This window comes from Streptomyces sp. NPDC029122 (assembly GCF_055569445.1).
In genome coordinates, this window is the sequence record NZ_JBVHWK010000011.1 from 110,062 (window position 1) to 153,177 (window position 43,116).

The following is a 43,116-nucleotide window of genomic DNA, read 5'->3' on the forward strand; positions in this document are numbered from 1 at the left end:
TACTGGGACCTGACCGGAACCTTCGGCACCGGGCGCGCCGGTGACGCGTCCGACCCGTCGACGCTGGTCGCCCGCCTGAACTCGGTGGACGGCAAGCGCGTCGCGCAGGGCCGTGACTTCGGCGCCAACGGGCAGCTCAAGAGCGAGGTGCTGCACCTCGACGAGACCGGTGCGCGGGCGCTCGCCGCCGCGCTGGCCGAGACGTCGTTCGCCGTCCGCTCGGTCGAGTCCAAGCCGTACCGCCGCTCCCCGTACGCCCCGTTCCGCACGACGACGCTCCAGCAGGAGGCCTCGCGCAAGCTCGGCTTCGGCGCGAAGGCGACGATGCAGGTGGCGCAGAAGCTGTACGAGAACGGCTTCATCACCTACATGCGTACGGACTCCACCACGCTCTCCGACACCGCGGTGACGGCGGCGCGGGCGCAGGTCACCCAGCTCTACGGCGCCGACTACCTGCCGGAGAAGCCGCGCGTCTACGCGGGCAAGGTCAAGAACGCGCAGGAGGCGCACGAGGCGATCCGGCCTTCGGGTGATCGTTTCCGCACCCCCGCCGAGACGGGTCTGACCGGCGACCAGTTCCGCCTGTACGAGCTCATCTGGAAGCGGACCGTCGCTTCTCAGATGAAGGACGCGACCGGCAACTCGGTCACCGTGAAGATCGGCGGCCGCGCCGCGGACGGGCGGGACGCCGAGTTCAGCGCCTCCGGCAAGACGATCACCTTCCACGGCTTCATGAAGGCCTACGTCGAGGGCGCGGACGACCCGAACGCCGAGCTCGACGACCGCGAGCGGCGGCTGCCGCAGGTCGCGGAGGGCGACGCGCTGACGGCCGAGGAGATCACCGCCGACGGCCACTCCACCAAGCCGCCGGCCCGCTACACCGAGGCCTCGCTGGTCAAGGAGCTGGAGGAGCGGGAGATCGGCCGCCCGTCGACGTACGCATCGATCATCGGCACGATCCTCGACCGCGGCTACGTCTTCAAGAAGGGCACGGCACTCGTGCCGTCCTTCCTGTCGTTCGCCGTGGTCAACCTGCTGGAGACGCACTTCGGGCGGCTCGTCGACTACGACTTCACCGCCAAGATGGAGGACGACCTCGACCGCATCGCGCGGGGCGAGGCCCAGTCCGTGCCGTGGCTGAAGCGCTTCTACTTCGGCTCGGAGGAGGCCTCGGAGGTCGTACCGGCCGACGGCGACCACCTCGGCGGCCTGAAGGAGCTGGTCACGGACCTCGGCGCGATCGACGCCCGGGAGATCTCCTCCTTCCCGGTCGGCGACGGCATCGTGCTGCGCGTCGGCCGCTACGGCCCGTACGTGGAGCGGGGCGAGAAGGACGCGGAGGGCCACCAGCGGGCCGACGTACCGGACGACCTGGCTCCGGACGAGCTGACGGTCGAGTACGCGCAGGAGCTGTTCGCGAAGCCGAGCGGCGAGTTCCAGCTCGGCACCGACCCGGTCAGCGGCAACGAGATCGTCGCCAAGGACGGCCGCTACGGGCCGTACGTGACGGAGATCCTGCCCGAGGGCACGCCGAAGACCGGCAAGAACGCGGTCAAGCCGCGGACGGCCTCCCTCTTCAAGTCGATGTCCCTGGACACGGTCACCCTCGACGACGCCCTCAGGCTGATGTCGCTGCCGCGCGTGGTGGGCACCGACGCGGAGGGCGTGGAGATCACCGCCCAGAACGGCCGCTACGGCCCGTACCTGAAGAAGGGCACGGACTCGCGGTCCCTGGAGACCGAGGACCAGCTGTTCTCGATCACCCTGGACGAGGCCCTGGCGATCTACGCGCAGCCGAAGCAGCGGGGCCGGGCCGCGGCCAAGCCGCCGCTGAAGGAGCTGGGCACGGACCCGGTGAGCGAGAAGCCGGTCGTGGTCAAGGACGGCCGCTTCGGCCCGTACGTGACGGACGGCGAGACGAACGCGACGCTGCGGCGGGACGACGACGTCGAGACGATCACGCCGGAGCGCGGCTACGAGCTCCTCGCGGAGAAGCGGGCCAAGAGCCCGGCGAAGAAGACCGCGAAGAAGGCCCCGGCCAAGAAGGCCCCCGCGAAGAAGGCGACGGCGACGAAGACCGCCGCCGCGAAGAAGACCGCGGCGAAGAAGACGACGACGGCGAAGGCGACGACGGCGGCGGCCAAGAAGACGACCGCCGCCAAGAAGGCGACCGCCACGGCCAAGAAGGCAGTGGCCGCCCCGGCGGACGAGTAGTCGCCGGCCGGCATCAGGGAAGGCCGAGGGCCCCGCGCGGTTGGCGCGGGGCCCTCGGCGTCCCCGGCCCCCCCCGCCGCATCCGCCCCGGCTGCCCGCGTAGGCGCGGGCGCTGCCCGGGAAGGTGGGTGGCGGGTCACACCCGGCGTCGTCCACAGGCCCCCGCAACGGCCAGGCGCAGCGGATAGGCTGGGCGGATGACGCGAGCCGAGCAGCCGACGGTCGTGACCGACTCCGAGAACACCCCCTACGACGAAGCCCTAGCCGCGGACTCCCGCGAGCGAGCGGTGCGTGCCCTGCTGCGCACGCCCGGGCTGCGCCGACTGTGGAGTGCCCAGCTGGTGAGCGGCATCGGTGACGCCCTCGCCCTGCTGGTCCTGGTGCTGCTGACCCTCCAGGCGGCCGTCACGGCCGGTACGGAGAGCCCCTTCGGCGGCGGCTACCGGGGCGCGGCCTTCGCCGTCGCCGCCGTGTTCGCGGTCCGGATCCTCGCCACCGTCCTGTTCGGCGCGGTCCTGCTCGGCCCGCTGGCCCAGCTCACCGCCCCTGGAGGCAAGCTGGACCGCCGCTGGACGATGGCCGGTGCCGACGCGCTGCGGATCGGGTTGTTCGTGGTCGCCCCGCTGTGGCTCGACTGGATCCCCGCGCACGCCACGACCGCGCTGCTGGCCACCGTGTTCGTCGCCGGTGCCGCCGAGCGGGTGTGGACCCTGGCCAAGGAGAGCGCCGCGCCCGCGCTGCTGCCGGCGCCGCCGCCGGAGGGGGCGACCGTACGGCCCCTCCCGGACCACCTCGACGCCCTGCGGCGGCTCACGCTGCGCACCGCCTTCGCGGCGATGCCCGTGGCGGCCGCCGCGCTGCTCGCCGCGACCCTGATCGGGCGGGCGCTGGGCCTGGGCGTGGACTGGTTCGCCGCGAACCAGGCGGCGCTGGGCTCGTACGTCGCCGCCGGCCTGTTCGCCGCGTCCGTGTCGCTGCTGGTGCCGCTGGCGGTGCCGGCGGTCAAGACCCCGAGGCCGCGTTCCCCGCTGGAGGGCCTGCGGGCCCCCAGGGCGGGCGACCGGCCAGAGAAGGGCCGTACGGGCGCGATCCGGCTGCTCGTGGTGGCCTGCGCCGCCGTCGCCGCGGCCGTCGCCCTCGCCGCCTCCGTCTCCGTGCTGCACGCCTTCGACCTGGGCGGCGGCCCGTCCGCGTACGCCCTGCTGGTGCTCGCCCTCGTCGGCGGTACCGCCCTCGGGATCCGCGCCACCCAGGCCGGCAAGGTGCTGCCCGCGCTGTCGCGACGGCGGCTGCTGGCCCTGGCCATGGCGGTGACCGGCATCGCGCTGCTGCTCACCGGGCTGGTCCCGGACACGGCGACCGTCCTGTTCCTGGCGCTGCTCGCGGGCACCGCCGCGGGCGTGGCCGCCAACACCGGGCACACCCTGCTCGACCAGGAGACCGAGGAGTTCCGCCGGGCCCGGGTCACCGGACACCTCCAGGCCGTGGTCCGGGTGGCCGTCGCCCTCGGGGCGGTCGCCGCCCCGCTGCTGGCCGCGGCGATCGGCCCGCACCGGCTGGGCGGGGGCCAGGTCGCCCTCTCGCACGGCGGCGCCGCCTACGCGCTGATGCTGGCCGGCGTGCTGCTGCTGCCCGTCGCGGTGGTGGTCCTCGCCAAGGCCGACGACCGCAAGGGCGTACCGCTGCGCCGCGACCTGCGCGAGGCGCTGCGCGGCGGAGAGCCCGTACAGGCCCCCGCCGCGACCGGGTTCTTCATCGCCCTGGAGGGCGGCGACGGGGCCGGCAAGTCCACCCAGGTGCATGCGCTGGCCGACTGGATACGGAACAAGGGCCACGAGGTCGTCGTGACCCGGGAGCCCGGCGCCACCCCGGTCGGCAAGCGGCTCCGCTCGATCCTGCTGGACATCTCCTCCGCCGGGCTGTCGAACCGCGCCGAGGCCCTGCTGTACGCCGCCGACCGCGCGGAGCACGTCGACACGGTCGTCCGGCCCGCCCTGGAGCGCGGTGCGGTGGTCATCACCGACCGGTACATCGACTCCTCGGTGGCCTACCAGGGCGCCGGGCGCGACCTGTCCCCGACCGAGATCGCCCGTATCTCCCGGTGGGCCACCGGCGGTCTCGTGCCGAACCTGACCGTGCTGCTCGACGTGTCCCCGGAGACCGCCCGGGAGCGGTTCACGGAGGCGCCGGACCGGCTGGAGTCCGAGCCGACGGAGTTCCACCAGCGGGTGCGGGCCGGCTTCCTGACGCTCGCCGCGGCCGACCCCGGGCGCTACCTCGTGGTCGACGCCGGCCAGGACCCCGGCTCGGTGACCACCGTCGTGCGCCACCGCCTGGACCGGATGCTCCCGCTCTCCGAGGCCGAGGTGGCCGCGCGGATCGAGGCCCGGCGGCTCGCGGAGGAGGAAGCCCGGCGCAGGGCCGAGGAGGAGGCCGCGCGCAAGGCGGAGGAAGCCCGGCTGAAGGCCGAGGAGGAGGCCCGGCTGGCCCGGGAGGCCGAGGAGGCCCGGCTGCGTGCCGAGGCCGAGGCGGCCCGCCGGGCGGAGGAGGAGCGGCTGAGGGCCGAGGAGGAGGCCCGTGCCCGGGCCGAGGCCGAGCGGCTGCGCGTACGGGCCGAGGAGCGGGCGCGCGCCGCCGAACAGGAGCGGCTCCGGCTCCAGGAGGCGGAGGAGGCCCGGCTGCGTGCCGAGGCCGAGGAGCGGCGGCTGGAGAAGCAGCGGCGCGCCGAGGAGGCCCTGCTCCGGGCGGAGGAGGCGCGCCGGCTCGCGGAGGCGTCGGCCGCCGCCGCGGCGGCGGCCGCGGCTGCCCAGGCGCCCGCCGCGCCGGAGCCCGCCGCTGCCGAAGCGCCCGCGCCCAAGGTCGTGATGCGCAAGGAGCCCCTGCCGGACGAGGCCGTCACGGTCGAGACGCCGGTGGTCCGCCGGGTCGTGCAGCCCGACGACGTGACCCAGACCGTCCCGGTGCCGAAGATCGACCCGCGCGACCCGCGCGACCCGCGCGACCCCCGTTCCGTGGACGAGACGGCGGTCCTGCCGACCGTACGGCCCGACGGCCCCGCTCCGGACGCGGCCCGTCCGGATCCGTCCGGGCGGACCCGTCCGGCGGAGCGGCCGACGGCCCCGCACTCGCAGGAGGCCCCGGCCGACCGGGTGCCGCCGGGCATCTTCCGGGACGCCGGGAACGACGTGACCCGCGAACTCCCGGTCGTCGGCGACGACGGCCCCGAGCGCCGGGCCCCGTCCGACTGGGCCGAGGCCACCCCGATGGACGACCTGCCGACCCTGGCGGACGAGCTGCTGGGGCCGCGCCCCGACGACGAGGACGGGCACGACGGCCCGGGCGGGGGCAGGCCGCGCCGCCGCCGTCGCGGATAGGAGCACGGTTCACGGTCCGTGATGGCGATCCGTGAACGCGGGCGGGATTGTCAGTGGCGGGCGCCACAATGTGAGCAGGCAGTATCCACGGAGAGTGAAAGGCGGTGGGCGGCATGCCCGTGTGGGAAGACCTGGTCGGTCAGGAGCGCGTGCAGACGCAGCTGGCCGCCGCCGCCCGCGACGCCGACGCCCTCGTCACCGCCATCGAGCGGGGGGAAGCAGCACCGCCCGCATCCAAGATGACCCACGCATGGCTCTTCACCGGCCCGCCGGGCTGCGGCCGGGCCACCGCGGCCCGCGCCTTCGCCGCGGCCCTCCAGTGCGTCAGCCCGGACCGCGCCCTCGGCGGTGAGCCGGGCTGCGGATTCTGCGACGGCTGCCACACCACGATGGCAGGGACCCACGCCGACGTGGAGATCGTCCGCACCGATCTCCTGTCCATCGGCGTGAAGGAGACCCGCGACCTGGTCCGCCGCGCCCAGCTCTCGCCCGCCGTGGGGCGCTGGCAGGTCATCGTCCTGGAAGACGCCGACCGGCTCACCGAGGGCGCGGGGAACGTGCTCCTCAAGGCCGTGGAGGAGCCCGCTCCGCGGACGGTGTGGCTGCTGTGCGCGCCCTCTCTGGAGGACGTGCTGCCCACCATCCGCTCCCGCTGCCGGCACCTGACCCTGACCACCCCGTCCGTGGCGGCGGTGGCCGAGGTGCTGGTGCGCCGGGACGGCGTGGAGCCGGCCGCCGCCGCGGCCGCCGCCCGCGCGACCCAGGGCCACATCGACCGGGCCCGCCGGCTCGCCACCGACGAGGCCGCCAGGACCCGCCGCGCCGCCGTCCTCAGGCTCCCGCTGCGCGTGGACGACGTGGGCGGCTGCCTCAAGGCCGCGCAGGAGCTGGTCGACGCCGCCGCCGAGGACGCCAAGCAGGTCGCGGAAGAGGTCGACACCAAGGAGACCGAGGACCTGAGGGCCGCGCTCGGCGCCGGAGCGGGCGCCGGGGGCCGGCTGCCGCGCGGCACCGCCGGGGTGATGAAGGAGCTCGAGGACCGCCAGAAGCGCCGTCGTACGAGGACCCAGCGCGACAGCCTCGACCTCGCCCTGACCGACCTCATCGGCTTCTACCGGGACGTGCTGGCCCTCCAGCTCGGCTCGGCCGTCGCCATCGCCAATGAGGACATACGCCCGGACCTCGACCGGATCGCCCGCGCCTCGGGCCCCGAGCGCACGCTGCGGCGCATCGAAGCGGTCATCGCCTGCCGGCAGGCCCTCGACCGGAACGTGGCGCCGCTCCTCGCGGTGGAGGCCATGACGATGTCCCTGCGCGCGGGCTGACCGTCCGCGCGCCGGTACCGACCCGGTTCACCCGTACGAGCGGTCCCGGCCGGGCGCCGCGGGGAGCCCGGCCGGGCGGGACGCCAAGCCCCCGCACGCCCGGAGGGCGTCCGCGGCGGATCCCGCGCACCGGACAGGGGCCGCCCGCAGCACGTACGCTCGCCGCATGGACACCAGGCGCCTGCTGCGTACCGCCGGAACCGTGATCGCGGCCGCCGGGCTGCTGATCTCCGGGTGCACCACCGGGGGGCCGGAGGTGGCGGCCTCGGCCGAGCCCTCCACCGTCCCGGACGCCCTGCGCCCGTACTACGACCAGAAGCTGAGCTGGCGCGACTGCGGTGTCCCCGGCTTCCAGTGCTCCACCATGAAGGCGCCGCTGGACTACGCGGATCCCGGCTCCGGCCAGGACGTCGAGCTCGCCGTGGCCCGCCGCCCCGCCACCGGGCCGGGCAAGCGGCTGGGCTCCCTGGTGGTCAATCCCGGCGGCCCCGGCGGTTCCGGCATCGGCTACCTCCAGGCGTACGCGGGCATCGGCTACCCGGCCCCCGTGCGCGCCCAGTACGACGTGGTGTCCTTCGACCCGCGCGGCGTGTCCCGCAGCAGCCCCGTCGAGTGCCTGACCGGCCCGGCGATGGACCGCTTCACCCAGGTTGACCAGACGCCGGACGACCAGGCGGAGCGGGCCCGGCTGGTGGCCGCGTTCAAGGAGTTCGCGGCGGGCTGCGAGACGCGCTCCCGGCGGGTGCTGCCGCACGTCTCCACCGTGGACGCCGCCCGGGACATGGACGTGCTCCGCGCGGTCCTCGGCGACGAGAAGCTGAGCTACGTCGGAGCCTCGTACGGCACCTTCCTCGGCGCCACGTACGCGGACCTCTTCCCGGCCCGGGTGGGCCGGCTGGTCCTGGACGGCGCGATGGACCCCTCCCGGCCGTCCCTCGACCTGAACCGCGACCAGACCGCGGGCTTCGAGACCGCGTTCCGCTCCTTCGCGAAGGACTGCGCGAAGCAGACCGGCTGCCCGCTGGGCCAGGGCGGCCCCGACGCGGTGGCGCAGCGCCTGAAGGAGTTCTTCCGCAAGGCCGACGCCCAGCCGGTCCCCTCGGGCGACCCGGCGCGCCCGCTGGGCGAGGCCCTGGCCACGACGGGCGTGATCGCGGCCCTGTACGACGAGAGCGCCTGGCCGCAGCTGCGCGAGGCCCTCACCGACGCGCTGAACGGTGACGGCGCCGGCCTGCTGGCCCTCGCCGACAGCTACTACGAGCGCGAGGCGGACGGCACGTACGCGAACCTCATGTACGCCAACGCCGCCGTGAACTGCCTCGACCAGCCGCCCGCCTTCAGCGGCCCGGAAGCGGTGGACGCCGCGCTGCCGTCCTTCGAGAAGGCCTCCCCGGTCTTCGGGGCGGGGCTGGCCTGGGCCTCGCTGAACTGCGCGTACTGGCCGGTGAAGGCCACGGGCTCGGCGAAGCCGCTGAAGGCGGCGGGCGCGGCCCCGATCGTGGTGGTCGGCACGACCCGCGACCCGGCGACCCCGTACAAGTGGGCCCAGGCCCTGGCCGGCCAGCTCGACTCGGGCACGCTCCTCACGTACGACGGCGACGGCCACACGGCGTACGGCCGCGGCAGCGACTGCGTCGACACGGCGATCAACCGCTACCTCCTCGAGGGCCGGCCCCCGGCGGACGGCAAGCGCTGCTGACACCCCCCGCCGGCCCCGGTTCGGGGCACCCGGATTGACCCTGTAGACTTGGCGCCGCTGCTGATGAGAGCGTCCCTCCGAGGAAATTCTTGTCTTCCCAGCGGTGCCGCCTTAGCTCAGTTGGCCAGAGCAACGCACTCGTAATGCGTAGGTCTCGGGTTCGAATCCCGAAGGCGGCTCTGTAGAACCCCCAGGACTCACTCGCCGTGACCTGGGGGTTTTGCTGTTTCCGGGGTCGATCGGCGCATACGGAGGCTGGGGCCGAAAACCCGTGCGTGAGCGATGCGTGAGCGGAGGGGCCGTCAGCCCTTGTGGGCGGCCTTCTTCCCCTTGGCCTTCTTCTCCTTGGCCTTCGCCTTCTCGGCTTGCTTGGCCTTCTTGGCGGCCTTGCGGGCCTGCTCTTCCTGCTCGGCCTTCCGCTGGAGGGGGACCAGCTTGGCGGTGGCCTCGGCGGCGCTCTTGCTGACGTGGGGGAGCACGCTCTGGTAGATGTCGCGCGTGATCCGGGTGTCGCTGCGCCCCAGCGTGTCCGACACGATCTTGATGTCGATATCGGCCGCCAGCACGAGCGTCGCCGCCCCGTGCCGGAGGTCGTGCAGCCGGATCGGCGGTAGGAGGCCGCCACGCGCCGCTCGAAGAGATCGGTCACCTTGCCCGGGTGCAGCCAGGAGCCGTCCTCCTGAGTGAAGACGAGCCCGGTGTTCACCCATGCCGACCCCCACTCCAGACGGTCGGCTTCCTGTTGCTTGCGGTGCCGCTCCAGGACGCCGACGGTGTCGTCATCGAGCGCAACGGCGCGGAAGCCGCTGTCCGTTTTCGGCTCGGACGCCTCGACCTCCCAGCCGTCCTGGACCAGCTGCCCTGTGACAGTGAGGGAGTGCCGGTCGAGGTTGGTCTCCGACCAGGGCTGACCGCAGGCCTCGCCGCGCCGCAGGCCGCGGAAGGCGATCAGGTGCCACATTGCGTACAGCCGGTGCCAGCGACGAAATCGAGGAAGGCGCCGGTCTGTTCCGGCGTCCAGACCATCACGGGAGAGGGCTTCTCGCCGGTCTGCTCCCACTTGGCGACCCGCTCGTCCGTCCACACCAGCGCCTTCGGCTTGCGCACCGGATCGATCTCGACGTGGGCCGCCGGGTTGAACGTGATGATCTGCTGCCCGATCGCGTCGTTCAGGGACGCGCGGAGCGTGGCCTTCACGTGCTGGCGCGTAGCGGGGCCGGTCACCCGACGGAAGGCCGGCATCGCGTCGAGCGCCGCCTTCAGCGCCTTCCGGCGAGCACGGTTCTCGGCCCCCTTCCACGGGATCGTCGCCAACTCCTCTACGGCAGCACGCCGCTGGGCATTCTGCTCCAGGACCTCGGCGTTGCCGTCAGCGATGGCCGTGAACATCTCGCTCAGGTGGCTGACCCTCTCCGTACTGGGCCGTCGGCCGGGCGGGGTACGATGAACATCGGCCGCACGGGCGTGTTCTTGGTCACACTTGAATCTCATCCGTGCGGCCACCTTTGTGTCCCGGTGGCAGCCCGCTCGCCCGGGGAAAGTCAGGCGAGGGCAGAGGCATCACGGGCCTAGAATGGCCGTCGTGACCGACAACACTCCACAGAGCCCCAACAGCGGGCCGACGCCTACCCATGAGCTGCCGACCCAGTACGCGCCGGCCGAGGTAGAGGGGGCGCTGTACGAGCGTTGGGTAGAGCGCGGGTACTTCGAGGCGGACGCGAAGAGCGAGAAGCCGGCGTACACGATCGTCATCCCGCCGCCGAACGTCACCGGCTCGCTTCACCTGGGCCACGCCTTCGAGCACACGCTGATTGACGCCCTCACCCGCCGCAAGCGCATGCAGGGCTACGAGACGCTGTGGCAGCCCGGCATGGACCACGCCGGTATCGCCACCCAGAACGTCGTCGAGCGCGAGCTCGCCAAGGAGGGCAAGTCCCGTCACGACCTCGGCCGCGAAGCCTTCGTCGAGCGCGTCTGGGAATGGAAGGCCGAGTCCGGCGGGCAGATCGCCGGCCAGATGCAGCGCCTTGGCGAGGGACTGGCGTGGAGCCGGGATCGCTTCACCATGGACGAGGGCCTGTCCCGAGCTGTCCAGACGGTCTTCAAGAAGATGTTCGATGACGGGCTGATCTACCGCGCCGAACGCATCATCAACTGGTGCCCCCGCTGTCTGACGGCCATCTCCGACATCGAGGTCGACTACCAGGACGACGACGGCGAGCTCGTCTCCATGAAGTACGGCGAGGGCGAGGACACCATCGTCGTCGCCACCACCCGCGCGGAGACGATGCTCGGCGACACCGCCGTCGCCGTCCACCCCGACGACGAGCGTTACGCCCGCCTGATCGGGAAGCAGATCAAGCTGCCGCTGACCGACCGGAGCATTCCGGTCGTCGCCGACACGCACGTCGACCCGGAGTTCGGCACCGGCGCCGTCAAGGTGACCCCGGCGCACGACCCGAATGACTTCGCCATCGGCCAGCGCCACAACCTCGAATCCATCGAGGTCCTCGACGAGCGCGGCATCATCACCGTCCACGGCCCCTTCCAGGGCCTGGACCGCTTCGAGGCGCGCTCCGCGATCGTCGCCGCCCTGCGCGCCGAGGGCCGGATCGTCGCCGAGAAGCGCCCCTACGTCCACTCCGTCGGCCACTGCTCGCGCTGCAAGACGACGCTGGAACCCCGCCTGTCGCTGCAGTGGTGGGTCAAGGTCGAGACCCTTGCCAAGGCCGCTGGCGACGCGGTCCGCGACGGCCGGGTCGACATCCACCCGGCCGACATGTCGCAGCGGTACTTCGACTGGGTCGACAACCTCAACGACTGGTGCATCTCGCGCCAGCTGTGGTGGGGCCACCGCATCCCGGTCTGGCACGGCCCGAACGGCGAACTGGTCTGCGTCGGCCCCGACGAGGAGCCGCCGACCGGCGAAGGCTGGACGCAGGACACCGACGTCCTCGACACGTGGTTCTCGTCCGGCCTGTGGCCGTTCTCCACGCTCGGCTGGCCCGAGCAGACGCCTGACCTAGAGAAGTTCTACCCGAACTCCGTCCTGGTCACCGGCTACGACCTGATGTTCTTCTGGGTCGCCCGGATGATGATGTTCGGCCTGTACGCGATGGACGGCCAGCCGCCGTTCCGCACGATCGCGTTCCACGGCATGGTCCGCGACGAGTTCGGCAAGAAGATGTCGAAGTCGTTCGGGAACACGGTCAACCCGCTGGACTGGATGGACAAGTACGGCTCCGACGCCCTGCGCTTCACCCTGGCCAAGGGCGCCAACCCGGGCGTCGACGTCCCGATCGGCGAGGACTGGGTCCAGGCGTCCCGCAACTTCGCCAACAAGATCTGGAACGCGACGCGCTTCGCGCTCATGAACGGCGCCACGGTCGAGGGTGACCTGCCGCCGGTCGAGCAGCTGTCGGCGACCGACCGTTGGATCCTGTCGCGGCTGAACAAGGTCGTCGCCGAGGCGGATGCGTACTACGAGGACTATCAGTTCGCCAAGCTTGCGGACGCCTTGTACCACTTCGCGTGGGACGAGGTCTTCGACTGGTACGTCGAGCTGTCGAAGACGACGTTCTTCGAGGAGGGCGACCAGGCCAAGGTCTCTGCGCGCGTCCTGGGCGAAGTCCTCGACGTCACCCTGCGGCTGCTCCACCCGATCGTCCCGTTCGTCACGGACGCCCTGTGGACCACGCTCACGGGCGGCGAGTCGGTCGTCATCGCCGAGTGGCCGAAGGACTCCGGGTTCCGCGACGAGGCCGCGGAGCAGGAGATCGAGCTGGTCCAGCAGGTCGTTACGGAGGTCCGTCGGTTCCGCTCGGACCAGGGCCTGCAGCCGGGCCAGAAAGTCCCGGCCCGCCTGGAGCTCGACGGCACGGCGCTGGCCCCGCACGAGGCGGCCATCCGGCAGGTGCTGCGTCTCCAGCCGGAGCGCGAGGGCTTCGCCGCCACCGCCTCCCTGCCGGTGGCCGGCGCCACGGTCTCGCTCGACCTGTCGGGCACCATCGACGTGGCGGCCGAGCGCAAGCGGCTGAGCAAGGACCTGGCCGCCGCCGAAAAGGAGAAGCAGCAGGCGGAGGCCAAGCTCGGGAACGAGGCGTTCATCGCCAAGGCCCCCGACAACGTCGTGGACAAGATCAAGGGCCGGCTCGCCAAGGCCGAGTCGGACATCGCCCGGCTCCAGGCCCAGCTGGACAAGCTGCCGCCGCAGTAGGCGTCGGAACACGCCGAGGGGGCCCAGACCACGTGGTCTGGGCCCCCTTCGGGTTCTTCGGCCTCGGACACCCTCTGACTCGGGCTCTCGGCGGTGAGGCCTACGGAATGCGCAGCGTCTCGTACGGGCTCGACAGAGAGAACTCGCGTTGCTCGGCGACCATCTGGGCCTGGTGGAGATCGAACTTCGCCATGTGCAGGAGGTCGTCGAGGCGCGTCGGCTTCTGACCCAGCAGGTCGAGGGCGATCTCGGCAGCCCCGTCTCTCCGGTCCAGTCGGTCCTGGAAAAAGTCCAGGTTCTTCTCGACGACGAGGAGAGTCATGTCGAGCTCCGAGACCGCCGCATCGGACACTCGCTCGACCCGTGAGTGCACTCGGTACTCGTAGTAGGGCCCGGCGACGCAGTGGATGGTGTTGCCTGCCCCCCGCCTGTAGCGGCTGGCCAGCAGGTTGACCGCGAAAGCCCAGTCACCCCACTTGAGTACCTTAGGGTCGTACAGCCCGCATTCGAGAGCGTCTGCCCGTCGGCAGACTATCGACGTCGGAACGTGGTGCTTGCGCGCCACCAGATCCTCGCGGCACGGGTACGAGGAGATGGTGAACCCCTCGAAGGCACCGATCATCCACGACATCGTGTGCACGAAGGCTGTATCGGCATCGGACTCGAGGGTCTCCACCGCCCTGTCCGGGTAGGACCCTTCCCTGAGGAGATGCGGGTCGGTGGCCAGCCGGTCGTCGGCGTCCACCTGCATCACGTACTCCATCCGCGCGGCTGCCACACCGGCGTTCCTGGCCACGTGGTGCCCTTGGCGCTGTTCGAGCCGGACGACGCGTACGCCGGGCAGATCGGCGCAGGTGTGGATGGCCTTGAGGGTCGTGTCGTCGTCCGACCCGTCGTCCACGATCACTACCTCGTGCGGACGCCGAAGCGGCTGCTCGACGACGGAGTTCACGGCCTCGATGAGATAGTCGCCCGCGTTGTGGCAGGGAACGACGAAGCTGATGCCTCCAGAATCCGTGATGGTCACGCTGTCTCCCTTCCGCTCATGGCCGCGGTGCCGACGGGAGCCGGGCACCTGCGCGCCGCTATGACGGTCGCGCGAGCCGCTTTGAAGTAGGTGCGCCGTGAGCGCGTGTCCTGCTCGGTGTGGTCGTCCCAGCTCACGGTGACGTCCCAGCCCTCGTAGATCCGCTCCAGCGCGCGGCTGAATGACTCCCGCGTGTACCGGGCCTCGCCCTCGATGTGGATCTGAACGCCGTGGGCGTCTATCCGGAAGATCTCGGTGAAGACCTCCAGATAGTGCAGGTTGACCGAGCGGGAACTCTGCACAGCCTGGGTGAGCAGAGCTTCGACGTCGGGCTGTGACAGGTAGTGGAGAACGTCCTTGGCGACGAGCGCGCCGAAGTCCTCCTGGACGGCGTACTGCTCGATGAGGGATTCCACCACCGTGACCCGCTCCGCCACGCCCTCGTACTCCGAGAGCCGCTGAAGCAGCGGCTCGGCCGGGGCCTGGTCCACCGCGACAACGGTGAACCCCGCCTCGGCCAGGGCGATGGTGTACGCCCCGGCGCCGTATCCGAGGTCCAGAGCGCGACGCGGAGTGTCGGCGGGGAGGGAACCCAGCAGGGTGAGGAATCGCGCCGGAACGGGTGCGCGCAGCCTCTCGCCGGTGCTCCGGCCGTTCCGTAACGCGTCTGCGTAGAAGGCGTGAAGGGACGCCTTCGAGTGCTGTACGGGCAAGGGGTACCACCTGGGGCTGGAGGGACGAGCGAGGGCAGGCACCTAGAACTCGGCGATCTCGATGGCCCGGCCGGGCGTGCGCAGAGAGGACGCCAACGCCTCGGTGACCTTCATCGGCAGCAGGTGTGCGGAGAGCGAGCTCCTGTTCTCGGTTCCCCGCAGCCAGTTCTCCATGAGCCGCCTGTTGCTGTCGCTGTGGAACAACCCGTCGAACATCTTGACCGACGTGTACCGCTCCTCCGGCAGCAAAGAGGCGTTCGCCCTCATGGTCAGCCGAGCGAAAGCGTCGATCTTGTCCGCGTTCTGCCCGCGGGGCACGTCGTAGCAGTGGACGTGTGCGGAGTAGAGGGTCGACAGCTGGGCCTCGAGGTCGACGCTGGAAGTGCGCCCGTTCTTGTTGTAGACGTCATCAGGGAGGTCCTGCCAGCTGCGGATGGACGGCGTCGTCTGCTCGAAAGACAGTGTTCCGACGGTCAGTGTCCGATCCGACGCCACGTCCACCAGCCGGAACGTAGCGGTGATGTCCGTCTCGCCGAAGGAATGCGCCAGGCTCTCGTCGTCCGGCCAGCGCGAGTGGCCGTCCTCGAACCGGCTGGCGGCCGGATTTGGGATCCGGAGGTGCTGGTCGGTTGGGAAGGCACCGAACGAGCTGACTTCGAGCCTGAAGCGGCGGTCGGGAAACACGAGCTTGTTGAGGGACAGGCACTGCACGGCGAGATCGATGTAGTGGTAGGCGCCGTGCATCACCATCCCGTAGCCGTACCGGTAGGGGTGATCGTCCCGCGACTCGTACTCGTGCTGGAGGTTCCACACCCCGCCGGCGGCTCGGAGGTGGAAGGACGTGACGGGGGCCTGCCAGTCCCGCACCCGCTCTTCGAGCGAGCGGAGTAACTCCCCGTTGTAGATGCGGTGATACCGGCTCAGCGTCATCACGGAGTGCTTGGTGCCGGTACGGCCGGCCTGAGCGATGAGTTCCTGCATCACTTCGGTGATCCGGGACGGCGCGAACTGGCCGTCCACCAGCGGAGCCAGGACCGGCTTCTCCACCAGCGAATCGATGCCGTTCTCGACGCAGTAGCGCAGATAGGCTTCGTGCGCCCGCACCTCGGTCGCGATGTACACCTTCATCGGCAGGTCGGGCAGACGGAGCTGCCTGAGGGCGGCTCCGATCAGCTCCGGCTGTGTCTGCTGTGTGGTCGCGCCGCTGCCCGGAAGGTAGACGACCTCCCGAGGCTTCAGGGCGACACCCTGTATGCGTTCCTCGATCGTCGACCTCTCCGATTCCAGATCGATGACGGAATACGAGTCGACGTGGCCGGCTTCGATAGCCTCCCTGATGCAGGGCAGGTACTTGTTGGCGACGATCTCGTCGAAGCCGACCACGACGAGGTTGCGTCGACGAGCAGCAGGGCGGACCTCGCAAGCGGAAGCCCGACCCAGCGGATCCTCGACACAGCGGAGGGTCGGCGGCCTGGGGACCGAGACCGTTGTTGTCCGAGACGTTCGAGAGTCGGTCTTCATCCGCGTTACTCCCACTCGTGCTGTCACTGTTCGGAGCCGTTCCGAAGCAGACCGGACGTCGATCGCCGCAGTAGCGATCACCTCTTGCTGAACTGCCTGCCATATACACCGATTGGCGTCGGACATGCCCTCTTCCGACCTCGCTGATGAGGTGGCCTCTCGGGGGTGCGGCGGACGGGCGTCATTGGCCAAAGCCAGTTATTGCAAGTCGAGTTGCTTGCATCTCCCAGCGGCCTTCTCGGTCTGTTGCGACAGTAGCCAGGGCGCCCCACGACACCCCGGAAAATCCTTCCGGGGTCCACTTCGGCCACGAGGTGATGATCAGGACATGCGAGGTATGACAGAGAACCTGACCATCGGCGAGCGCGTCGCCTGGTACCGGCGTCGGCGCGGCCTCTCCCAAGAGGTACTGGCCGGCCTTGTCGGCCGCACCACGGACTGGCTGAGCAAAGCGGAGAACAATCGGATCGAGCTTGATCGCCTCTCGGTGATCACCTCACTCGCCGACGCCCTCGACGTCTCGCTCGGAGACCTGCTTGCCGAGCCGACCCTCATGGAGTGGTCAGCCGACAGCGGCCACCGCACAGTCCCAGCGTTGCGCGAAGCGCTCATGGACTACAAGCAGCTCACGCCCCTGCTGGGGTCTGCACCCAATGACGAGCCACCTGCCCTGCAGGACCTTCGTTCCAACGTGAGCGAGGTCCTCGACGCCTATCAGGCGTCCCGCTACGGATTCGCCACTCGACGTCTTCCCCTACTCCTGACAGACGCCCTCGCCGCATCTCGCGCCTACTCGGAGCATGAGAGGGAGGAATCCCATGCGCTACTCGCCCTGGCCTACCACGGCGCAGCCATGGTGCTGGGCAAGGTCGGTGAGTCCGAGCTGGCATGGATTGCAGCTGACCGCGGTCTGGCAGCCGCGCAGCACAGCGGCCGAAGCGAGGTCACAGGTTCGCTCTTCCGCGCGGTCACGCACTGTCTCCTGGCCACCGGCCGCTTCACGGCAGCGGTCCAGCTCGTGAACGACGCGGCAGCCGTTATGCAGCCGGAACTAGGCACCGCAGACGACGAGTACCTCTCGGTGTACGGCACGTTGTTCCTCACCGGCGCGATGGCCTCCGCACGAGCAGAGGACCGGGCAGCTACGCAGGCTTTCCTCCGAGAGGCCGACGAGACCGCGCAGCGACTCGGTGCCGACGCCAATCACATGTGGACAGCCTTCGGTCCGACGAACGTGGCGATCCACTGTGTAGCCACCGCCGGTGAACTCGGTGACATTCAGATTGCTGCGGACCTCGGAGCGCGCATCGACACCAGCGGTATGCCAGTGGAACGGCGTGTGCGGCACAGCCTCGAAGTCGCCAGGGCGCTGAGTGCCTGGAACCGGACCGACGAAGCCCTGGCCGTCCTGCTGGAAGCCGAACAGGCCGCCCCCGAACAGGTCCGCCACCACTACATGAGCCGAGAGCTGGTCATCGGCTGGATACGCGGCACCAGAGGCCGGCCGTCCCATCCCGTGGCGGACCTGGCCCGAAGGCTCCACATCGTGGCAGGCGGCTAAAGTCGAATCCGTGAGCGAGAACGAGCATGAAGCGAAGATGGCCCACCCCCGTATGGCGGCTGGCGCTCTCTTCTTCGACGAAGCTGATCGAGTCCTGCTCGTCGAGCCGTCGTACAAGGACTATCGAGACATTCCCGGCGGCTACGTCGAGGAAGGTGAGTCGCCTCGACAAGCCTGTGTGCGTGAGGTCCAGGAGGAATTGGGCATCGAGCCGCACATCGGCCGCCTCCTCGTCGTCGACTGGGCGCCGAACCCGGGAGAGGGCGACAAGGTGCTCTACCTCTTCGACGGCGGCTGTCTCAGCGCCGACCTCCGTCAGCAGATTGCACTGCAAGCGGACGAGCTCCGTGGCTACGACTTCCACGGCGCCGAACAGGTGCCAGACCTCACCATCCCCCGCCTCGCGCGCCGAATCGCCGCTGGCATCCAGGCCCGAACGAGTGGCTTGACCGCGTACCTAGAACACGGGCAGTCGCCGGAAATGGGGACCTGAGACTCACCGGATCCACGTAGGCCAGGGCCGCGATCCCCGGGAGGGCGAGTCGTCCGATCCAACATGCAATTACATGTTGGTAGAGGCTGGGTGCGTGGGTAAGCGGAGCCATGCCGTTAGGGACTCGGCCAGCTCGTCGCCGAGAGCTGCGGCTGCATAGGGCAGACGTCCCAGCTTCTCCAGGGCGTGCAAAACGTCGCCGAAGGGCTCGCGGCGTAGGGCAGCAGCGGAGTGCGCTGCACCCAAAAGGTCGCCACTGCGTACCTTGCGATGCCAAGAGTTGAGTACGTCACAGGATGTGACGTACGCATCGAACCGGCCTTGCACCAAGTCTTCTCGGTTAAGGCCGAATACCCTGATGCTCTCCTCACCCTTGCGGGTCTTCTTCTCATACGTGCCAGCCGCGAGAAGCAGCTCGAGATGGTCGGCGGGGTCATCTGTGCTGGGGTCAATAAGCAGACACTCCTTCGTATCTTCGTCACACGGATAATCTTCGCGCTTGAAGTTGCTGTTGCAGCGAGAACAGGCCAGCAGGTGGTTGTGCCAGCAGAACGTACGCATCGGAGCACGGGACAGCGGCTCGAAATGGTCGATGTCGGTACCCAAGCTGTCCAGGCAGTACATGCACCGCAGCACGCCGGGTGCCATCTTTTCCAGGAGAGTCCGTATTTCGCCCTTAGCGGCTTCTGCGAGACGCCACTCGCCTCTGGCGGCCGTACTGGTAGCCCCCAGGACCTGGATATTCTTCGTGCGGCTGTCACATAGCCGCACCAGCCGTTCGGTGGCCGGCAGCCGCTGGACCGGGATCAACAGTCGTTCCCCAACTGGGCTGCCACCTCGCGGACCCGGGCTGAGCGGGAACTCCTGAGCTCGGCGGCCAGCTCACGGTATTCGCGGGCCTCCTGTTCGGTGGCCTCGCCTGCGAAGACCTTTCGCTCCAGAGGTACGAGCTTGCGACGTCGAGCTTCAGCACGACTGGAATACGCAGACTCAAGGCCGAATAGTTCTGAGAGTGCCGCGTCGTCACCGCTTCCATACACGATGCGGTGATACAGCGAGTCGTCCACGACTTCCGGAGGCCGTTCCTCTTCGGGGCCCGGTAGCCGAATCAGGCCGCCAGGATCCGCCGCTTGGCAGATGTAAGGGCTGTGGCTGGTGACGATGAACTGGATCCGCGGGAAGTGGGTCCGCAACCAGTCTCCGATACGCCGCTGCCATGTGACGTGGAGGTGGGCGTCCACCTCATCGACGATCACAATCCCGGGCATCCGGACCACGGGGTGTCCTGCGTCATCCTTACCTGCGTCCAACGTCCCGTATGTGTTCTGCAGCTGCCTGACGATATCCAGGACTAGTGAGGCGACGGTACGAAAGCCATCGCTCATCTCCCGCAGTGGGTATGCGCGCTCTGGATCACCGGCTGGCGACACCCATAGGCCCTCCGAACTCACTCGCATGGCTTGGTAGCCATCCGGCAACAGGCCGTCGGAAAGCAGCTCCTGAACGGTTTCCAACAGCTCGGATGCCTGCTCTTGCCCTTCAAGAGACCTCAGCCGCAACTCCTTGAGCCAGCTCACGCCCTCGGAGAGGGAAGCGTCTTCATGGAAGAGGGAAGCCATGCGGCCTGCCGGCCCCGACGCGAGCATCATCCGCTGGGCCTCCCCTGACCCTCCGGTCAATCGGCGGAATGGGCCGTAGCCGGCACAGAACCAGCCCTGCGGGTGGTCAGCCCAGGGGCCACGCCCGGCACCAGGCCAGCCGTACTTCTCGCCGTCGTAGGGGGATAGCTGAGGCTGTTGCGGCATGGCATATGAGGGCGCGCTCGGTATCCCCTCCGGGAGGATCCAGTCCAAGCCCAGGACGATGGGACCTTCGGGTGCCCTGCCGCGTCCGGTGAGCCTGTCGACCGAGTAGTCCGGTTGTACGTACACCTGTGCCCAGGCGGAGGTCTCACCGCTGGTGATCCAGGTGCTGTGGTCCTGTACCAGGGTGCGAGCCGCTTGGGGGCCGGCGAGTGCGAGCGCGAGGGTACGCAGGAGTGTGGACTTTCCCGCGCCATTACGGCCAGCGATCACTGTCCAGCTGCCGCCGTCCTTGGCCGGTAGCGGGAGCTCGTCTACGGCACGCGGTCCGGTAAAGCCCCGGACGTTCGAGAAGCCGATTCCGGTTACGTACATCCACCCTCCTCTCTGGCCTGGTAGTCAGCTGCTTCAGCCTCTCATGAGGCGCTGACATGGACGAGCGTGGTGCTCCCTGCCTGGAACGGAGGTGAAGGCAGTCTCCGCTGTACGGGGGCGTCCCCGGACGGGGTCCTGGGCCCCGCATTGCTGGAGGCCAGCGAGCCAGCAGCCCGGGAGCCGCCGATGCCCCTGCACGATTGCGCGTCCGAATGCTCCTGGATGCCACCCTCAGCCTCACCAGCCCGCCCTAGGCCTAGGACCACTCCTCTGCCTTGACCTCAGTCTGCTTTAGCACTCGGTCGATCGCCTCCGGTGCTTTATCCGGCGGGTAGCCGTAGTAGTTCAGCAAGAATTGGACCTTGGCGCGGATTCGATCGCGTGCCTGGCTCTTGATCCGCCAGTCAACGGTGACATCGTCGGACACCAAGCGATACAAATGCCGCGCGATCTTCCGGAGAGTGTCGTCGCCCATCTTCAGAGCTGAAGGGTTGGCGGCGACCGCGTCGTAGAAGGCGAGCTCGTCCTCCGTCAAGCCGAGTTCGGCGGCCCGGACACGGTCGGCTGAGACCTCACGTGCGAACTCGACGAGGATGTCCATCGTCTGCGCTGAGCTGATCAGCCCGTTGTGGTACTGATTCATTGTCTCCTGCATGCGCTTGGTGAAGGCGCGTTGCCGGGTGATGTTGCCGGGATGGGAGTCACGGATCTCCTTCATCAGGGAGCGCCGCAGGGCTTCGAGAGCCAAGTTGGGATGGCGGCTCTCTTTCAGCTGCGCAACGAACTCCTCGTCCAAGTGCGAGAGGTCGGGCTTGGTGAGACCAGCGGCGTCGTAGATGTCCACTACCCCGTCGGCGGCCACCGCCGCGGCGTTGAGCTGCTCGATGTAGCGGTGCTGGTCAGCAGCCGTAGCAAGGCCCTGGTCGGCTCGGTTGTCCACGTCGAGTTTCTCGCGAGAGGCGCGCACAGACCCGAAGAACCGGATGTCGTCGAGGAGGTCTTCGACGCCCTCGTGGGTGGGGCAGAGAGAGAAGGCTTGGGACAGCAGCTTGCCGATGGGCATGAAGCGCTGCAGGCGGGTGGGCTTCCCTGGTTGCAGCGCGGGCTCGGCCTCCTGAAGGAACTCTAGGACGGCGTATAGGGCTTCCTGATAGCCGGTCGAGCCGAGGGTCTCGCGCCAGGGCAGGTCACGGAGCAACTCGGTGATCGACTGGTGCTTTTCCCGTACGATCTTGACGGCCTCTGAGATGTCCGCGCCGATGGTCTCCTCGTCCTGGTCGTCGTTCGAGGTGTACTCGGCGATGGCGTCGGTGAGATGCCGAGCTACCCCTAGGAAGTCCACGACTAGACCCGACGGCTTCTCGCCCCAGGTTCGGTTGACGCGGGCCACGGCCTGCATCAGGGCAGCACCGCGCATTCGGCGGTCGAGGTAGAGGGTGTGCAACGGGGGCGAGTCGAAGCCCGTGAGCCACAGCGATTGGACGATTACGAGTTCGAGTTCGTCGTCAGGATCGGCGGCCCGCGCCTGGATATCCTTGAGCTTCTCGGGTGAACGCACGTAGGGGGCGATCTCTGCGTCGTCCTTGCCAGGGTTGCCGGTGTAGACGACCCGGATCTTTCCGGTGCCGTCGGGCAGCAGCCCCGTTTTTCGATCAGGCTCGCCGACCCATTCGGGGCGGCGGGTAGCCAGGGCGTTGAAGAGCCGGGCCGCGATCCTGCGTGAGGAGCAGACGACCATCCCCTTGCCGGCGCTGCCCGTCAGCTTAGCCATCTCCAGACTTCGGCTGTCCCAGTGGGACAGGAGGGTGTCAGCGAGCTTCGCTATCCGTTCGGGCGCACCGATCACGCTCTCGAACGTGGCGAACTGGGCGCGGGCACGAGCTTGTTCTGCCTGACTCAGCCCCTCGACCAGCCCCTCGGCCTGGGCGTCCATCTCATCCAGATCTTTATCGTCAGGGAGCTTCACCTTGTGGAGGATCGGCTCGTAGAAGACTCGGACTGTGGCCCCGTCGTTGACTGCCTGCGTGTGGTCGTAGGTGTGGATCGTCGGCCCGAAGACGGCGAGGGTGTTGCCCGTCCGGTTGTCGATCGGCGTGCCGGTGAAGGCAATGAATGTGGCGTTGGGAAGCGCGTCCCGCAGATGACGAGCGAAGCCGTCCTCGAAGTCGTAGTGGCTACGGTGCGCCTCGTCGACGATGACGATGACATCCCGGCGGTCGGAGAGCAGCGGATGCCGGGCGCCTGCGGCCTTCTTCGACTTGCTGATCCGGAACTTGTGGAGCGTGGTGAAGATGACGCCGCCGCTGCCCTCGCGCCGGGTGAGCAGATCCTTCAACTGGTCGCTGCTGTCAGCCTTTTCCGGTAGACCACCGATGGATCGATGAAGGCTGTGACTTGCGCTGAAGGTGTTGAAGAGTTGGGTGTCGAGGTCGATCCGATCGGTGATGAGGACGACTGTCGGAAGGGACAGTCCGGGGAGACCGCCCACCTTGCCGGTGTAGAAGAGCATCTCTTCGCTCTTACCCGCGCCCTGTGTGTGCCAGATAACGCCGGCCCTGCCGTCCGTAGCCGTGGCGGAGGCGGTGGCGGCAAGGGCCGTGTTGACGGCGATGTACTGGTGAGCCTTGGCGAGCTTCACCGTGTCCACGCTGCCGCCGGTGCCTTCAGTGGAGTAGGAGAGGAAGCCGGCGATCAGACCGAGGAAGTGTTCGGGTTCGAGTGCCCCGGCGATCATCCGCTCCAGGGCCCGCCCGTCCTCCCGCTCTTTCTTCTTCTTGAGTAGGACCCCGTCCTCGGCGTGCCAGGGCGCCATGTGCTCCCACGGCGTGAACGGAGTGCCGAGGCGGGCGGTCACCCCGTCGGTCGCTACGGCGAGACACAGGGTGCGAAAAGTGCCGTCAACATTCAGTTCGCGCCGATAGTTCTGGATCTGGTCGTACGCCTTACGAGCGTCGTCCGGTCCGCTCGCCTTCTTCAACTCAACTATGCAGAGCGGGAGTCCATTGACGTACAGGATGATGTCGAAGACGAATGCGCGCTCGCTGGCCGCGCGTATCCGCACCTGCGATGAAGCGACTAGATCGTTGCCGTGCGGGTCGGCGAAGTCGATGGGGCGGACGGTCACGCTTCGCTTCGTGTCGGTGAGAAGGTCTGTATAGCTGACCTTCAGGCCGCCGGTGAGCTTTTTATAGAAGTCCCAGTTTTTACGGACGTCGCTACCGGGTGTCTGCCGCAGCAGCTCGGCGATTGCCTCCTCGACAGCGTGAGAGGGGAGCTGGGGGTGACGAGTGGCGATGGCGGTACGCAGCCGGGGATACAGGATGAGGTCATCCCAGTCCTTGCGGTGACCGCTGCTCGGCTTCAGCTCCTTGCCGGGAAAGTGCTGCCAGCCGAACTCGGCGAGATGATCGAGAGCGAGTGCCTCCCAATCCCGCTCGGAGGACCCGCCGGCGGCCCGCTCCTCGAACTCAGATTCTCCGGCAGTACGTTCTTCCCTCACGACGCAACATCCTCCACGACGCGCACGGCGTCCTTGACGTGGATCCTTCCGGTGACGAGCTGGGGGAGCAGGGTGTTGCGGAGTTCGGCGAGGGTTCGGTTCTCGACGGCTACTTGATCGATGGACGCGTGCAGTGCTTCGAGGGTGGCGGACAGCTGATCTCGAACACCTTCGACAGGAAGCCTAATCGGCCAAGTCGGCATTTCCTTGAGTGGGATCCGGTCGACCGTAGCCCCGTGTACGGTGCGGCGCCTGATTTCCTCTTGGAAGGGTGTGCCGAGGTAAGCGTGGAGGAGTAGCACGCTCGTTACGGTATTGGATTTGCGGCGTAGCAGACCCATTCGCCGTCCGAGGCTCGCTCGTACATTAGGAGGCATGAGCGCGGCTTCACCCAACCGTGTCTCGTACGAGAAAAGGACGTCGCCCTCACTTGGCTGGACTCGCCGAGTCCAACGGGGAAAGTCGTCCTCTGTGAGGTGCGCTGATTCGGCCAGATCGAGGACGCCACCCTTGAGGCTGCTGATGCTGAGGAACCACGGCCCCTCGGTGGTCTTTTGCGGCGTGGCGTGCGGACCATCGAAGACGTCGGCTACGTCGCTGATACGCACAGGCTGGGCGTGCTCTACGACCCCCATGTGTGCCTTGGCAAGCGCGAGTGCGGTCTCGGCGACCCGTTCGTTGACGGCGATTTTGTCGTCGATTGCGCCAAGGACTTCGGAGATGGCTTGTTGTTCGGGCAGAGGGGGGATGCAGACCGTCATTTGGCGCAGATGCGTTGGGCCGAAGTGTTTGATTACGCTCCCCCCTCCCATGGTCTCGATCTGATGCTTGAAGGTCGGCGCTGTCAGTGCGTGCGGAATGAACCGACTCGTGATTGCATCCCCCTTGGGGCGGAATCTAATGATGCCCGTGTAGGCGATTGCTCCCACTCCAGAGGCGTCAACTGTTGCAGTCTCGCCCAGTGATGCTGATGTACTCAGCAAGACATCGCCCTGCTGGAGACGGAAGTGAGCCCATCGTTGCGCGACTTTTGCAGCGTCCAGAAAGTTGCAGCCAGTGAGTAGCGGGGATCCACGCTTGAGACCCGCGAGTCGGATTAGCGGGACGCCTTCATGTTGGAAGTCCCGGGCCATGATTCCGGGTCCCTCCTGGAAGTCCAAAACCTCCGCGAGGGGAACGTTGGGCCAGCTTTTCGACGTTTGCGTCACAGCCTCCCCACCTGCTCCCGCACGGCTGTCTCCAGCCGACCAGCTTCCTCGAAATGCATGAACAGCTCCTTCGTCAGCCGTTCCACTTTCGCCTCTGCTGCCTCCATTGCAGGGTCCTCGGGCACCTCCGCGACCCCTACATACCGCACCGGTGACAGGGTGTAGTCGCCACCCCTTACTTCTGCCAGCGATGCACTCCGGCAGAACCCAGGCACATCGCTATAGGCGCCCGCCCCTTCAACTCCCCTCCATGCGCGGAATGTGGAAGAGACCAGTTCGATGTCTGTCGGCGAGAGTTTCCGTAGCGTTCGGTCGACCATCTTCCCTAGCCGACTCGCGTCGATGAATAGCACTTCATCGGCACGGCCCTTGACCCACTCGCCATGCTGCTGGCCCTTACCTTCCGTTAGGAACCAAAGGCACGCCGGCACCGTCGTTGATCGGAACAACTGCGGCGGCAGCGCCACCATGCATGCGACCAGGTTGTCCTCCACCATCCGCCGCCGGATTTCGCCTTCTCCGCCCGTCTTGCTGTTCATCGAGCCGTTGGATAGGACGATGCCTGCTCGGCCGCCAGGCCGCAGCTTGTTGACCATGAGCTGGATCCACGCGAAGTTTGCGTTTCCCACGGGAGGCACGCCGTATGTCCAGCGGGGGTCCATGCCGAGCCGTTCGCCACCCCAGTTGGAGATGTTGAATGGCGGGTTGGCGAGTACCACGTCGGCCTTCAGCCCGGCGTGCTGATCGTCGTGGAAGGAGTCGGCGGGCTCCTCGCCGAGGTTGGCCTCGATACCGTGGATGGCGAGGTTCATCTTCGCCAGTCGCCACGTCGTGAGGTTGCGCTCCTGACCATACACGGAGACATTGAAGCGGTTGCCCTCGTGTAGTTCGATGAACTTCTCTGTCTGGACGAACATGCCGCCCGAGCCACACGCCGGGTCTAGGACGCGTTCACCCTCCTGAGGCTCCAACATCTCCACGAGCAGCTGCACAATGGACTCGGGCGTGAAGAACTCGCCGCCCTTGCGTCCTTCGGCGAGCGCGAACTGTGCGAGGAAGTACTCATACACCTCGCCCATTAGATCCCTGGCCCCTGTGCGCTTGCCATCCTCATTGACCTGGGCCTGGAATTCGAGACGGTCGAGCAGTTTCACCAGGCCGGCCAGTGTCGTTTCATTGACCCGAGGGCTGTTGTACTCCTGGGGGAGGGTTCCCCTGAGTGCGGGGTTGACCTTCTCGATGGTGTCCATCGCGTCGTTGATGACCTCACCGAGGGACTGCCCCTCCAGAGTTCCCCTGGACCGCTCCATCACCACTTCCCAGCGGGCGGTCGGCGGCACATAGAAGAGCCCAGCGCCCGTGTACTGCCGGCGGTCCTCCACCGTCTGGGCGATCAACTCCTCCGAGGCGGTGCCCTCAAGGCCGAGCGAGGCAAGCATGCTGCCGTCCCTGAGCCCCTCCTCCAGCTGCACCCGCTTCTCGGCCATGGCCACCGAGACATACTTGAGGAAGACGAGCCCGAGCACGAAGTGTTTGTACTCGGCGGCGTCCAGGGTTCCTCGCAGCTGGTCGGCGGACTCCCACAGAATCGCCTTGAGCGGCTTGGGCTTGGTGTCCTTCTTCTTCCGCGGTGGCACTGGCTCTCGCTTCTCTTAATCGTTTCCGCACTTAACGTAATTGGTTCTGCGCGTTGCGTGCGTCTGCCGGCCGAAGGGGCTGCTGCAGAAGCCTACCGACGGGCACCCAGAAGAGTGGCGGGTCGGGGAAGAGTAGATCGTCCGGCACCTCGGCCTGGCTGGTGCCTATCCCTCGCTAGATCCACTTGCCGGGGTGGCCCCTGGCCCTCCGGCGGTTGCGCGCGCTGGACTGTGCGTGAGCGGTGCGTGAGCGGACGGGGTGGCACAGGGTGGATTGGGCGGCACGCGGGCGCCGGGCCGCACGTCGCTGACCTGGGGAAACAGGATGCAGCGACACGGCCCGGCACCAGGCGGGATGATCTTGTGGGGCCTCGTAATGCGTAGGTCTCGGGTTCGAATCCCGAAGGCGGCTCTGTAGAACCCCCAGGACTCACTCGCCGTGACCTGGGGGTTTTGCTGTTTCCGGGGTCGGGTGGCGCCCGCGTGGTCTGGGGCCCGAGACCCCGTGCGTGAGCGGAGGGGCCGTCAGCCTTCTTGGCGGCCTTCTTGGCCTTGCCCTTCCTCTTCCCCTTGGCCTTCGCCTTCTCGGCTTGCCCGGCCTTCTTTGCGGCCTTGCGGGCCTGCCCTTCCTGCTCGGCCTTGCGCTCGTGATGTCGATGTCGGCGGCCAGCATGAGCGCGGCGGTGCCGTGGCGCAGGTCGTGCAGCCGGGATCGGCGGGAGCCCCCGAGGCGGCCAACCAGCCGCTCGGATCGTGGTTATGGGGGGCGGGCGGATGCGAGGGGGCTGGCTGCCGCCCTTCTCCGCTACGGCTTGAGGTCGAGCTTCAGCCCAGGTCAGCGTGCTTTTTCGCGGTGTGGCCCAGCCACGCCCACCGTGTCAGGCCGCCGACGGCGAGGGAGACGACGATCGCGCCCCAGTCGATGACATGGGGGAGGCCGGGGAAGAAGGCGAAGAAGGCGAAGGACGCGGCGGCGCCGATGAGGTAGGCGGTGATGCCGGCGCGACGGCGCTTGGCTTCCCCTGCGGGCTCTTGTGGGGTGGGCTGGGTGGTCATGTGCGGCTCACTTCGTGATGTGGTGGCACTGGCCGGCCCGGCGCACGCCGTTGACGTTGATGTACGCACACGCTTTTCCGTAGCGGGGGAGTTTCTGGGGTGCGTTGTCCCGCATCGGGTTGATCTTGCACTCGGTGTGGGTCTTCCCGCGGGAGGTGCGGTAGGTCTTGTTGTCGGTGCCCGCGTAGGTGAAGTCGATGCGCCAGTTGCAGAAACCGGCGTTCAGGGCTCCGACGAAACCGCAGTCCACGCCGGCGTTCTGGTAGGTGATGTTCTTGCCGTCGCCGCGGATGATGTGGGTGAACATGCAGCCTGTCGGGACTTTCATGGTGACGCCGCCGACTTGGTAGTCGAAGGTGGCCACGGGGGTCGAACCGATGGCGCCGGCGTGTGCTTGTGCCGGGGATAAGAGCATGAGTGCGGTTGCTGCGGCGATGGCTGTGGTGACGCGGAGTGCGAGGTGGCCGGCCATGTTTGGCGCCTTTCCGAAGGAGTGCCCTTGCGGAGAGGGAACTCCTTCGGCGGGTTCTTGGATTCTCCTGTGGCGCGCGATCCACTACGAAGAGTGATCAGCTGATGTGGTGGCTGACTGGGCCGTTCGGGTTGTCCGGCCAGCGTCTGCCAGGTGCACTTGAGGAAACGGGACTGTGCGGCACTGACGGGCGCCACCGGAGATGATCTTGTGGGGCCTCATAATGCGGAGGTCTCGGGGTCGAATCGCGAAAGGACTCGGATGAGCCCCAGGACCCGCTCGCCGTTACCCGGAGTTTTTCATGCCCGGCCAGTCCAGGGCGGCGGGATGATCCTCGCGCCCTCCCTGCCTCGACCTCATGCTCGAGCGGAGCGGCGACCTGAACGGGCCGCCGTACCATCTCTCGCCGCCCAGCCCCTGACCGGCACGGAGAACAGGCCGGGTGCGTCCCTGACGGACGCGTGCTCCTCGCGCCCGCGCACAATGGACCTCGGCGCGCGAATGGATCAAGGAGAAACGCATGTTCGGTCAGGTGGAAACGCAGGACGGCACGGTCACGGACGAGGGCTCCGGCGTCGTCCTCCGCGTGGCGGGCGAGGCGGACCTGGACACGGCCGCGGAGCTGTTCCGCGGGTACCTCGACTTCTACGGGGTGACGGTCGAGGACCCGGGCGCCCCCAGGGAGTTCCTCGCGGAACGCATCGCCAAGGGGGAGTCCCTGGTGCTGCTCGCCGACGCGCCCGGCGTCACCGGCACGGTGGGCTTCGCCCAGGTCTACCGGGCCTTCTCATCCCTCACCCTGCGCACGGCGTGGATCCTCAACGACCTGTACGTGGCCCCGTCCGGCCGCCGTACCGGCGCGGGCCGGGCGCTGCTGCGCGAGGTGCTGCGCCGGGCGCGGGAGGCCGGGGTGGCGGGGGTGCAGCTGGAGACCGCGTACGACAACCGGATCGCGCAGGGGCTGTACGAGTCCGAGGGCTTCGTGCGCGAGGAGTTCCACGTGTACTTCCACGACCTCGGCTGAGGACGCACCGGCCGGGGCGCGGCGGGGCGCTGCGGAGGCGGCCGTCATTTGGCGTCGGCGTAGCACTCCACGACGGCCGTGGTGAAGGGGAAGCGGACCGGGGTGTCCCCGAAGGTGATCCGGCCGGCCCGGTCACCGGCCGTACGGATCGCCTCGGCGACGGCCTCGGCCTCCTCGGCGGGGCAGTGCACGATCACCTCGTCGTGCTGGAAGAACACCAGCTCCGCGCGCATCCCGGCGGTCGCCTGGCGCAGTGCCGCGAGCATCAGCAGGGCCCAGTCGGCGGCGCTGCCCTGGACGACGAAGTTACGGGTGAACCGGCCGCGGGCGCGGGTGTTGGTGGAGGCATAGCCCGGGGTCCAGCCGGTGTCCTCGGAGTCGGCGCGCTCCTGTTCCTGCGGGAGGCCGGCCTCGTCCGCCTCGGCGGCGCCGGCGGGGGGCGGGCAGGTGCGGCCCAGCCAGGTCCGTACGAGGCGCCCTTCCTCGCCCGCGCGGGCCGCGTCGTCGACGTACGCGACGGCGAGGGGGAAGCGGCGGCGCAGGGCGGCCAGGTTCTTCAGGCCGTCACCGGAGGTCTGTCCGTAGACGGCGCCCAGCACGGCGATCTTGGCCTTGTCCCGGTCGCCGGAGAAGCCCTGGCGGGAGATGGCCGTGTAGAGGTCCTCGGGGCGGCCGGCCACCTCCATGAAGGCCGGGTCGCGGGAGATCGCGGCGAGGACTCGGGGTTCCATCTGGTCGGCGTCGGCGACGACGAGCCGCCAGCCGGGGTCCGCGACGACCGCCCGGCGGATCACCTTGGGGATCTGGAGGGCCCCGCCGCCGTTGGTGACCCAGCGGCCGGTGAGGGTGCCGCCGGGGATGAACTCGGGCCGGAAGCGCCCGTCGCGGACCCAGTCCGCGAGCCAGGACCAGCCGTGGGCGGTGTAGATGCGGTACAGCTTCTTGTACTCGAGGAGCGGTGCGACGGCGGGGTGGTCGATCCCCTGGATCGCCCAGCGCCGGGTGGACTTGAGCTTGAACCCGGCCTCGGCGAAGGCCTTGATGACGTCGGCGGGCAGCTCGGGGCGCACGCGCCGGCCGAAGGCGGCGGAGATCCGGTCGGTGAGCTCGGCGAGGCGGCGGGGCTCGCCGCCGCCGGGGTAGCGCTCCCCGAGCAGCTCGGTCAGCAGGGCGCGGTGCACGTCGGCCCGCCAGGGCAGGCCCGCGCGGTGCATCTCGGCGGCGACGAGGAACGCGGCCGACTCGGACGCGATGAGCAGGCGCATCCGGTCGGGGTGGGCGGTGGCGGCCGTCCGGCGGGCCTGGTCGGCGTGGACGGCGAGCAGGGAGTCGAGGGGGAGGGGGGCGGCGGGCTGCGGGTCGAAGTCGAACAGGGAGTCCTGCGCGGCGGCCCGGGCCGGCTCGGCCGCGCGCTGCGGGGGGTCCGGCGGGACGGGGGCGTTGTTGAGCCGGGCCCAGGCCGCCGCCGCCGAGCGGGGCTCGCCGGAGCGGCCTTCGTGGGCGAGGAGCAGCAGCTCGGCGTCCTCGATGTCGTAGCACCGCTCGACGCGGGTGCCGGCGGCGAGCAGGCGGGGGTAGACGGCGGCGGTGGAACGCCAGATCCAGCGGGTGCCGGGGGGTGCGGAGCGGATCGCTTCCGCGGGGGTGGCGGTGGTGGTGGGCCGGGCGCCCGGGTGCAGGGGGGTGGCGTGCCACTGGCCGTCGGCGGCTTCGGCGAGGGCCCAGGGAGTGGTGGGGTGGTCGCTCACGGGTGCGAGTGTCCCACCGGGGTCTGACATCGGGCCCGTGCCCGGTCCGGGCGGGGTACGTGGACCCGTGCGGGGGGCCGTCCCGCCGTGCGGGGCGGTTGTCCGGGGGTACGTGGACCCGCGCGGGAGGCCGTCCCGCCGGGCGGGGCGCAGGCAGGGCGGGATTCGCGGACCCGTGCGGGGGGCCGTCCCGCCGGGCGGGGCGGTTGTCCGGGGGTACGCGGACCCGTGCGGGGGGCCGTCCCGCTGGGCGGGGCGCAGGCAGGGCGGGATTCGCCGACCTGTGCCGGGGACCGTCCCGCCGGGCGGGCGCCGGCCGGGCGGGACGTCGGCCCGGGTCCCGCTCCCCGGGGCTCGGCCCCGGCCGCCGTACGGCGAAGCCCGGGCGGGCGGGTCGGCGGTGCGGGGGCTGCGCCCCGGGCCCCTGCCCGGGCGGGCGGTGTAGCGCTGCGGGCCGGTCCGCGCTCCGACCCGGCCCCGGCCCCCGGCCCCCGGCCCCCGGCCTTCGGCCCTCGGCTCCGCCCCCGCCCCGGCCCCGGCCCTCGGCTCCGCCTCCGCCCGCGGTGTGAGGGGCGTGCGGGGGAGCGTGCAAAGCTGAAGGGGTGAGTCAGTGTGCCGAGATCGTCGACAGGGCCTTCGCGGCCGCCCTCTACGCCCAGGACGATGCCGGGCTCGACACCGGTGCCTCCGTGCTCGCCGCCGACGGCGCGCTGTGGGGCGGGGTCGGGCGGGAGTTGCTCGCGCGCGGGGAGGCGTACGTACGGCAGGCCTGGGAGCGGGGGTGGCGGCCCGCCGACGTGCTGAGGCTGGTGCGGCGGGATCTGGAGGCCGTGCACCTCGGCATCGCCGGTGACGTGATCGCCGCCGAGGCCCGGCGGTACGCGCGGCTCCCGGAGCGGTGGGGCGCGCCGGAGGCGTGGTGGGGGGCCGACGAGGAGTACGCCGACCGGCTCGCGCGCCGTGAGAAGGCGGACCGGTTCACCCTGGCCACCGCCGTCCTGGAGCTGTTCCGGCTGCTGGTCCGGCTGCCGTCCGTCGAGCCGGTGGGGCCGGTCCCGGGGGACCCGGCCGGTGACGCCCTGGAGCACGCGCACATCGAGCCGCGCATGCTGGGCCGGATCCGGGCGCTGCTCGCGAAGGCCGAGGCGACGACCTACCCCGAGGAGGCGGAGGCGCTCAGCGCCAAGGCGCAGGAGCTGATGGCCCGGCACACGGTGGACGAGGCGCTGCTGGCGGTGCGCGGCGGCGCTCCGGCGCAGGTGCCCGGCGCCTGCCGGATCGGCGTCGAGCCCCCGTACGAGGAGGCCAAGGCGGTACTGCTGGACGCGGTGGCCTCCGCCAACCGCTGCCGGGCGGTGTGGAACAGCGGGTTCGGGTTCTCGACCGTCGTGGGGTTCGAGAGCGATCTGGAGGCGGTGGAGCTGCTGTACACCTCGCTGCTCGTGCAGGGCACGGCGGCGATGACCCGGGCCGAGGCCGCCCAGCGGGCGGGCGGACGCAAGCGGACCAAGACCTTCAGGCAGTCCTTCCTGCTCGCCTACGCGAGCCGGCTCGGGCGGCGGCTCGCGGAGACCGCCGAGCACACGGCCACGGAGGCCCCCGACAACCTGCCCGCCCTGGTGGCCCGGGACGTGGCCGTCGGCTCGCGGGCCGACGAGATGTTCCCCCGGACCACGACCACCCGGCTGCGCGGGGCCACCGACCACGCGGGCTGGGAGGACGGTACGGCGGCCGCCGACGCCGCCCACGTGGGCGGGCGGCGCCCCGCGCTGCCCTAGGCACTGCCCTATGGGCATGTCCGGCTTGATCGGAAGAAAAGCTGAAAAAGGTGACGAACGGTTACGCTCGACGCCATGAGCTGGCTCCGCGCGCTGAAGGACACCGCGCGCGCGGGCATGACGGTCGAGCGGGCCCGCCTGGAGCCCCTCGTCGCCGTCCGGGCAGCCGTGGGGCTCGCGGTCGTCATCGGCGCCGCGCTCGCCCTCTTCGGACCGGGTGCGGCGGCCAGTTCCGCGTTCGGGGCCTTCATGGCCGCCATCGCCACCTTCCAGCAGAGCTGGCGCCCGCGCCCCGTGCTCGCCCTCGCCTCCGGGCTGACGCTGGCGGTCTCCACCTTCACCGGGTACCTGGTCGGGTCGGCCGACATCGGGCTGTTCCTGCCGATGCTCGCCGTCTGGGCCTTCGCGGCGGGGCTGTTGTGGGCCGCCGGTCCCACCGCCGGGATCATCGCCTCCGGCAACGTCGCGGTCATGCTGGTCACGGTCACCCTGCCGACCTCCGTCCCGCAGGCCGCCGGGCACGCAGCGATGATCGCCGCCGGAGGGGTGGTGCAGGCGCTGCTCATCGTGCTGTTCCCGGTCCGCCGCTGGGGCGCCCAGCGCGACGCCCTGGCCGACGCCCTCGCCGCCGAGGCCGACTACGCCCGCCGGCTGCGGCACGACCCCGTCAGCTCCTTCGACCCCGCGCCGCTGATGAAGGCCCGGGACGCCGCTGCCGTCACCGTCCGGCAGGCCCGGCGGCGGCCCGCCGAGCTGCACGGGGCCCGGGGGCTGGCGGAGCGGGTACGGCCCGTGCTGGCCTCGCTCGCCGACCCGGCCGTCGGCGCCCCCGCCGAGGGGCCGGCGCGGGAACGGGTGCGGGAGCTGCTGGACGCCGCCGGGGCGGTGCTGGACGCCGCGGCGCACGCCATCCGCCACGGGGACCCCGTACGCCTGCCCGCGCCGGCACTGGCCGTGCTGAAGGCACCCGACCTGCCGGAGGTCTTCACCGGCGCGCCGCTGCGGGCCGCGCGCAGGCTCGCCGCCCTGCTGGACGACGTACTGGAGACGGCCGAGCCGGGTTCCGGGCGCACCGCGGACCCCGCCGAGGCGAGGCTGCGGCCCACCGTGCCCGCCCTGGTGCCGCTGGTGCTGAAGGCCGTACGGGCCGAGCTGCGCCCCGGTTCGCCCGTACTGCGGCACGCCGTGCGGGTGACGGCGGCGGCGTGCGCGGGGTACCTGGTGGGGCAGGTGCTGCCGTTCGGGCACGGCTACTGGGCGCCGATGGCCTCGGTGATGGTGATGCGGCCCGACTTCACCCAGACCTGGTCCCGGGCCGTCGCCCGCTTCGGCGGCACCCTCGCGGGCGTGGGGGTGGCCACCGCGATCGTGCGGCTGGCGCAGCCGGGGATGTACCTGTCGGGGCTGCTGGCGGTGGTCAGCGCGGGCCTGATGTACGTGCTGATGCGCACCGGGTACGCCGTCGCCCAGGTCTTCGTCTCGGCGTACGTGGTGTTCCTCCTCGGGATGGGCGGCGTCCGCTGGGACCAGACGGTGCCCGACCGGATCGCCCTGACCCTGGTCGGCGGGGTCCTCGCGATGCTCGCCTACGCGCTCTACCCGGCCTGGGAGACCCCGCGGCTGCGCACCCGCCTCGCCGACTGGCTCGCCGCCGACGGGCGGTACGCGGCCGCCGTGCTCGGGCAGTACGCCGACCCGGCCGGGGCCCGGCGCGCGGACGTGCGGGAGGCGCTGCTGGCGGCCCGCGACGCCCGGATCGCCTGGCAGGAGGCGCTCGGGCGGGCGGAGGGGGAGCCGGTGCGGCACCGGGGGCTGTCCCGGGCGGCCGCCGAGGGCGCGGGGGGCGCGCTGGCGGCGCTGGGCCGCACCGCCATGCTGCTGGAGGCGCACCTCCCGGACCGGGCCCACCCGCCCGTGCCGGGGGCGGCGGAACTGGAGCGGGTGCTGCGGGAGGCGACCGAGGCCGGCGCGAAGGCGGTGCGGGAGCGGAAGGTCCCCCGGTGGGACGGGGTCCGGGAGCTGCTGGCGGACGGGGAGGCTCCCGGGCCGGGTGTCCTGCGCGGGGCGGCGGAGCAGCTGCTGGACGCGCTGGACGAGGTGTCGGAGGCGCTGCGGCCCTGACGCCCGGCTGCGCCCGCCCCCGAAACGGAGGGCCGGGGTCCTGGACCGCCGTCCGTGGTGATCAACAGTGATGGGTGGAGCACCCCGCGTGCACGTGCATCTGCCCATGCATGCGGTCATGAACACAGCTATGATCCGGTGCAGTTGACATCTGCACTATCGGGGGCTTCCTGTGGACCACGTGTACAACGGGATGGCAGCTGCAGAACTCACTTCCTTGTACGAGCTGACCTGGCAGAAGAGCAGACACAGCAACTCGCAGGGGTCCTGCGTGGAGTTCGCCAGGCTGCCCGGGGGCGACATCGCCATGCGCAACTCGCGCTTTCCCGACGGACCGGCGCTCGTCTACACGCCGGCCGAGATCGAGGCGCTGCTGCTGGGCGTCAAGGACGGCGAGTTCGACCATCTGATCGCCTGAGCCGGCCGCGGGGGCCGACCGAGGGAACGGCGCACCGATCAAGCCATGCACGTGCACCGGCCGGGACCGATCGCCCTAGATCGGTCCCGGCCGGTCGTTCCGACGGGACGGTGCGCGCGGCGGGTGCGGCGACGCCGCGGCGGGTGAACGGCGGCGCACGGCGATGCCGCCTCGGTCGTCGGCGATGCCGCCTCGGCCGCACGGCGAGCCGCCTCAGGTCCCGTCCCGGAGGAGCGCCAGGTCAGTCCTGGAGCATGAACAGCGCCCAGACCACCTTGCCGCTGAGGCGTCCCGCGAGCGGGTGCCAGCCCCAGCTGTCGCTGTAGGCGTCTACCAGGAACAGCCCGCGCCCCGACTCCAGGTCGCAGTTCTCGTCCGTGCGCTCCGGCGCGAAGGAACCGCCCGGCCGGTCCTCGCTGGGGTCCCGCACCGCGCACACCAGCCGCGTGCTCCACCGCATCAGGTGCAGCCGCACCGCCGCCTCCGGCCCGGCGGCCGGCCGTGCCTCGTCCGGCAGGGCGTGGCGCAGGGCGTTGGTGACGAGCTCGGAGACGACCAGGGAGACGTCGTCGAAGCGGTCGTCCAGTTCCCATTGGGACAGGGTCGACCTGGTGAAGGAACGGGCGCCGCGCACCGCTTCGAAGCGGGCGGGCAGAGCGCAGGAGGCGGATCCGGAGACAGCCGTGGGGTCGACCGGGGGCAGCCCCTGCCGTAACGGCTCGAGCACGGTCGATCCATTCGTCCCCATGCGAGGCACTCCCGGGATTCGCGGACGAAGCGGGCGGCTCCGTCCAAAGAGAACTGCGGGGTGGGTCCCGCGCCGGCGCGAAGAGCACGCAGGTGCGCGGCACCATCGTTCCGAATGGCGAAGCCGGATGCAAGGGCAGATGCACGTGCACGCGCCCGACCCGTCCCTTCCCGTGACGGTTCTTGCTCATTTCTTCCTACGCATACTTACGGACTTCTTTTCCGGGACGCCGGATTCCGTTACAGAACGAGTACGGGCCGATGCGTTTTGGTGGCAGACTGCGGCACCGGGGTGCGGGGGCCCCGCCGAGGCACGCGCACACCACGCGCACACCATTGCGATGGGGAGGGCAGTACTAGTGACCGCAGAAGCCAGCGGTTCTGTGGTGCGCCGCATCCTCCTGGGCTCACAGCTCAGGCGACTCCGAGAATCCCGCGGCATCACCCGTGAGGCGGCCGGCTACTCGATCCGCGCATCCGAATCGAAGATCAGCCGCTTGGAGTTGGGAAGGGTGAGCTTCAAGGCCAGGGACGTGGAGGACCTCCTCACGCTCTACGGGGTCACCGACGGCGCCGAGCGGGAGTCCCTGCTCGGTCTGGTCCGCGAGGCCAACGCGGCGGGCTGGTGGCACAGCTACGGCGACGTGCTGCCCGGGTGGTTCCAGACGTACATCGGCCTGGAGGGCGCGGCGTCCCTCATCCGGATCTACGAAGTGCAGTTCGTGCACGGCCTGCTGCAGACCGAGGCGTACGCGCAGGCGGTCGTGCGCCGCGGCATGCCCGGGGCCGGCGCCGCCGAGATCGACCGCCGCGTCGCGCTGCGCCTGGAGCGCCAGAAGGTCCTGGTGTCCGAGAACGCCCCGGTGTTCCACGCGGTCCTCGACGAGGCAGCGCTGCGCCGCCCGTACGGCGACCGGGACGTGATGCGCGGCCAGCTGGAGCACCTCATCGAGATCAGCCAGCGGCCCAACGTACGGCTCCAGGTGATGCCCTTCTCCTTCGGCGGCCACGCGGGCGAGAGCGGCGCCTTCACGCTGCTGCGCTTCCCCGAGTCCGACCTTCAGGACATCGTCTATCTGGAACAGCTGACCAGCGCGCTCTACCTGGACAAAGAAGAGGAAGTGGCGCAGTACGCGCGGGCGATGGAGCGGCTCCAGGCCGACTGCCCGGATCCCGGCCAGACCCGGGACCTCCTGCGCGGACTCCTCCAACTGTCTTGACGCGCACGTACTATGACGTCTGATCAGTGCATGAAGATGACCGATCGGTCTCCGGTGCAGCGCAGGGGTGCGCGCTCGCAGTAAGGGATGGCATGTCCATATTCACCGACCTGGCTCACCAGTACATCGACGGCGAATGGCTGGCCGGCACGGGTTCGTGGGACATCATCGACGTCAACCCGTACAACGGGGAGAAACTCGCGGCCATCACCGTGGCCACCGTCGAGCAGGTCGACCGGGCCTACCGCGCCGCCGAGCGGGCCCAGCGCGACTGGGCGGCCACCGGCCCCCACGCGAGACGCACCGTCCTGGAACGCGCCCTGCGCATCACGGAGGAGCGCCAGAAGGAGATCGTCGAGGCGATGATCGACGAGCTCGGCGGGACCCGTCCCAAGGCCGAGTACGAGGTCCACCTCGCGATGGAGTTCCTGCGCGAGGCGGTCCAGCTGGCCGTCCGCCCCGAGGGCCGCATCCTGCCCTCGCCGGTCGAGGGCAAGGAGAACCGGGTCCAGCGCCTCCCGGTCGGCGTGGTGGCGGTGATCAGCCCCTTCAACTTCCCCTTCCTGGTGACCTTGAAGTCGGTGGCCCCCGCACTGGCGTTGGGCAACGCGGTCGTGATCAAGCCGAACCAGAACGCCCCGGTGACCGGCGGCGGGGTCATCGCCAAGATCTTCGAGGACGCGGGCCTGCCCGCCGGACTGCTGAACGTGCTGGTCACGGACATCGCCGAGATAGGCGACGCGATCCTGACCCACCCCGTCCCCAAGGTCATCTCCTTCGCCGGCTCCGACCGCACCGGCCGGCACGTCGGCTCGGTCGCGGCCCGCCACTTCAAGCGGACCGTCCTCGAACTGAGCGGCAACAGCGCCCTGGTCGTCCTCGACGACGCCGACGTCGACTACGCGGTGGACGCGGCCGTCTTCAGCCGCTTCGTCTTCCAGGGCCAGGTCTGCATGGCGGCCAACCGGATCCTCGTCGACGCGAGCGTGGCGGAGGAGTTCACCGAGAAGTTCACCGCCCGCGTGCGCGCCCTGAAGACCGGCGACCCGCGCGAGGCCGACACCCACATCGGCCCGCTGATCAACTCCTTCCAGGCGGACGCGCTGACCGCGCTCGTGGACCGCGCCCTGGAATCCGGGGCACGGGCGCTCGTACGGGGTTCTACGCGCGGCAACCTGGTCGAGCCCACCGTCCTCGCCGGGCTGCCCGAGGGCTCCCCGCTGCTGGGCCAGGAGATCTTCGGACCGGTCGCGCTGCTGGTGGTCTTCGACGGGGAGGAGGAGGCCGTACGCCTGGCCAACGCCACCCCGTACGGGCTCAGCGGCGCCGTGCACACCCGCGACGTGGAGCGCGGCGTCCGCTTCGCCCGGCGCATCGAGACGGGCATGATCCACGTGAACGACTCCACCATCGGTGACGAGCCGCTGGCCGCCTTCGGCGGCGAGAAGGCCTCCGGTCTGGGGCGGCTGGGGGGCGAGGCCACCGTGGAGGCCTTCACCACCCAGAAGTGGATCTCGGTCCAGCACGGCCGGACGCGGTTCCCGTTCTGACGGCCGCCTCCTGCCTCCCCACACGCCGTGCGGCTTTTCCCGTCCTCCCGCGAGTTGCGGACAGGACCTGACCGCAAGCCTCCGTAGCGTGGTCCTTGTCAGCGGGGGACGGCCCCGCACAGGGGATGAAGAGGTGGTTGGTCATGGCACAGATTTCCGGTGAGGTCTTGGGTGACGAGCGCGGCACCCTGCTGGCCTTCGTCGAGTCCCAGCGGGCCGCGATCCGCGAGGCGGCTGCGGGGCTGACCGAGGAGCAGGCCGCGAGCCGTCCGAGCGCCAGCGAGCTGTCGCTGTCCGGGCTGCTCAAGCACGTCGCCGAGGTGGAGCTGGGCTGGCTGCGTATGGCGCAGCAGCGGCCCAACGAGAGCGCCCGCACCCAGGAGAACTACGCCGAGGCCTTCCGGCTCGTCGGCGACGAGACCATCGCGTCCGTCCAGGCCTTCTGGGACGGGGTGAGCGCGGAACTGGCCGCCTTCGTCGCGGACCTGCCCAGCCTGGACGAGACCTTCCCGCTGCCCCCGGCGCCCTGGTTCCCCGAGAACGCCAAGGTCTCCATGCGCTGGATGCTCCTGCACCTGATCGAGGAGTTCGCCCGGCACGCGGGCCACGCGGACGTCATCCGGGAGTCCCTGGACGGCACCAAGGCGATGGGCTGATCCCCTTTCCGCGGGCCCCTCGGGAAACGGGGCTTGCACCTCACGTGGCGTGAGGAACCACAGTGGGGGGCGTACCCAACAGAGGAGCGGAAAGCGATGGGCTACTCCGTGGGCCAGGTCGCCGGGTTCGCCGCAGTGACGGTGCGCACCCTGCACCACTACGACGAGATCGGGCTGCTGCGCCCGAGCGGGCGCAGCGGCGCGGGACACCGGCGTTACGACGACGCCGACCTGGACCGGCTGCAGCAGATCCTGTTCTACCGGGAGCTCGGCTTTCCGCTCGAAGAGGTCGCGGTCCTGCTGGACGATCCGCGATCGGACCCCAGGGAGCACCTGCGCCGGCAGCACGCCCTCCTGTCCGACCGGATCGCCCGGCTCCAGCAGATGGCCAAGGCCGTTGAGCACGCCATGGAGGCGAAGAAGATGGGCATCAACCTCACGCCCGAGGAGCGGTTCGAGGTCTTCGGGGACGAGGACCCGGAGCAGTACGCCGAGGAGGTGGAGCAGCGCTGGGGCGGCACGGAGGCCTACGCCGAGTCGCAGCGCCGGACCGCCGCCTACACCAAGGACGACTGGAAGCGGATGCAGGACGAGGCGGCCGACTGGGGCGCCCGGTACGCGGCCCTGGTGGCGGCCGGCGAGCCCGCCCAGGGCGGGACGGCCATGGACCTGGCCGAAGAGCACCGCCGGCACATCGGCACGTGGTTCTACGACTGCCCGTACGAGATGCACACCTGCCTGGGTGACATGTACGTCGCGGACGAGCGCTTCAAGGCGTACTACGACGCGATGGGGCCCGGCGTCGCCGAGCACCTGCGGGACGCGATCACGGCGAACGCCGCGCGCCGGGCATAGCGGATCCTCCACGCATACCGCCCCCTCCGGCCTCTGGAACCCGGTGGGGGCGGTGTGCGTTCATAATTGAGACCGCCTGCCTCGTCGCGTCCCCCACCGCAGACGTCCCCCTGATCCAGGAGAGCCCGGAAACGTGGAACCCCTCTACACGCTTGCCCTCGGCCCCGAGTGGCTGTCCCCGGAGTACCTGATCGGGCACTTCGGCCTGATCGGCATCCTGGTCATCGTCTTCGCGGAATCGGGCTTCTTCGCGTTCCTGCCCGGCGACTCCCTGCTGTTCACGGCCGGCCTGTTCGTCGCCAGCGGTGACATCAGCCAGCCCCTGTGGCTGGTCTGCACCATGATCGCGGCCTCGGCGATCCTCGGCGACCAGGTCGGTTACCTGCTCGGCAAGTTCTTCGGCCCCAAGCTGTTCAACCGGCCGAACAGCAAGGTCTTCAAGAAGGAGAACCTGGACGCCGCGCACGACTTCATGGAGAAGCACGGCCCCAAGGCGATCGTGCTGGCCCGTTTCGTGCCGATCATCCGCACGTTCGCGCCGATGGTGGCCGGCGCCAGCGCGATGAAGTACCGCACCTTCCTGACCTTCAACATCGTCGGCGGCATCCTCTGGGGCGCGGGCGTCACCGTCCTCGGCTACCAGCTGGGCCAGTTCGAGGTCATCAAGAAGAACGTCGAGCCGATCTTCATCGGCATCGTGCTGATCTCCGTGATCCCGGTGATCCTGGAGGTGCTGAAGGCGCGCAAGACCAAGAAGGCCGAAGCGGCCGCCCCGGCGCAGCCGGGGTACCCGCCGCAGGAGCAGCCGCCGGCGCCCGGCCAGCGCGGCCGCCACGCCAAGCGCTAGATTCCCCGCGGGGAAGCCTCGTACGCCCCGGAGACGGCCGTCTCCGGGGCGTCGGCGCGTCCGGGGGCGTACGGCCTCAGAAGCCTCGGGTCCGCTTCGCCGCGGCCCGGCGCTTGGCCGCGCTGCGCGCCCCCGGGATCCGCATGAACAGCCGTGAGGTCTCGGAGCCGAGGTTCACCCCGATCGCGATCGCGAGGGCGATGGCGGCGGCGTTGGTGAGGGAGGCGAAGCCCGCGTCGAGCCGGTTCTCGGCGATCGAGAGCAGCCCGTAGTACGTGGCCGAACCGGGCAGCAGCGGCCCGATGGCCGCCGTCACGTACGGCAGGGCGGAGGCGAAGCGGTAGCGCGAGAAGAGCTGCCCGAACAGGCCGACCAGCCCGGCCGCGATGGCCGTGGACGGCACCGGCGGCAGCTCGGCGGCCCGCAGCGCGCCGAAGGTGACCCAGGCGACCCCGCCGTTGAGGGTCACGATCCACACGGTGGAGCGCTCCTGCTGGAGCAGGATCGCGAAGGTGAACACCAGGACCATCGAGGCGAGGATCTGCAGCACCGGGCGGTGCGGGATCTGGAGCACCTCGTCCGGGTTCGGCGAGGCGCCGAACTGGAGGCCCACGTAGATCACCACCAGGACGCCGACGACGATCCCGATGAAGAGGTACATGACCTCCAGCAGGCGGGCGGAGGCGGTGATGTAGTAGCCGGTCAGCCCGTCCTGCACGGCGGCGACCAGGGCCCGTCCCGGCAGCAGCGCGAACAGGCCGCCGGTGATCACGGCGGAGGCGCGTACGTCGAACTCGGCGATCTTCAGGGCCACCCCGATGGCGGCCGGGGGCATCGCGGCGACCACGAACTGGTAGAACTCGGGCAGTCCCCGGCCGGCGAAGTACCAGGCCAGGCGGTCGCCGAGGACGGCGCCGAGGGCGGCGCAGAAGAAGACGGCCACCCCGCCGCCGACCAGCGTGGAGGCGGCCCCGGCGAGCAGTCCCGCGGCGGCGGTGAGCACCCAGGTCGGGTACGGGTGGCGGTTGCGCCGGATCACGGCGAGACGGCGGTAGGCCTCCTCCAGGGAGACCTCCACGTCGGGCGCGCAGATGTCGTCCACCAGCCGGAACACGGCGGCGAGGCGGGTGTAGTCGGTGCCGCGGCGCCGCACGATGCGGTTCGCGGAGACGGGGTCGTCCACCAGGGAGGGCTGGTGGGTGATCGACAGCAGGGTGAAGGTGACGGTGGGCTCGCAGCGGTCGAGCCCGTAGGAGCGGGCCACCGCGAACATCGCGGCCTCCACGTCCTCGGCGCCCTCGCCGCCCGCGAGCAGCAGCTCGCCGATGCGCAGGGTGAGGTCGAGCACGCGGCCCACGGCCGGGCCGGACTCGGTCTGCCGGTGCAGCGGTTCGGGCACCGGCCGGACGTCCACCGGCATGCGCAGCATCGTGCGCATCCGGTCCTGCCAGGGGGAGGCGGCGGGGAAGCCGGGGGCCGGCAGGGGGGTGTAGGCGGGCGGGGACTGGCTGGCGCTGTAGGTGGCCGGGGCGGCGAACGCGGAGCCCTCGGGGCCCGGGGAGAGGGTGGTCGCGCCCTCGGGGAGGGCGAACTCGGAGGTCGGCTGGTCCTCGTCCGGGACCTCCGGCTGCGTCCCGGGCGGGGGAGTGAACGCGCTGTGCGCCTCGTCGGACTTCGGCTTCCGGTCCTCGGGACCGTGCCCTTCGGCCTCCGCCACGCATCCTCCCACCCTTGATCACCTGGCGGTATCAGTATGCGGAATCGTTTCGTCCGTGGCGAAAGGAGTGGCGACCGAGCCCGCGGCACCCCGGCCGCGGCAGCGCGGTTCCCGCGCGGCCGGTCCGCCGACCCTGGAAAACGCCGCTGCGGGGGGGGGGGGGGGGGGGGGGGGGGGGGGGGGGAGGGGGGGAGGGGGGGGGAGGGGGGGGGGGGGGGGGGGGGGGGCGTGGGGGGGGGGGGG

General features: G+C 70.1%; 29 protein-coding genes, 1 tRNA gene and 1 pseudogene (1 of these 31 only partly in view). 17 read left to right on the plus strand and 14 right to left on the minus strand.

Annotated elements, in window-relative coordinates; all coding sequences use genetic code 11:
• The 5 genes from topA to ACZ4WZ_RS15995 all read left to right on the plus strand — a co-directional run.
• Positions 1 to 2,214, plus strand: partial view of a type I DNA topoisomerase gene (topA, locus tag ACZ4WZ_RS15975; protein WP_467890375.1) — the 3' portion only. The gene continues 630 nt to the left of window position 1, outside the view; only the last 2,214 of its 2,844 coding nucleotides appear in the window; its start codon lies beyond the left edge, outside the window; its stop codon occupies positions 2,212 to 2,214.
• 197 nt (positions 2,215 to 2,411) lie between these two features.
• Positions 2,412 to 5,588: a dTMP kinase gene (gene tmk / locus ACZ4WZ_RS15980; RefSeq protein ID WP_467890378.1), complete on the plus strand. Its 3,177-nt coding sequence runs from the start codon at positions 2,412 to 2,414 to the stop codon at positions 5,586 to 5,588.
• 113 nt (positions 5,589 to 5,701) lie between these two features.
• Positions 5,702 to 6,913, plus strand: a complete 1,212-nt coding sequence (locus tag ACZ4WZ_RS15985) for a DNA polymerase III subunit delta' (RefSeq protein WP_467890381.1) — start codon at positions 5,702 to 5,704, stop codon at positions 6,911 to 6,913.
• Between the two features lie 166 nt (positions 6,914 to 7,079).
• Positions 7,080 to 8,612 (plus strand): alpha/beta hydrolase, encoded by a 1,533-nt coding sequence (locus ACZ4WZ_RS15990; RefSeq protein ID WP_467890384.1) that lies wholly within the window; start codon positions 7,080 to 7,082, stop codon positions 8,610 to 8,612.
• A gap of 105 nt (positions 8,613 to 8,717) precedes the next feature.
• A tRNA-Thr gene (locus ACZ4WZ_RS15995) sits at positions 8,718 to 8,791 on the plus strand.
• A 123-nt stretch (positions 8,792 to 8,914) separates the two neighbouring features.
• Here ACZ4WZ_RS15995 and ACZ4WZ_RS16000 read toward each other — a convergent pair.
• Positions 8,915 to 10,040: pseudogene (locus ACZ4WZ_RS16000) on the minus strand (tyrosine-type recombinase/integrase); the annotation flags it as partial.
• A 154-nt stretch (positions 10,041 to 10,194) separates the two neighbouring features.
• Here ACZ4WZ_RS16000 and ACZ4WZ_RS16005 point away from each other — a divergent pair.
• A complete protein-coding gene (locus tag ACZ4WZ_RS16005; RefSeq protein WP_467890387.1) occupies positions 10,195 to 12,828 on the plus strand; it encodes a valine--tRNA ligase in 2,634 nt (877 codons plus the stop codon).
• A 100-nt stretch (positions 12,829 to 12,928) separates the two neighbouring features.
• Here the strand turns inward: ACZ4WZ_RS16005 and ACZ4WZ_RS16010 are convergent, their stop codons facing one another.
• From ACZ4WZ_RS16010 to ACZ4WZ_RS16020, 3 genes are read right to left on the minus strand one after another with little or no spacing between them, the layout of a single operon-like run.
• The gene (locus ACZ4WZ_RS16010; protein WP_467890390.1) at positions 12,929 to 13,855 is read right to left on the minus strand and encodes a glycosyltransferase family 2 protein; all 927 of its coding nucleotides are present in this window, start codon (positions 13,853 to 13,855) and stop codon (positions 12,929 to 12,931) included.
• Complete coding sequence (locus ACZ4WZ_RS16015; protein ID WP_467890393.1) at positions 13,852 to 14,568, minus strand: class I SAM-dependent methyltransferase; 717 nt, start codon at positions 14,566 to 14,568, stop codon at positions 13,852 to 13,854. Before ACZ4WZ_RS16015 ends, ACZ4WZ_RS16010 begins: the two co-directional genes overlap by 4 nt.
• 42 nt (positions 14,569 to 14,610) lie before the next feature.
• A complete protein-coding gene (locus ACZ4WZ_RS16020; protein WP_467890396.1) occupies positions 14,611 to 15,951 on the minus strand; it encodes a Gfo/Idh/MocA family oxidoreductase in 1,341 nt (446 codons plus the stop codon).
• Positions 15,952 to 16,426: 475 nt separating this feature from the next.
• Here ACZ4WZ_RS16020 and ACZ4WZ_RS16025 point away from each other — a divergent pair, with 475 nt between their 5' ends.
• Both ACZ4WZ_RS16025 and ACZ4WZ_RS16030 read left to right on the plus strand, forming a co-directional pair.
• On the plus strand, positions 16,427 to 17,650 hold the full coding sequence (locus tag ACZ4WZ_RS16025; RefSeq protein ID WP_467890399.1) for a helix-turn-helix domain-containing protein: 1,224 nt from the start codon (positions 16,427 to 16,429) through the stop codon (positions 17,648 to 17,650).
• A gap of 10 nt (positions 17,651 to 17,660) precedes the next feature.
• The gene (locus ACZ4WZ_RS16030; protein ID WP_467890402.1) at positions 17,661 to 18,143 is read left to right on the plus strand and encodes an NUDIX domain-containing protein; all 483 of its coding nucleotides are present in this window, start codon (positions 17,661 to 17,663) and stop codon (positions 18,141 to 18,143) included.
• A 69-nt stretch (positions 18,144 to 18,212) separates the two neighbouring features.
• On the opposite strand, the gene ACZ4WZ_RS16035 is transcribed toward ACZ4WZ_RS16030, so the two are convergent.
• From ACZ4WZ_RS16035 to ACZ4WZ_RS16065, 7 genes are all read right to left on the minus strand, one after another.
• Positions 18,213 to 18,953 (minus strand): HNH endonuclease family protein, encoded by a 741-nt coding sequence (locus tag ACZ4WZ_RS16035; RefSeq protein ID WP_467890405.1) that lies wholly within the window; start codon positions 18,951 to 18,953, stop codon positions 18,213 to 18,215.
• Positions 18,950 to 20,320, minus strand: a complete 1,371-nt coding sequence (locus ACZ4WZ_RS16040) for an AAA family ATPase (RefSeq protein ID WP_467890408.1) — start codon at positions 20,318 to 20,320, stop codon at positions 18,950 to 18,952. Before ACZ4WZ_RS16040 ends, ACZ4WZ_RS16035 begins: the two co-directional genes overlap by 4 nt.
• Before the next feature lie 256 nt (positions 20,321 to 20,576).
• Positions 20,577 to 23,819, minus strand: a complete 3,243-nt coding sequence (locus ACZ4WZ_RS16045) for a type I restriction endonuclease subunit R (protein ID WP_467890411.1) — start codon at positions 23,817 to 23,819, stop codon at positions 20,577 to 20,579.
• Complete coding sequence (locus tag ACZ4WZ_RS16050; protein WP_467890413.1) at positions 23,816 to 24,952, minus strand: restriction endonuclease subunit S; 1,137 nt, start codon at positions 24,950 to 24,952, stop codon at positions 23,816 to 23,818. Before ACZ4WZ_RS16050 ends, ACZ4WZ_RS16045 begins: the two co-directional genes overlap by 4 nt.
• 71 nt (positions 24,953 to 25,023) lie before the next feature.
• Positions 25,024 to 26,664 (minus strand): class I SAM-dependent DNA methyltransferase, encoded by a 1,641-nt coding sequence (locus ACZ4WZ_RS16055; protein ID WP_467890415.1) that lies wholly within the window; start codon positions 26,662 to 26,664, stop codon positions 25,024 to 25,026.
• An 825-nt stretch (positions 26,665 to 27,489) separates the two neighbouring features.
• On the minus strand, positions 27,490 to 27,720 hold the full coding sequence (locus ACZ4WZ_RS16060; RefSeq protein ID WP_467890418.1) for a hypothetical protein: 231 nt from the start codon (positions 27,718 to 27,720) through the stop codon (positions 27,490 to 27,492).
• A 7-nt stretch (positions 27,721 to 27,727) separates the two neighbouring features.
• Positions 27,728 to 28,027, minus strand: coding sequence for a hypothetical protein (locus ACZ4WZ_RS16065; protein WP_467890420.1), 300 nt, complete (start codon positions 28,025 to 28,027; stop codon positions 27,728 to 27,730).
• 685 nt (positions 28,028 to 28,712) lie between these two features.
• Between ACZ4WZ_RS16065 and ACZ4WZ_RS16070 the strand changes: the two genes are divergently transcribed.
• The gene (locus ACZ4WZ_RS16070) at positions 28,713 to 29,216 is read left to right on the plus strand and encodes a GNAT family N-acetyltransferase (protein WP_467890423.1); all 504 of its coding nucleotides are present in this window, start codon (positions 28,713 to 28,715) and stop codon (positions 29,214 to 29,216) included.
• A gap of 44 nt (positions 29,217 to 29,260) precedes the next feature.
• On the opposite strand, the gene ACZ4WZ_RS16075 is transcribed toward ACZ4WZ_RS16070, so the two are convergent.
• Positions 29,261 to 30,994 carry a bifunctional 3'-5' exonuclease/DNA polymerase gene (locus ACZ4WZ_RS16075; protein WP_467890426.1) on the minus strand — a complete coding sequence of 578 codons (1,734 nt, stop codon included), beginning with the start codon at positions 30,992 to 30,994 and terminating at the stop codon, positions 29,261 to 29,263.
• A gap of 572 nt (positions 30,995 to 31,566) precedes the next feature.
• Between ACZ4WZ_RS16075 and ACZ4WZ_RS16080 the strand changes: the two genes are divergently transcribed.
• The 3 genes from ACZ4WZ_RS16080 to ACZ4WZ_RS16090 all read left to right on the plus strand — a co-directional run bounded on the left by ACZ4WZ_RS16080 (position 31,567) and on the right by ACZ4WZ_RS16090 (position 35,281).
• The gene (locus tag ACZ4WZ_RS16080; protein WP_467890429.1) at positions 31,567 to 32,742 is read left to right on the plus strand and encodes a DUF2786 domain-containing protein; all 1,176 of its coding nucleotides are present in this window, start codon (positions 31,567 to 31,569) and stop codon (positions 32,740 to 32,742) included.
• A gap of 75 nt (positions 32,743 to 32,817) precedes the next feature.
• Complete coding sequence (locus ACZ4WZ_RS16085) at positions 32,818 to 34,863, plus strand: FUSC family protein (protein WP_467890431.1); 2,046 nt, start codon at positions 32,818 to 32,820, stop codon at positions 34,861 to 34,863.
• A gap of 172 nt (positions 34,864 to 35,035) precedes the next feature.
• The gene (locus ACZ4WZ_RS16090) at positions 35,036 to 35,281 is read left to right on the plus strand and encodes a DUF397 domain-containing protein (protein WP_467890434.1); all 246 of its coding nucleotides are present in this window, start codon (positions 35,036 to 35,038) and stop codon (positions 35,279 to 35,281) included.
• Between the two features lie 241 nt (positions 35,282 to 35,522).
• On the opposite strand, the gene ACZ4WZ_RS16095 is transcribed toward ACZ4WZ_RS16090, so the two are convergent.
• Entirely contained in the window at positions 35,523 to 36,029 is a 507-nt protein-coding gene (locus tag ACZ4WZ_RS16095) for an ATP-binding protein (protein ID WP_467890436.1), read from the minus strand.
• Between the two features lie 340 nt (positions 36,030 to 36,369).
• Here ACZ4WZ_RS16095 and ACZ4WZ_RS16100 point away from each other — a divergent pair, with 340 nt between their 5' ends.
• The 5 genes from ACZ4WZ_RS16100 (at position 36,370) to ACZ4WZ_RS16120 (ending at position 41,156) form a co-directional block, all read left to right on the plus strand.
• Positions 36,370 to 37,248, plus strand: coding sequence for a helix-turn-helix domain-containing protein (locus ACZ4WZ_RS16100; RefSeq protein ID WP_361600797.1), 879 nt, complete (start codon positions 36,370 to 36,372; stop codon positions 37,246 to 37,248).
• A gap of 92 nt (positions 37,249 to 37,340) precedes the next feature.
• Entirely contained in the window at positions 37,341 to 38,798 is a 1,458-nt protein-coding gene (locus ACZ4WZ_RS16105) for an aldehyde dehydrogenase family protein (protein ID WP_467890439.1), read from the plus strand.
• A 143-nt stretch (positions 38,799 to 38,941) separates the two neighbouring features.
• The gene (locus ACZ4WZ_RS16110) at positions 38,942 to 39,454 is read left to right on the plus strand and encodes a DinB family protein (RefSeq protein WP_467890442.1); all 513 of its coding nucleotides are present in this window, start codon (positions 38,942 to 38,944) and stop codon (positions 39,452 to 39,454) included.
• Between the two features lie 96 nt (positions 39,455 to 39,550).
• Positions 39,551 to 40,309 (plus strand): MerR family transcriptional regulator, encoded by a 759-nt coding sequence (locus ACZ4WZ_RS16115; protein ID WP_467890445.1) that lies wholly within the window; start codon positions 39,551 to 39,553, stop codon positions 40,307 to 40,309.
• A 133-nt stretch (positions 40,310 to 40,442) separates the two neighbouring features.
• On the plus strand, positions 40,443 to 41,156 hold the full coding sequence (locus ACZ4WZ_RS16120) for a DedA family protein (protein ID WP_467890448.1): 714 nt from the start codon (positions 40,443 to 40,445) through the stop codon (positions 41,154 to 41,156).
• A gap of 76 nt (positions 41,157 to 41,232) precedes the next feature.
• Here ACZ4WZ_RS16120 and ACZ4WZ_RS16125 read toward each other — a convergent pair whose 3' ends face one another.
• Positions 41,233 to 42,873 carry a threonine/serine exporter family protein gene (locus tag ACZ4WZ_RS16125; protein ID WP_467890451.1) on the minus strand — a complete coding sequence of 547 codons (1,641 nt, stop codon included), beginning with the start codon at positions 42,871 to 42,873 and terminating at the stop codon, positions 41,233 to 41,235.
• Between the last annotated feature and the right edge of the window lie 243 nt (positions 42,874 to 43,116).

Coding starts and splice junctions, on each gene's coding strand:
- ACZ4WZ_RS16060 (WP_467890418.1), bottom strand. CDS start 27,720: ATGACCACCCAGCCCACCCCACAAGAGCCCGCAGGGGAAGCCAAGCGC.
- ACZ4WZ_RS16085 (WP_467890431.1), top strand. CDS start 32,818: ATGAGCTGGCTCCGCGCGCTGAAGGACACCGCGCGCGCGGGCATGACG.
- ACZ4WZ_RS16100 (WP_361600797.1), top strand. CDS start 36,370: ATGGGGAGGGCAGTACTAGTGACCGCAGAAGCCAGCGGTTCTGTGGTG.
- ACZ4WZ_RS16110 (WP_467890442.1), top strand. CDS start 38,942: ATGGCACAGATTTCCGGTGAGGTCTTGGGTGACGAGCGCGGCACCCTG.
- ACZ4WZ_RS16025 (WP_467890399.1), top strand. CDS start 16,427: ATGACAGAGAACCTGACCATCGGCGAGCGCGTCGCCTGGTACCGGCGT.
- ACZ4WZ_RS16040 (WP_467890408.1), bottom strand. CDS start 20,320: ATGTACGTAACCGGAATCGGCTTCTCGAACGTCCGGGGCTTTACCGGA.
- ACZ4WZ_RS15990 (WP_467890384.1), top strand. CDS start 7,080: ATGGACACCAGGCGCCTGCTGCGTACCGCCGGAACCGTGATCGCGGCC.
- ACZ4WZ_RS16105 (WP_467890439.1), top strand. CDS start 37,341: ATGTCCATATTCACCGACCTGGCTCACCAGTACATCGACGGCGAATGG.
- ACZ4WZ_RS16095 (WP_467890436.1), bottom strand. CDS start 36,029: ATGGGGACGAATGGATCGACCGTGCTCGAGCCGTTACGGCAGGGGCTG.
- tmk (WP_467890378.1), top strand. CDS start 2,412: ATGACGCGAGCCGAGCAGCCGACGGTCGTGACCGACTCCGAGAACACC.
- ACZ4WZ_RS16075 (WP_467890426.1), bottom strand. CDS start 30,994: ATGTCAGACCCCGGTGGGACACTCGCACCCGTGAGCGACCACCCCACC.
- ACZ4WZ_RS16050 (WP_467890413.1), bottom strand. CDS start 24,952: ATGGCCCGGGACTTCCAACATGAAGGCGTCCCGCTAATCCGACTCGCG.
- ACZ4WZ_RS16115 (WP_467890445.1), top strand. CDS start 39,551: ATGGGCTACTCCGTGGGCCAGGTCGCCGGGTTCGCCGCAGTGACGGTG.
- ACZ4WZ_RS15985 (WP_467890381.1), top strand. CDS start 5,702: ATGCCCGTGTGGGAAGACCTGGTCGGTCAGGAGCGCGTGCAGACGCAG.
- ACZ4WZ_RS16065 (WP_467890420.1), bottom strand. CDS start 28,027: ATGTTCACCCACATCATCCGCGGCGACGGCAAGAACATCACCTACCAG.
- ACZ4WZ_RS16070 (WP_467890423.1), top strand. CDS start 28,713: ATGTTCGGTCAGGTGGAAACGCAGGACGGCACGGTCACGGACGAGGGC.